Consider the following 57,671-nt stretch of genomic DNA (forward strand, 5'->3'; position numbering starts at 1 on the left):
AGACCCACTACCCCCGGAATGGACGCCGCAATACACCGGCACCCAAAGCCCCACCCTCCGCTGGCAACCATGACCGGCCCACAGCACATCCCCGAGCAAGCCGGCATCGATGACGCTGCCGCCCCGGCTCCCTGATACGGGCTGGTCGCCACGGACAAGGCACGCCCCCCGACAACACGATCATGATCAGGAGGAACGATTGATGAACCAGGACATGTGGGAGGGCCTCACCCCTGAGGCCTGGACTCTCAGGGAGACCTGCGAGATTGTCGCCGAGTGGTACGAGGACGGCGTGGCGAACCTGCCCGTGATTCCGACGACCCTCAGACTCGCCGCCAACGAGCGGGTGCTGGTGATCGGCGAATGCCAGCTGTGGGAGTTCAGCGGCCTGGGCGACGGCAGCTACCGGCGTGCCGGCTTCAGCGACGGCATCGGCGTCAGCAAGGCGTCCGACCTTGCGTGGAACCAATTCAGCGTAGCCATGATCAACTCCATGCGGGCGAAAAGAGCCAAGGCCGACGCCGCACCTCGCTGGCGCCCACTGACCGGCGCGGCAGTGGTCACCATCACGAACTTCCAGTTCAGCCTCGACAGGCGCGATGGAAACCCGCCGACGAGCTACCCCTACACAGCCCTGTCCTCCATCAATCTCGTCGGTACCACCGACTTCCACATGACCTATACAGGGCAGTCGGGGGCGGGCGTGACACGGATGTTGCGGAGCAGGTGGTCGCCGCTGATCTTCGCTTTCGCGGTGTGGCAGTTCCCGTCCCACCCTCTCCTGCTCAACGGCCAGTGGCTGCCGTTCGGGCTCGAGGAGTACCTGGAAGGGCAGGGCAAGCCGTGCCGTCCTGCCAGGCAGGTGCTCCAACAGGCCATGGCAAGAAGACGCGGTTGAGCCCGCTCGCGGACGTGACGTCCCTCCGAGCGCCGCGTCCGCCTCTCGCACGAAGCGGCGGCGACTTTCGGCATCCTGGACGAGCCGGGCGTGCAGCGCTTTGACCGCTCCCTGGGCGCCTGAGGGGGCGACGCCCAGGGGGAGGGAGCGGCGTTCTGCGTGCGGGTAGGCGACCGTGATCAGCGGATTTCGCGGAGGGTGACGCCGCCGGAGTCGCGCACCTGCTCGCTCCAGCGGCCGTTCTCACTCCACCGGAGCTTGCGCTGAGGGCCTTGCCGCCAGCCAGGTTCGTGCATGCCGTCCCCTATCGGGTGGCTTCGTCGGCGGAGGTGACTGCCTGGTCGAGGTCGCGTTGTGCGACGGCCGAGTTGCTGACCTTGGCGACGGCGCGTGACTGGTTCAGGCCATAGTTGTTGTTCCACCAGATACGGCCGACCCCCATGATGTAGCCGTCAGTGATGTGCAGCGTGGCGATGTCACTGCGCCCCTTGCTCCATCCGCCGACAGCGGTGGACTGCAGTTGCCCGTTGCAGACGCCGCGCGTCTGACTGGGGCGTGCGCAGTGCTTGAGCTGGATGGTCATGTGCTTGGAATATCCCCACGTCTGGTTGGTGGAGTTGAGGAAGGCGCAGGCGGTGGCGGACCTGGCGTCATAGAAGACGTGGATGTACGCGGCTGTATCGCCTCCTTGGATCTTCACGGGGGTGTGCACGATCGGAGTCCCTCCGCACGGGGATGTCGAGGCGGCTGAGGCGGGGACCGGTACGGCCAGCAACGCGGCGGTGGTGAGCGCGGCGGCGACGGCTGAAAGCATGGTTCCTCCTAATGATCTGGCCCGTAGGGCCGACGGGATGAGAATGTTGATCAATGGCCTATCGCGTCTCGCACACGACGCCTTCCGAGACGCCGTAGAGGGCGCGTTCCGCATGAGACAGGTCCCTGCTCGCTCTGGCACAGACCGCCTTCAGCGCCCGGTCGAGATCGAGCGGGTAGGCGTGCACACCGCCGCTGGAATCCACGCTGCGCAGCGTCCTGCCCCCGTCTCCGAACGCCACGGCCAGCACGTCACCGTCGTGCCGGAACGCCGGCCCGATCGCTGTCCCGGTGGCGATGTCCCAGAGCCTGACGGCGTTGTCGTAACCGCCGGTGGCGAGCAACTTGCCGTCCCCGGTGAATGCGGCCGTGCTGATCCAGTCCTCGGTATGGCCCCGCATGACCGGCCCGGCAGTCCGCCGCGACTGCGGATCCCAGAGGACCACGGAGCCGTCGGCGACGCGCAACAGCGCGTGCTTGCCGTCAGGGGTGAATCCCATGCTCTCCGTGGAGTAGCCGGGCATGCGGAAGCCCTGGGTCGGCTGCCCTTGACAGGTCGACTTCGACGCGGTGAGTGCCACGACGCATACCCCGTCGTCGGGGTGGCCGACGACGATGTTCGCGCCATCGGGTGCGAAGGCCAGGGTCTCGGCGTAGATGTCTTTCACCACATGGGTTTCGCGGCCCGTACGGGTGTCCCACACGTGGACGCTGAGGCCGTTGACCGGCGAACCGTCGTCCACGACGGCGACGGCTGCCGCAAGGGACGTGCCGTCCGCGGAGAAGTCCATGGCCAGGATGTCGCCGCTGCCGGCGGCGGGACTGTCCGACCCGGACCGGTCGTGGGCGAGCGTGTACGTGGCGATGACCCGCCAGGTTGTCGTGTTGATCAGGACGACCTCGGCACCGTCGCCGTTGACCGCGAGCAATCGTCCGTCCGGCGAAAAGCGCAATGGTGGCAGGTAGAGACCGTTGATGGCGGCGGTGAAATCCGGAGAGACCCACGGCTGCCTGAATTCGTGAATCAGCCGTCCTGAGCCGGCGTCCACGACCCGGAGCGCTTTGTCGTTCATGACGGCGAGAAGGCCCCCGTCAGGGCTGAAAGCGGCTGATGTCACCGAACCGATGCGCGCAGTGGCGCGGGTGAGAGGCATGGCGTCCACCGTGCGGAGCTCGCCGTCGCTCATCATCGTCAGCAGGTCACCGCCGGATGTGAAGGCGATCGAGGAGCCGACCGGGTGCTCGAAGGTCTGCAGCACCTCCATCGGCCGCCACCCCTCCTCCTCCCTCGGATTCGGCATGGTGGGGGAGTGCTTGAGGCTGGAGGTTCGGCCCCAGATGACGACCTGCCCGCAGTCTTCGCCGGCAAGGATCTTCGCCGAAGGATCGAAGACCAGCTGCTCTGGCCAGCACTCGTTGGAGCCCGAGTTCATCACTGGCGTCTCGTGCAACGGGAAGGCGGCACGGCCTACCCGTCGGCCCAGCACCCCGCTGGTGACGGTCCACACGTCCACGAAATACGTTCGGGGATCTCCGTCGACGCTGGTGTAGTCCCGCTGTACGGCGAGCAGCCGCCCATCCGGACTGAGCTGTGCGAATCGTGGCACATCGGACCCGCCTGCCCGAGCCTGCGATACGACCCGCCCGGTGCCCGCGTCCGCGACGCCGACCGACGACCCGGATGTGCAACCCACCAGGGTGCCGGCATGCCGTGGCCCCGCGAACACCGCCGGCTTGCCGCACGTGGCCTGGCGCAGCAGCCGGCCGTGGGCGTCAAATCTCAGATCGTTGCGATCCAGCACCCCGTCGCGCCATACAACGGATCGCCCGACCCGCTTGCCGTCCACAGTGCTGTGGATGGTCACGGTGGGTCCGTAGTTGCAGTACTCGTCCTTGCACTCGGCCGTGGCCAGATATCGCCGGTCGGCAGAGAGGAACGCGACACGCACCTTGATCTCGCGCTCGACACCCGGAACGCGGGCGAGCGCCCGCCCGGTGATCCCGTCGCTGATCACGGCGGCGCCATCCTTGATCTCGACGATCGACCTGCCATCCTGGCCCAGTCCTACGGCCTGGGTGGTCCGGCGGACCAGGCTGGGCTGCGCCAGGGATCCGATCAGGGCCTTCCTGGTGTCGGGAAGATCGGTCGTGGTGGCGGCCGCCGCGCTGAGCAGCAGGGCGGCTGTGGGATCCGACTCTCGCAAGGTCTCCGACCTGGCTGCCAGCTGCCGGGCCACGGCCTCATCGCGTTGGCGCTCGAACGCACGGCGGTTGACCTCCATCAGCCCCGCGAAGGTCGCGCTGGCGACGAGGAGCACAGTCAGCACCACGGAGATCAAGCGGCGACGCCGTAACCGGCGTTGCGTCAAGCTCGCGCTACTCGCCAAGAACGCGCGCTCAACAGGCGTCAGTTCCAGGCGGCGGCGAGCGGTGGCCGCCCAGGTGGTCGCTTGTTCGAGCGCTGCTCCCTGGTAGAGGTCGCTTTCCCGGCGACCGTGCAGGTCCCAAGCGCGCGCGGCTTCGCGCAGCCGCTGGTAGGTGGACAGGCCAGGACCCTCATCGGCGATCAGGTCTCTAAGCCGGGGCCATGCTTGGACAAGCGCGAAGTTGGCCAGCGACACGTGGCCGTCGCGCACGTGCAGCACACCGCTGTCAGCCAGCGCGTTCATGGCCGGTTCGATCGTGGTGCCGCCCAGCTCGTTCGGATCGACGCTGCCCACGGAGCCATCTGCATGCACGATGCGGAGCAAGAGCTGATCGGCCGCCCCCTGCTCTTCGGGGGACAGCGTGTCGAATGCGCGCTCGGCGTGCTCGCCAAGGTGCGGATCGACTGCTTCGCCGTGCATCTCGGCAGCGACTCGGCTACCTGCCTGGAGCAGGCTGCCGTCGCCCACCGCTTCGAGCAGGCCGAGCAGCACCTCGCGTGCGGTGGGCCGAGCCTCGGGGTCCTTGGCCAGCGTGGCGGAGACCAGGCCCTTCAGCGGCTCTTCCAGCGCGCTCAGATCGATGTCCTTGCGGAGCACGTCGAATATGGCTGCGGCGACGTGCTGCCGGGCGAACGGCGCCGTGCCGGTGGCGGCGAAAACGACGACCGAGCCCCAGGCGAACATGTCTGCCGCAGGCGTGGGCATGCCGCCCGAAAACAGCTCGGGCGGCATGTATCCGGGCGTGCCCATGATGCCGCGCAGCGTGGTCAGCGAGTTGTCGACGATGCGGGCGATGCCGAAGTCGATGACCCGTGGTCCGTCCGGACCCAGAAGTACGTTGTCCGGCTTGAGGTCGCAGTGGGCCACGCCCGCGTCGTGGATGGCGGCCACCGCGGTGACGATCCCGATCGCGAGCCTGCGCAGGGCCCCTCCTGAGTAGGGGCCGTTGCGAGTGACGGCCTCGCGAAGGCTTGGCCCGTCGACGTACTCGCTGACGATGTACGGCTGCGTCCCGTCGAACTGGGCGTCCAGGATGCGTGCCGTGCAGAAGGGTGCCACCCGGCGTGCTGCCGCCACCTCCTTGGCAACGGGCCTGCCCAGCCCGGCCTCCTCGTGCAGCACTTTGACCGCCACCCGCTCGCCGGCCTTGCCGTACGCCTCGTAGACCACGGCCTGCCCACCGCTGCCCAGACGGCGCGCGATGGCATAGTCGCCGATTCGCTGAGGATCGCTCATGGTCCATAGAGATCCCATGCGCGGGTTCGAGGGGCAACCTGTGAGGTTCAAGGATGGCGGTGGTGGAAGCCGCCGAGGTGCATGCGGATCTCGGCCGGCCGCAGGCGTGCGCCTAGACTCTGCGGAGCTGTGAACTTGTGCCACGACGGAGTTGCCGATGCCCTCGAAACTGAAGCTGACGGCGATCAACCTCGACTGCCCCGATCCCAGGGCGCTGGCCGCGTTCTATCAGCAGGCCACCGGGCTCGAACTCGCCCCCGGGTCCGGTGACGACTTCGTCGGACTCATCCGCGAGGACGGGCTCTGGATCGGCTTCCAGCGGGTCGATGACTACCAGGCGCCGCGCTGGCCCGACCAGAGGGTGCCACAGCAGTTCCACCTCGACTTCGCAGTCGACGACCTTGATGAGGCCGAGGCCCTGGTGCTGGCGTTGGGCGCGGCCAAGCCCGAGTTCCAGCCGGGCGGCGACCGGTGGCGGGTCTTCACCGACCCTGCCGGGCACCCCTTCTGCCTGGCCAGAGGCTGACGTCCGAAGCCGCCGCCCGCAGGTCCTACGGGGCTGCCACTCAGGAAGGCCGCGCCCATCGGCCGATGAGCGCCGTGCTTCACAGGCCGTGGTTTGTCGGCTTTCTGGCAGCTGGCGAGGGCGGGCTACGCCTGCGATGGGGAAGCTGTGACGAAACGGCGGTGAGCGGCGCGGGCCGCTACCTCTCCCACGTGGGGGAGCGCCGCCAGCCAGGCCGCCCCGCCTGCTCCGTCCTGGGCGGTCAGCACCTCGCCTTCCCCCAGCAGTTCCCGTACGGCCGAGCGGACAGGCCCGTGGCTGGTCAGGACGCTGCCCGCCAGGACGATGGGGCCGTCGCGGTGGACCCGTGCGGCGGTGGTGGCGAGGTGTTGCGCCGCCTGCCGCACGATGGAGCGCGCGGCCGGGTCGCCGAGCAGGGCTGCTCGCCCGGTCAGCGGTGCGGCCGCGGCCACGGTCATCCGGTCGGCCTGGGCGTGCCGGACGATCTGGTCGGCCATGCGGCGTGGTGTACCCGACACCCCGTAGTGCCGGACGACCAGCGCCGCCAGCGGCCCCAGGCTCGCGGGGGATCCTGCGGCGTCCAGGGCGTGGACGGAGCTGCGCACGGCGGCGTGGCCGATCCAGAAGCCGCTGCCCTCGTCGCCCAGGAGCCAGCCGAGCCCGTCGGCGACGGCGTCGACCTGCCGTCCGACCATCCGGGCGGCGGCCGCGCCGGTGCCGGACAGCAGCAGCGTGCCATGGGGGGATGGCGTGCCCGCGGCGTAGGCGACGTCCACGTCGCCGAGCATGCGGGGAGCGTGGGGCAGGCCCTCCGAGGTCCAGAGGCGGGCGAGGACATCGGCGAACCCGTCGTCGGCTCCGGACACTCCTGCCACCGTGGCGGCCACGGCGGAGGGGGCGAGGCCGTCGAGCGCGGCGCGGAGCGCGGCGTTGATGGCGGAGGCCGCGGCGGCGCGGCCGTGGGCGGCGGGGTTGCCGGAGCCGGCCGTGCCGTACCCGACGCGTTCGCCGGAGGCGGTGTGCACAGCGACGCGGGTGGACGTGCCGCCCGCGTCGACTCCCGCGAAGAGCATCAGGCCGCCGTGCGCAGCAGCCGCGCGGCGCCCGGCGCCAGGGGGAAGGTGGGGGAGCACGGCTGGTAGGAGCCGGTGGCGGGGTCGAAGACCGCGATGGAGCCGACGCCCAGGGTGACCTCGGTGGGGGAGGAGTGGCCGGCGTTGCAGACGAACAGGTGCCGCGGGCCGTACCGGCCGACGACGGCGTCGCCGGCCAGCACGAGGCCGTCCGCCACGGGCTGGGCGCCCGCGGGGACGGGGCCGGTGTGGCCGGCCGAAACCCACGGCAGGCGCGCCAGCTCCGCGCCCACGGGACGCAGCCAGCGGCGGTTCAGCTCACGCACGGCGGCGTAGCGCGGGGTGGGGACGCCGTCGCCGGACAGGAGCGCGGGCTGGAAGCCTTCGCCGCGCGCCGGGTCCGGTGTCCAGTACGTGAAGTACTGGATGCCGGTGTAGCCGTACGCGAGCGCGGTGTTGACCTGCCAGGCGATCTCGGCGGCGCTCGGCGTGCGGTGGTTGTCGTATCCGAGAGTCTGGACGTACATCCACGCGGGGATCCCGGCGCGCAGCGCGTGCGCGCGGACCAGGGCGAGATCGGCGAAGTAGCCCTCGTCCTCGCCGGAGGACAGGAACGGATAGCGATCGAAGGACAGCAGTGACGGCTTCACCGCGTCCACGAAGGAGCCGACGTAGGCGTCATAGGACCCGACATGGTGGCCGGGAAAGAGGTTCACGTAGGCGAGGTGGCCGCGAGAGCGCACGGCGGAGACGCCGCTCGCCAGCCGTTCGAAGCGGTCGGGATACGGCTCGTCCATGAGACTGACCCCGCGGAACGACCGGTGCCCCGCGTAGTCGTCGATCACCTTGCCGATCAGCGTGTCGATCTGCTCGTCGCAGGCGGGGTCGAGGTCGCGCATGAGGACGTCCACGCGCGGGTCGGACGCCACGAGCACGCCGAGCCCGGCCTCGTCGGCGCAGGTCAGCGCGTGCCTCAGGATGGTGGTGTCGTTGAGGTAGTTGCCGGTGATGATCAGGTCGATCCCGGCCTCGGCGATCTCGCGGTAGCGCGCCTCGGTCGTCTGGTGCGGGGGCGGCGGCCAGAAGGCCGCGATCGTGAAGGTCACAGCGCACCGATCCTGATCCGGCCGGCGTACTGGGCCTGGAGGGCTTCGTTGTGCGCGTCGGCGCCGGGAGTGTTGGCTGACAGGTAGGTGGGCGGGACCGTTCCAGCGGCACTGAGCAGGCCGATCGCCTCGGCGACCATGAGCTGTACGGCCAGCGCCGACGTGATCGAGGAGATGCCGCAGACCGGCCCGTGCTCGGTCTCCAGCACGGCGTCGCCGTACGGGGCGAGGTTGTCGATCACGACGTCGGCCAGTTCGAACAGCCGCAGGCCCGACGGATGCCGCGAGGTGATCATGCTGGTGTGCGCGAGCGACGTGATCGCGATGAGCGGCAGCGAGCGCTTCTTGACCAGCCTGGCCATCTCCACGGTCGAGCCGTTGCCGCCAGAGTTGGAGGCGATCACGAAGGCGTCGGCGGGCTCGATCGTGTGCAGGGCCAGAACCTGGTGTGCGGTGTCCGGATCGCGCTCGGCCAAGGGGTCGACAGCACCGGGATCCGCACCGCCGAGCACCACGGGGTCGCGCAGGGTGAGCCGGTTGGTCGGGATGAGCCCGCCGGCCCGTCCCGCCACCTCCAGCGCCGCCGCCTCGGAGTGTCCGGTGCCGTAGGCGTGGATCACCCCTCCCGCCCGTACGGCGTCGGCGATCAACGCGCCCGCCCGCCTGATGGCGGGTAGCTGGGTGTCCACCAACTCAGCCACGCGTTCTCCGACGATGTCGGTGAACGCCATCACAAGATCCACAAATTGCTCCTCAACGGTTCATGCCGGCGGTGAGTCCGGCGACGATCTGGCGCGTGGCGAGGACGAAGAGGACGACCAGCGGGATCGTCGTCATCACGAGTCCGGCGAAGAGCGTCCCCCAGTCGTTCTGGAACTCGCCGAAGAAGTGGGTGAGGCCGACGGAAAGGGTCAGCTTGGTCTCGTCGCGCATCAGGACGAGCGGGTAGAAGAAGTCATTCCACAAGGGCACGAACTGGAAGACGACCACGGTCGCCACCGCCGGCCGTACCAGGGGCAGCATCACGTGCCAGAACGTCGCGAACGGCCCTGCGCCGTCCAGCGAGGCGGCCTCGTCGAGCTCGTGCGGAAGCTGGCGGAAGAACGCGGTGAGCACGAAGACGTTGAACGGAATCGACCCGGCCGCGTAGACGAGGATCAGGCCCACCAGCGAGTCGACCAGGCCGAGGCTCTCCAGCAGGTAGAGCAGCGGCAGCACACCGAGATGCGCGGGCAGTGTCATCCCGGAGATGAAGTAGGCGGTGAACAGGCTGCGCCCGCCGAAGACGCTGCGCCCCAGCGGATAGGCGGCCAGCAGCGACACCACCGCGCCGAGCAGGACCGCCGAGACGACGACGATGACGGAGTTGACGACGTAGGTGGAGAATGAGGCCTCTGTCCACGCCTTGACGTAGTTGCCCAGCGGTAACCCGTTGGGCAGGCCGAGCGGGTCGTCGAAGATCTCGCTGGTCTGGCGGAACGAGCTGAGCACCATGACGAACAGCGGCGTCATGGACAGCACGGCGTACCCCCACAGGAGCGCCTTGATCGAGAGCGCCTTCACGACCTCCTCCTCAGGACGCGTTCGAGCAGGAGGGTCGAGCCGAAGATGAAGGTGAACATGAAGACCGCCAGGGCCGAGGAGGTACCGAGGGCGTTGACGTCGCCCGAGGCGAACGCCGCCCGGTAGAACAGCAGGCCGAGCACGTCGGTCGCGCCGGCAGGGGCGCCGTTGGACCCGCCGAGGGCGTAGATGAGGGCGAAGGTGTTCATGCTGCCGATGAAGCTGAGGATGGTGATCGTGGCCATCGCCGGGCGCAGCAGCGGCAGCGTGATGTGCCGGAAGACCTCCCAGGCGGTCGCCCCGTCGGTCCTGGCCGCCTCGCCGTACTCCTGGGGGATGCCGCCGAGGGCGGCGCTGAAGAGCAGCATCGGGAAGCCGACCCACTGCCAGGAGGTGATCAGGATGACGGTCGGCAGCGCGGTCGACGGGTCGCCGAGCCACGGCATGGCCAGCCCCGCCGGCCGCAGCAGCGCGTTGACCGGCCCGAACGTCGGGCTGAGCAGCAGCGTCCACAGATAGCCGATGACCAGCGGGTTGACCAGGTACGGCAGCGCGAACATGGTCTGCAGCGCCCGTTTGCCCCGCCGTACCCGCGACAGGGCGAGGGCGAAGGCGAGACCGAGCGTGTTCTGCACGAGCATCGTCCCGGCGAACAGCAGGGCGTTGTGGCCGAGCGCCGCCAGGAGTTGGTTCAGGAACTCCCCGGTGAGCAGCCCCGCATAGTTGGCGAAGCCGACGAAGGTGTCGCGCAGCGTGCCCTTCCAGGAGAACACGCTGTAGGTCAGGCCGGTGAAGAGCGGATAGACGACGAAGAGGGAGTACAGCACGAAGGCGGGGATCAGGAACAGGTAGGACGATCCCCGCCGGGTGATCAGAGCCATGTGGAAACGCTCTTGTCGAGCTGCGCGGCCGCCTCCTGGGCGGTGATCCTGCCCAGGAGCATCTCCTGCAGTGACTTGGAGAACACGGCCTGCGAGGAGGGGTTGCCGTAGGCGAACTCGTTCATGAAGTAGGCGGCGCCGTGCTGCCCGAATCCGCTGGCGACCTCGTTGAGCAGGGCGTCCTTGGGCTTGACGCCCGGCACGGCGGAGAAGATACGCAGGGTGTCGGTGTAGAGCTGGCCGTAGTCCTTGGTGGCCAGCCACGCCGCGAACTTCAGCGCCTCGGCCTTGTGCCTGGTCTTGACGTTGATGCCGTAGGAGCCGTCGGTGAAGCCGGGCATGAGGCCCGGGCCCTTCTGGGCCGGCGGGGTGAAGACGCCCAGGTCGACGTCCTTGGCGTTCTCGCCGAAGAAGTTGAGCTCCCACAGGCCGCCGGGGAACATCGCCGCCTTGCCGGAGGAGAACAGGATCTGCGCGTCGGTGTAGGAGACGCCCGCCACGTCGTCGGGGAAGTACGGCTTGAGCTTGTTGAGCTTGTCGATGCCCGCCACGAAGGCCGGGTCGGTGAACTTCTTCTGCTTGGCCTTGACCGCCTTGAGGAAGTCGTCGCCGCCCCAGTCGGCGGTGCCGAAGATGCCGGCCACGATGGGCAGCATCCAGTCGTCCTTGCCGCCGAACGCGAACGGGACGACCTTCTTGGCCTTCAACTTCTCGGCGGCCGCGATCATGTCGTCCCACGTCTGCGGTGGGGTGATGCCGTTGTCGGCGAAGATCTTCTTGTTGTAGATCACCTGGAGGGTCTGGATGGCGAACGGCACGCCGTACACCTTGCCGTCCTTGTCGCCCTTGGCGGCGCGCAGGACGCCTTCGTCGAAGTCCTTCAGACCTGGTACGTCGCTCGTCTCCAGCGGCATCAGCCTGCCCGCCTCGACGAGCGGCTGCAGGTTGGCGCCCGCGCGCAGCCAGGCCAGGTCGGGGCCGCTGTCTCCGGCGAGGCCCGTGGACAGGATCGTGTCGTACTCGGTGGCGGTGGTGAAGGAGCGGGCGTCGATGTCGACGCCGGGGTTGAGCTTCTCGTACTCGGCGAACATCTTGTCGTAGTTCGCCTCGGGTCCCCATCCCCAGACGGAAAGGGTGATCTTGTCGGTCTGCTTGGCGGCGGTGCTGCTTGGGGCGCACGCGGTGACGGCGAGGAGGAGGGCGGCCGTGAGGGGGGCCAGTCGCATGGGGGGGCTCCTGGGGTCAGCGTTGGGGCAGGCGGTGCTTGGCGACCGCTTCCGTGGCGGCGGTCAGCAGGTGGGCGCTGGTCTGGTGGGTGCGCTGGACCACGCCGATGTAGAGGCAGTCCAGGACGAGCATCTGGGTGTGACGGGCGGCCACGCCGCCGGCGCGGAAGGGGGTGTCCTGTGCGGCGGTGGTCAGCACGATGTCGGCAGCCTCGGCGAGCGGGCTGCGGGGGAAGTTGGTGAGCGCGATCGTGGTGGCGCCGCGCTGTTTGGCGATGGTCAGGGGCTCGACGACCTCGGCCGTGGTACCCGAGTGGGAGATGCCGATCGCCACGTCGCGGTGGTCGCGCGCGTTGGCGCTGCAGACGGCGCTGTGCACGTCGGTCCACAGGGCGCAGGGCCTGCCGATGGCGTGCAGCCTGAGGTGGAGATCCATGGCGACGCCCCCGCTGCCTGAGACGGCGAAGAAGTCGGTGAACCTGGCCCTGACCAGTGCGTTGACGGCGCGGTCCACGGCCGCGAGATCGAGCTGGGCCGCCGTCTCCTCCATGGCGCGGATGTCGCTGGTCAGCAGGCTGCGCAGCACCATGCTCGCGGGGTCGTCCGGCGAGAAGGCGATGAGCGCCGTGTCGTGCGTCGTCGCCTTGGTACGTCCGAGCTCCGCCGCCAGCGCCAGCCTGAGCTCTGGGTAGCCCGCCAGGCCCAGCTCGCGGCAGAAGCGGGTGATCGTGGTCAGCGAGGTGGCGCAGCGTTCGGCCAGCTCGGTGATGGTGGAGGCGGCCACGGTCGCCGGGTCGGCGAGGATCGTCTCGCCGACGCGCTGTTGTGCCGCGGTCAGGGTGGGCTCGATCCCGCGGATGCGAGCGAGGATCCCCGTGGCGGTAGGTGAATTATTCTCAGCTGGCGCGGCCATGCGAGGAAATTTCCCCTACATGCACCTTTCATGTCAAGAGTTCACCTGCAAGGCCGCCTGTGCTATGTGAATGATTCACCGAATGGATCTCGGGCGACGTGAGTCTTTACTTTTCCGGGCGCCCCTGTCTACGCTCCCCCGGGACGAACCCCTCCCGAAGGGACGCACATGCGCAACCTTCTCGCCGCGCTCGTGCTCGGCGGCACCGCACTGCTTCCGGCCAGGGCCGACGCGGTCGACATCCAGTTACTCGCGATCAACGACTTCCACTCCGGCTTCCCCTCCAGCTTCGGCATGACCCCGTCCGGCCCGGTGGAGGCCGGGGGCGCCGAGTACCTGGCCGCTCACCTCGACCGCCTGCAGAAGGAGAACCCGGACGGCACACTGCGGCTGTCCGCCGGGGACAACATCTCCTCCAGCACGCTCAACGCCACCGCGATCCACGACGAGGCCGGAATCGCGGCCCTGTCGAAGATGCGCCTGGACGCCTCCAGCCTCGGCAACCACGAGTTCGACGAGGGCCTGACGGAGCTGCGCCGCATGGAGAAGGGTGGCTGCCACCCCATCGACGGCTGCGCTCTCCCCGGCTTCAAGGGCGCGTCGTTCCCCTACCTGGGTGCCAACGTGGTCGACACCACGACGGGCAAGCCCGCTTTCGCGCCCTACATCGTCAAGGAGCTGAAAGGCGTCAAGGTCGGCGTCATCGGGCTCGACTACAAGAACGCGCTGCGCGAGGCCCCCGGCCCGACCACACCGCTGGACGTCGAGGACGAGGCCGAGACGGCCAACGCCTACGTCGCCGAGCTCAAGGCCAAGGGCGTGCGCACCATCGTCGTCCTGATCCACCAGGGTGGCGGGCAGAGCGGCGGCGGCCTGCCCAACCAGTGCAACAACCTGAGCGGTGCGATCAAGGACATCGTCGCCAAGCTCGACCCCGAGGTCGACGCGGTGATCTCCGGCCACACGCACAACCCCTACATCTGCACGATCAACGGCATCCCCGTCACGCAGACCTCGGGTCACACGCGCGAGCTCACCCGGATCAAGCTCACGATCGACCCCGCCACCGGCAATCCGACCTCGTCCGCGGCTGAGAACATCACCGTCACCCACGACATCAAGCCCGACGCGGAGATCGCCGCGCTGCGCCGCAAGGCGGACGAGATCGGCCAGCGCCTGCTTGATCGGCCCGTCGGCCTGCTCAGCCGCGACCTCACCCAGGTCAGGAACACCGCGGGCGAGTCCACGATCGGCCACGCCCTGGCCGACGCCCGGCTCTTCGCCACGTCACCGGCCGACAAGGGCGGCGCCCAGATCGCCATCCAGCCTCCGTACGGCGGAGGCATCGCCGGTGACCTTCTCGTCCAGCCGTACGGCAACAACATGCCGAACGTGGTCACCCACGGTCAGGCGCTGCGGGTGCAGCCGTTCAGCAACATGCTGGTCACCATGACCCTGACGGGAACCCAGGTGGAAAGGCTGCTGGAGCAGCAGTGGTGCGGCCAGGGCACCGCCCGCGTCCTCGGCGTGTCCAAGGGCCTCACCTACACCTACGACAACGCCAAGCCGGCCTGCGACAAGATCGACCCGGCGACCATCAAGCTCAACGGCGCCGTGGTCGACCCTGCCGGCAAGTACCGCCTGACGGCCAACTCCTTCATCGCCACCGGCGGCGACGGGTTCAGCGTCCTGACCGAGGGCACCGAGCGGGTGGAGAAGGTCCGCGACATCGAGGCGTTCGAGTCCTACATCCGCGCCAACAGCCCCCTGCAGGTGCCCGCGCTCGGACGCGTCTCCCGGCTGAACTGAGCGCTCCTGACCCGATGACGAGGGCGGTGCCACTGCCGCCCTCTCATCCGCCCTTGTCACGACCGCTATGGTCATCATCGGGCACCCCTGACGTCGTGGTTGGCCTGGGCTCGTCCGGCACAGGCTTCGACGCGCTGTTGGCTATGCGCCCGATGGGTTGTGGCCGGCCGCGTACACCCAGCCGTGCAGTCCGGACGCGAGCGGTACCAGGGCGCGCTGGTAGTCGTCGACCTCGTAGGCGTCAGCCGCGGTGAGCTCGTCCTCGGTGAGGCGGAGCGCGGTTCCGTCGACGACGTCGGCCGCGTCGCCGGTGGCTTCCAGGATCGGATGGTGCGTGGCGCCGCTGACCGCGATGACCTGCGGATCGGTGATTTCCACAGTGGACAGCCGGTAGCCGGGCAGGCGGTCGGGAGTGCCCGCGACCTCGCGTCCGAACACCGACAGCTGCACCTCCCGCTGGCGCAGCGTGCCGTAGGAGAACAGAACGACAGAGTGATCGACCATGTGGCCATCATTCCGGAGCGATGATCGCCGTTCTTGGGCGGGGTCGTCAGTACACGTCGCCGGGACGGGCCGGCGGAAGTGGTGGTGGGCTGGACGTACCCGGGAACGGCGGAGCGCTCGGCCGGCCCGATGACGTCGAACGCGCTCACCAGGCGAGCTGGTCGCCGAGCCGCAACCGCAGCCACAGCACCAGACGCTCGTCCGGGTCGGCGAGATCGAACCCGAAGATCTCCTCGGCGCGGGAAAGCCGGTACCGGATCGTGTTCGGGTGCACGGACAGCCGATGGGAGGCGGCCGCGATATCGCTGTTGGCGTCCAGGTAGGCGAGGATGGTGGACGCATAGGTGGTGCCGTGCTCGAGATCGTGGGCGCGGACCGCCGGCCCGAGCCTGCGGGGCAGCGCCTCGTGCGCGGCCAGTATCTGGGCCAGCGCGGACAGCGTCGCGCTGGCCCACACCTCGTCGATGGTGGCCACCTGGCACGGTTCCGGGTCACCCGGCCGGTCGGTGAGTGCGCGCAGGACGAGATCCGCGTCGGCCCGTGAGCTCGCGATCGAGCGCAGCCCCTGGACGAGCGAGCCGAGTCCGGCCTGGACGGGCACCCGCAGCGCACCGTGGGCTCGCCGGGCGATGTCGGCGACGAGTTCGCGGTGCGCGTTCGGCGAAGGCCCGCGCGGCAGCAGCGCATAGACCGTTCCGTCGATCAACGCACAGCCGCTCCTGCCGTAGTGGGCCTCGCAGTGCAGGCTCACCAAGTCGGCGAGCCGGGTGGCCGCGTGTGCCGCCATGACATCGTCGGCATCACTCGGGGTGACGGTGAACGCGGCCACCGCGACGGGCAGGTTCGGGTCCAGACCGAGCTGTGTGGCCACCGCGGTGACACTGCTCGGGTCGGCGAGCAGCCGCCGTAACAGGTCGGCGCGCCTGCGTCGCACGGCGTCGACCGCGGTACGGGCCGCGAGCAGGTGCAGCGAGACGATGTCCGCCACGTCGGCAAGGGCCTGTTCGGCAGCGGAGTCCAGGCCGTCCTCGGCATCGACGACCCAGATCGACCCCAGTTCCTCGCTTCCCGCGCGGACCGCGACACCGAGACGAGGAAGGCCGCCGGGAACGGCTGGGAACCGGCAGGTGCGCCCCACCTGGACGAGCGCGCGGTACTGCCCGTCGTAGTACGGCCCGTCCGGCACCTGGAGGCCGAGGATGCCCTGGCGGCGGCCCTCATCGATGGCCTGGCCGCGCAGAGTCGAGTACGCAAGGATGCGCCGGTGCGGATCCTCGATCACCGTGGCGCCTCCCACCATCCCCGCGATCGCGTTGGCCAAGGCGAAAAGATCGCCGATGGCCGGGGCGGCCGCGGCCCGCGCGAAACGCGCTGTGGAGGCGAGGGCTGAGGAGATCATGGCGTCCAGGTGGTGCCAGGCCACGGCCTCGTCGGCGGCGAGCAGCACGATTCCGGACCGCTGCGCGGCTTCCACCAGCTCGGTGACCGGCTCGCCGAACCTTTTCACCACCAGGCAGGTGTACCCGAGCTCGGCCGCCGAGGCGACGAGCTCCTTCGCCTGCGCTTCGGCCGTCCCTACGCCGACGGAGAGCAGGATCGCGTCCCTGACGGGTGGAAGCGGGGCTCGCCGCTCGAAGATGAGCACGCCCGAGACCGGTACCGGCCTTTCCGGCAGTACGGTCAACGGCCGCAGCAGCGAAGAGCCCAACGCATCGAGGACCTGTCCGAGATCGGGTACTCCGGTATCGAGCATCCTCACCTCATTAGCCAGTCTTACAAGACATTCGCGGAATCTCTGGACGGGCACGGAATGCACGCGGTCAGTACAGACGCGACGCTGTCAGCATGCACGTTCCAGCAAGCGTGCCGCGGGCAGCCTCTGCGACCGTACCCGCCCCGGCCCAGACGAGCGCAACCGAAACCGCCATGCGCGCCGCGGCCCGTGCGGGTGTCCGGATCCAGCCGGCCGAGGACCTCACCGACGCGTTCCAACTCGACGACGGCTGCCTGCCTGTTCCAGACCGACCGGGCAGCGGCGTGACCGGGGTTACGCCGCACGGTGAAAGGAGACATCATGCGAGGTAGGACGAGTGCTGTCGTGGCCTTGGCGGTCACGGCCTCTCTGGTGGCGGCGCCTGCCGCGTCCGCCACGACATCCCCATGTGACACCAAGCCCATCCAGACAGCGCTGAAGGCGCTGGAGAGTGTCGGCGCAGGGATCGCCGTGACGGTGCAGAGTCCGAGCTGCGGCGTCTGGAACGGCGGCGTCGGCCTCGCCGACCGCAGGACGGGCCGTAAGGTCGTCGGCAATGAGCACAGCCGTATCGGCAGCGATACCAAGACCTGGACGGCCACGGTCGTGCTCCAGCTCGTCGGCGAAGGCAAGATCAAGCTCGATGACACCGTCGACCACTACCTGCCCGGCCTCATCCGCACCAAGCGCTACGATGGGCGCAAGATCACGATCCGGCAGCTTCTGCAGCACACCAGTGGCCTGCCCGACTATCTGGACGCGCCGTTCTGGGACGACGAGGAGGCGCACCGCTGGGATCACATCGAGCCCTTACAGACGGTGCAGCAGGCGCTGCCTCTGCCCAAGCCCGACAGGGCTCCGTCGGGCTTCGCCTACGCCAACACCAACTACAACCTGGCCGGGCTGATCGTCACGAAGGTCACCGGTCGCAGCATCGGCACCGAGATCAACCAGCGGATCATCAAGCGCCTCGGGCTTCGTGAGACCTCCTGGCCTGGCGACCAGACCACGATCCCCAAGCCGGATCTGCGGAGCTACGTGAAGCAGTCCGGGACTCTGGTGGACAAGACGGAATGGAACACCTCAGAGGCCGACGCATCGGGTGAGCTGATCTCCACCGGTGCCGACGCGACCGCCTTCTGGACCGCGCTGATGACCGGGAAGCTGCTGGCCCCAGCCCAGCTCGCCGAGATGAAACAGACCATTCTGGACGACTATGGCAAGGACTACGGCCTGGGAATCGAGGGCTATCGGCCCGCCCCGGGCCTCGTCGCCTGGGGACACAGCGGCAGTATGGCCAGCGGCCACAAGTTCAGGAACGCTGTCACCGATGACGGCCAACGGGCCGTGACCCTGCTGATCGGCACGGACGCCTTCAACTCGGACGAGGTTGAATCCGTCATCGGCAATCTCATCCGCGACCTCCGCTGACCGGAACCTCCTTCACCGCCAGGAGGCGCGGCGCGCTCCCCCCGCAATCGCCTGATCGTGCCCTGGCTGTCAGGCGGTGCGCAGACGCTTTCCAAAGGAACCGACCTGTGCGCCTCGATGCGCCGATACTCGGCCAGGGGCCAAGGCGCTCGACGGGCACGCCAGGTATTCAGCGGCGTTCAGGTTCGCTTCAGCATGTGCTCGCGACAGTGCAGCCCCATGACCAACACCCGAGTGCCGCTCATCATCGCCGCGGCCCTATCCGCCTCACTCCTGGTGGCCCTCACCGGTTGCGCCTCGTCCGGAGGGCCCCAGCCATCGGCCGCGCCCTCCGCGCCCTCCGCCAACCAGCAGCGCCAGAGCCAGGCTCAGCTCGCCACCTGCATGAAGAGCAAGGGCTTCACCTACCATCCGATCGTCTCCCTGCCGGAGCTGCCGGAGGCCGTCAAGCAGGAGATGTCCGGCGATTACCCAGCGATGAAGACATATCGCAGCAAATACGGCTTCGGGCTCGCCGCCTCCTTCGTCTACCCCAACGACGGGGTCGGCCGGATGGCCCGCGTCATGGGCGCGGGCAACACCGGCGACGACCCCAACGCGAAGGTCATCGCCGGGCTGTCCAAGCCGCAGCAGGAGGCGTACTTCAAGGCGATGAACGCCTGCACGCTCGAAATGATCAACAAGGCCACCGGCAAGAAGCTGAAGTCGATGGAGGAGGCGTCCAAGGCCCAGAGCGAGATGGTGAAGCAGATCATCAGCCGCGAGATCGACGGCGATCCGAAGTTGGTGGAGCTGGCGAGCGCGTTCGCCGACTGCCTCAAGGGCAAGGGCTACCGGGTCTCCTCTCAGAGCCCCTCTCGCATCGTTGGCAGCACCGAGCAGCCGTTCATGACCGAGCTCGGCAAGCTCGGCCAGAACCCCACGGCCGACGAGGCGCGGCCCCTGCTGCAACGCGAGATCAAAGCGGCCCTGGACGACCTGGAGTGCGGCAAGGAGTTCTACGCCGTCTACCGGCCCAAGGCCAACGAGGTCTACGCCCGCGCCCAGCTCTTCCCCGGTCTGGCCATGGCCATGACCACCGAGCGATAGCGTGCGCAGATCCAGAGTGCTCGCCCTCATCGTGGCGGGAGTGCTGGTGATCGCGGGTGCGGGCTGGGTGGTCGGCTCCCGGCTGCGTTCCCCGGCCCACGAGGCGGCCGCGCGCCAACCGCCCAAGCCCTCCCTGGTCACCGCGCCGGTCGAGCGGCGCAAGCTCACCAGCACCGTCACGGTCAGCGGCACGCTCACGTACGGCTCTCCGCTGCCGGTCACGCTGGCCGGAATGGTCGGCGGAGCGAACGGCGGGGCCAACGGCACGCCGCAACGCGTCACCACGGCTCCCGATCCCGGGCCGATCCGCGAGGGCGACGTGCTGATGCAGGTCAACGGGCGGCCGGTCTTCGCCCTGCAGGGGAAGCGCCCGATGTACCGCCCGCTCGTGCCCGGCACCGAGGGCGACGACGTCAAGCAGCTCCAGCGTGCCTTGCGAGTGAAGACGACCGGCGTCTTCGACGCGGCCACCGTGGCGGCGGTGAAACGCTGGTACGCCAAGCGCGGCTACCGGGCGCAGGAACCCGACCTGGAATCCCGCAAGAGCCTGCAGCAGCTGCGCCAAGCCGTACAGACCGCGGAGGAGACCCTGGCGGCCGACCGCAAGGCTCTGGACGAGGGTCTCGACGTGCGGCCGCTCCGGCTCCGCCACGACAACGCCCGCCGTGACCTGCGGGAGGCCGAGAAGGCGCTGGCAGAGGCGCAGGAGATCACGCCCGAGCAGGAGACCCAGCTGGCCTCGTTGCAGCGTGCCGTACGAGCTGCCGAGGAGCAGGTCCTCGCGGCCGAGCAGGCGCTGGCGGAGGCCAGGAAACCGGCACCCACGCCGACCATGACCCCGGCTCCCACGCCCAGCGCGGTGGACACGAGCCTGCTGGAGATGAAGCTGGCCAACGCCCGGCAGGACCTCTACGACGCCCAGCAGGCGGTGGCCGCCTACGAGGAGCAGGTCCGCGTCGACCGGGACAAGCGGCTGGAGGAGCTGCGCAAGGCGGTACGCACCGCGAAGGAGGCCGAGGCCACCGCCGCCCAGGCGCTGAGCCGGGCCAGGAAGGTCTCGCCGCTGCGGCAGAAGGTCACGCACAGCACCGCCAATCTGGCCGATGCCCGGACCATGCTGGCCGAGTTCCGCAAGACCTACGGCGTGAGCGTGCCGGCAGGCGAGATCGTCTTCCTGCCGAAGCTGCCCGCCCGCATCGACAAGGCGGAGGTCAAGCCGGGCGGCACCATCGAGGGCAAGGTCGCCACCGTGACCAGCTCCACCTTCGCGGTCAGCGGGTCGGTCGAAGCCAAGGAGGCCAAGCTGCTGCGCTCCGGTCAGAAGGCGAGCATGGAGACCATGGACGGCACCCAGCTGCCCGCCACGCTGACCGCGACCGGTGAGGAGGCCCGCCAGACTCCGGAGGAGGGCAAGAACGGGCAGAAGGGCGAGTCGGACACCGGCTCGGTGCCCATCCTGCTCACGCCCGGCTCGGCCAAGGGGCTCAAGTCCCTGGTCGGCTCGCCGATGACGGTGCGGATCTCGGTCGGCTCGACCGACGGCGAGGTGCTGGCCGTCCCGGTGGCCGCTGTGATCACGTCCGCCGACGGCCGGCCGCGGGTCAGGGTCGCGCTGGACGCCGACCGTTCCCGCGAGGTCGAGGTGCGCACCGGGCTGACCGCCGACGGCGACGTGGAGGTCACACCGGCGCGCGCGGGCGAGCTCAAGGAGGGCGACCGGGTCGTGGTGAGCGATGCCTGAGCCCGTCATCGAGTTGAGCGGCGTCTGCCGCGACTTCCCCACCGATCCGCCGGTGCGCGCGCTGGCCGACGTGGACCTGCGCGTCGACCCGGGTGACTACGTCGCCATCGTCGGGCCGTCCGGCTCCGGCAAGTCCACCCTCCTCAACATCCTCGGACTGCTCGACCGGCCGACCTCCGGCTCCTACCGCCTCGATGGCGTCGAGACCACGGCGCTGCGCGACGGCGGGCGGACCCGGCTGCGCGGCACCCGCATCGGCTTCGTCTTCCAGTCCTTCCACCTGCTGTCCCACCGGACGGTCGTGGAGAACGTGATGCTGGCCGAGGTGTACGGCCCGCATCCGCGAAGCGGCCGGCGGGCACGGGCCGAGCAGGCGCTGGAGCAGGTGGGCCTGGGGCACCGTGTCGGCTTCGTCCCCGACCGGCTGTCGGGCGGCGAGCGCCAGCGCGTGGCCATCGCCCGCGCCCTGATGGCCAAGCCCGCCCTGCTGCTGTGCGACGAGCCGACCGGCAACCTCGACAGCCGCAACACCGAGGCCATCCTCGACCTGTTCAACGGCCTGCGCGCCGACGGCCTGACCATCCTGGTGATCACGCACGAGGACGAGGTGAGCGCCCGGGCCCAACGCCGGGTCCGGATCACTGACGGGGTGCTCCGTGAAGCTCCGTGACCTGTGGGCCGAGTCCCTGGCCGGGATGCTCGCCCGCCCGGTGCGCTCGGCGCTGACCACCCTCGGCACCGTCCTGGGCATCACCACGCTGGTGGTCACCCTGGGCATCGCGGCGACCGCGGGCAACCAGATCGTCGGCCGCTTCGACGAGCTGCTGGCCACCAGCATCACCGTCGAGGTGCCGCGCGGGGGCCACCACCCCCTGGTGTCCTGGGAGGCGGCCGGCGAACTGCGGCGCCTGCGCGGCGTGACGTCGGCGACGGCGCTGGCGCAGAACGACGGGAGCTCCAATCTCGTCGTGACCGCCAACAACCTGCTCGACCCGACCAGGGTGGCCGGGCAGACCCTCGCGGTCGTCGCGGCCACCCCCGACCTCCCGGCGACCACCCACGGCCGGATGCTGGCCGGACGCTTCTACGACGCCGGCCACGTCGCCCGCCGCGACCGCGTGGTCGTGCTGGGGGAGCAGGCCGCCGCCATGCTCGGCATCACCAGCCTGGAGCACGCGCCCGCCGTGTTCATCAAGGACCGCGCCTACACCGTCATCGGCATCATCGGCGGCCTTCGGCGCGAGCAGATCCTGGCCAGCGCGGTCCTCGTCCCGCCCGCGCTCGGCCCCGACTTCGGGCTGAAGGACGTCACCCGCGTCCTGGTCGCCACCCAGCTGGGCGCCGCCGAGCTGATCGCCCGCCAGGCGCCGCTCGCGCTCAGCCCCAACCGCAGCGGTGAACTGCAGGTGATCGCCCCGCCCAGCCCCAAGCGGGCGCGCGACGGCGCCCAGGACGACGTCAACGGCCTCTTCCTCGTCCTCGGCCTGGTCTCCCTGGTCGTCGGCGCGGTGGGCATCGCCAACGTCACCCTGGTCACCGTCATGGAGCGGGTCGCCGAGATCGGCCTGCGCCGCTCCCTGGGCGCGGCCCGCCGCCACATCGCCGCCCAGTTCCTGCTGGAATCCAGCCTGATCGGCCTGACCGGCGGGGTGATCGGGGCCAGCCTGGGCATGGTGGCCGTCGTCGCGGTGGCGGCCGTGCGTCAGTGGACCCCGGTCCTGGATGTACGGCTGGCGCTGGCCGCGCCCGTGGCGGGTGCGCTGGTGGGGCTCCTGGCGGGCCTGTATCCGGCGCTGCGCGCGGCCCGCATGGAACCGGTCGACGCACTGCGCTGAGCTTTGTGGCACGGCTGGCCGTGCCACAAAGCCCTCCTCGACAACATGATCCCGGACTCCGGACCGGAGCGGTGGGGCAGCAGGTGCTGGACGCCCTCGCTGTCCTCCTGAGTCAGGGGATCAGCTCAGCAGGAGCGGGCGCACGGTGTTCCAGCAGTCCATGTCTGCGGCGTTGAGTAGTCCCGGACGCGGGTCAGCCGGCCGATAGGGGCTGCCGTCCGGGCGGCGCGCGACACCGCCCGCCTCGGTCAGCAGCAGGACGCCGGGGGCGTGATCCCAGGGCAGGGTCCGTTGGAACAGGACGAAGTCCTGCTCGCCGTCCAGCAGCCGGGGATAGTCCACGCCCGCGCAGCCGGTGCCCGGCCCCAGGGCGGCGAATCGAGGTGCTGCAGCCTCGACCTGTGCCTTGGCCGGCGGATCGAGGAACCTGGTGAGAGCGGCCCCGCGTAGCGCCGCCGGATCGCTGGGAGCAGGCTCCCTGCGCACCCGAACCCCGTCACGCCAGGCCCCCGACCCTCGCTCGGCCACATAGACGCAGCCTTCGGCCGGCCGCACGATCCACGCCGCCACTGTCTCCCCGTCGCGCACCAGGGCCGCCATGACCGCGTACTCGGAGCGCCCGGCAACGAAATTCGCCGTTCCGTCCAGCGGATCGACAAGCCAGGCTGCCGGGGCCGCACGTAGGGCCATGAGCAGCCGAGGATCGCCGGCGGCCGCCTCCTCGCCGACAACCGGGGCATCCACCACGCCGCGCAGCCGACGGCTGATCAACTCCTCGGCCTCACGGTCGGCCACGGTGACCACCTCGCCAGGCGACTTCTCGGCAACCTCTCCATCGGCCAGCGCCCGAAACCGGGGCAGGATCGCGATCTCGGCGGCGTCGATCAGTATCTCGGTCACCTTGTTGATCCACATGGTCACGACCATAACCCTGACGTCCTCACCCGGACCCTGGACGTAGCGCAGCGCGCATTCCCTGTTCCCGCAGCCACGAGGTGCCGGCCGGTGGCTCCCGGAAGGAGCTCGCAATGCTCCCAGGGCCGTGGCGTGACGGGGATGCCATAGCGTCGAGGCCCACTGCGAGGTGATCTCGCGTGCGACTGGTCTGGAGGGGACGTATGACGGTGACAGCGTTTGACGAGTCCGAGCGCCGGGCGTGGGCGGGACAGGCCGCTGCCTACGCACGCAGCTTCGCCGAGCTCTGCGCCTATCCTGTGGCCAGGCTGCTCGATGCCGCTGAGGTCCAGGAGGGAACCCGACTCCTCGATGTGGGGACAGGCACCGGTAACGCCGCCCTGGCCGCCTGCGAGCGGGGAGCGAAGGTGACGGCCGTGGACGCCGAACCTGGCATGGTCGCGTTCGCCGCACAGGCCGCCCCAACAGTTGACGTGCGGCTCGCCGCACTGCCCGACCTTCCCTTCGCAGATGACGAGTTCGACGCTGTGGTCGGCAATTTCGTCCTCAACCATGTCGGGCGTCCTCGGGCGGCCCTGGCGGAGCTGCGTCGGCTAACGCGTCCTGGCGGGCGGATAGCGGTGACCATCTGGGCGGTCCCCGCAGCCGCCGGACAGGCTCTGCTCGGGCGGGCCGTCCAGGCGGCGGGTGTCACCCGTCCTGCCCATCTGCCCGCTCTTTCTCCTGAAGACGACTTCCCGCGTACCGAACAGGGCTTCGCCACGCTGCTGGACGAGGTGGGCCTGGTGGATGTCTCCTGTGACACCCTTGTCTGGAATCATCGAGCGACTCCCGAAGAGTGGTGGAGCGGCCCGGCTGCTGGGGTAGCGACGATCGGGCAGATCGTGACTGGTCAACCATCTGCCGTCATCTCGGAGACAAGAACCGCTACGACTCGCTGTGTGCGGAGTTCACCGGCCCGGACGGTGTGTTGGCGCTGCCTCACGCAGCCCTGATGGCGTACGGCCGGGTATGAAGATCCGCACTATCAGCTTGGGAATCACCTGGATCATGCGCTGTAGGGGTGCTGACCTTTCGACGACATCCACCCGCCTACGGCCTTCAGCCACAGCAGGCGATCATCCCGAATCCGGAGTGCCCTTGCCGGGGGGCCTTGGATGATCGGGGGCCTGGAGGTCACGCTCAGGGCATGCGATCATCGTGCTCATGACGTCGATCAGAAAGGGCCATGCCGCGTAGGCGCCCTTCCGAGGTCCGTACGCGAGGATCGGCGTGCGGCACCCACAGAGCTTTGATCCATCATGTTCCCGGGCTTGGCCGTCGTCCCATGGCCGCGGTGATCGCCCTCGAACACACCCGGATGCGGCCGGGCGAGATAGCGGCGGCCCTGATGGCTTGGCAAGGGGTGGCCCTGGTCGGGACCGCTGACCGTCTGTTCAGTAGGTGCGAGTGCGATGAGTGCACCGGAGATGCGCCCCGCTGGCGGCTTCACCAGGCTCTCATCGCCTTACCGCCATGGGCCAAACCGTATCTGTACGCCTTGGTCCTCCCCGTCGACCAGTACTACCTCCGTCGAACCTCACCAGCTCCGCCTACGTCGCCCGATTCCGATTGGGCCTGGTGGCAACGACGACGCCCGCATGACGAGAGCATGTAGACGGACGTGGACAGCGTGCTCAGGCGGCGCGGCAACTCCGGCTGGCGGTCAGTACGGCGCGGCAGGCGTGCGGCGTCTTGAGGCCGCCCACAAGATAACCCGATCACCGAGACTGAAACGCACCGGCGCGGGGTGCCGTGCGGCACCCCGCGCCATGCTGGGGGCGGGGTCATCCGTCGAGGAAGCGCAGCAACTCCGCCGTGACGAACTGGGGGTTCTCCTCGACGAGCCAGTGCCCTGCCTTCGGCACATCGACCGCGCGCACGATGTTGGTCATGCGCGAGGCCACGGTGGCCCGGATCGAGGCGAGCTGCCCTTGGGCGGTCATGACCAGGGTCGGGACACGTGTCGGTGCCGCTGCCACGGTGTCGCGGACGTCCTTGTCGAGGGCGCGGTAGAGCTCGAAGCCGCCCGACAGGACCTTGGGCCGACTGTAGGTCCGTGCGTACTCGTTGATCTCGGCGTTGGTGAACGGGGACCGATCAGAGGTGCCACCGAACGCCGTTCCACCGAACGAGACCTGGGGATAGAACAGCGCAAGGTACTCGCGGACGTCGTCGCTTACGACCGCCTCAGGAACCCGCCGCTGGGAGTGGAAGGCGATGTGCCAGCTCAGTGAGCGGTACGTGCGTGCATCGATCGCGGGCCCAGGTAGCGGCAGGTCGAAGTAGCCGAGGCGGGCGGTGTCGGCGGGGAACTGGCTGGCGTACTGGAACGCCACCGCGGCGCCGAAATCGTGCCCGACGACGCGGGCGTCGCGCACCTTGAGCCGATCGGCGATCAGGGTGTGCACGTACCGCGCCAGAGTGGCTTTGTCATAGCCGGTCGGGGAGCCGGTGCTGTCGCCCAGCCCGGGGAGGTCGACGGCGTAGACGGTGTGGTGCTTGGCGAGCTCCGGCATGATCGGCCACCAGCCGTACCAGGTCTGCGGCCAGCCGTGTATCAGCACCACAGGCGGGCCGCTTCCGCCGGTCACGTAGTGCATCCGGACGCCGTCGACGTCGGCGAACTCGTGCCGGAAGGCGCTCTTGAACTTCGGGTCGCCCTGGGTGGCGACGGCGTAAGAGGGGACGGCGTCAGAGGGGACGGCGACGGCGGCGGAGGGGACGGCGACGGCGTAAGAGGGGGCGGCGACGGCGGCCGGCGTGGAGCAGGCCGCGGCGCCGATCGTGAGCAGGAGGGTGAGCAGGACGGTCGCCACCGTTCGCGCGGATCGAAGGGAGCGGCGCGTCGACGGCCGTGGTGCGGTGATCATGGGTTCCTGTCCTGGAGAAGGTGGTGGAGTCAGCGCCCGGTCGCGCCGTCGATCAGTTCGCGGAGGATGTCAGCGTGGCCGGCGTGCCGGCCGGTCTCCTCGATCAGGTGGGTGAGTGCCCAGCGGATGCTGGGAGCGGGGCTTCCCGGCCGCGGTCGGGGGACCGGTGCGCCGAGGTCGGTGCACCCGTCGAGAACTTCGTTCCCGCGCTCGACCGTCTTTCGGTAGCGGGCGACGACGTCGGCCACGCTGTCCGCTGGTGCGGCCTGGAACGTCGCCTGCCAGTCGGTGACTTTGTCCCCGAGGAAGGTCGAGCGCTCGACGAAAGTGAGGTGATTGAGCAGGCCGAGCAGGTTCGTGCCCGACGGCACTCCGGCTGTTCGGACCTGCGGTTCGGGGGCGCCGTCGACCTTCGCGGCCATCGAGGTCCGTAGGTAGTCGAGGAATCCGCGCAGGACCTCGATCTCGCTGCTTCCGGTCCGGGGCGGCGGGGTGTCGCCGCGGCGGGAGGCGGTGGGCATGGTGGTCTCCTTCATGGGAGAGCGGGTCAGACGGTGCGGCGGATGAGCAGGACGTGGTCGGTGACCTCGGCGGTGCGCCCGTCCGGTCCGGTCGCGATCCGGCGGGGTGCGTCAGCCCGCTCGACCGTCCAGGTCGCCGGGTCCAGATCGATACCTGCGGCGACCTCCCGCGGGGTCGGGTACCGGGCGTCGGGATCCTGGTTCCACGACCACGGCGCGGTCGAGCCGTGGTCGACGACCAGCAGCCGCCCGCCCAAGCGCAGCGCGTGCGCGGCTGCGCGCAGGACGGTCGCCCTGTCCAGGTCGAAGGGGGTGTGCAGGTAGTGGGCGCAGATCAGGTCGAACCCGCCCTGCGGGAAGGACTCGTGCAGGTCACGCCGCTCGGCGATGACGTGGTCGCCCAGGCCGTGTGAGCGGGCGAGGCCGGCGAGCCGCTCGACCGCCACGGCCGAGATGTCGACGGCGATGACGTGCCACCCCTGGCGGGCGAGCCACAGCGCGTCGCCGCCGTCGCCGCATCCGAGGTCCAACGCGTCGCCGGGTGGCAGGCCCGTGACCATCTCGGCGAGACGGTCGTTCGGCTCCGGGTCGGTGGCTGCCGGTCGGGCCGTGTAGACGCCGTCCCAGAACGTGATCATATCGGTGGTGCTCATCGCGTCTCCTTCTGTCGGGACGCGCTCAGTCTTGCCGGGCTCACCACGATCTGGCACGAAATCTTGCGGTTATGGCAAGATGCCATCGTGGACGGCGAAACGGAAGACGTGCTCGACGCGGTGGGGCCGCGGCTGCGCGCGCTGCGTCGCGACCGGGGGATCACCCTCGCTGACCTCGCGGCGACGACCGGGGTGTCGGAGAGCACCCTGTCCCGGCTGGAGAGCGGGCAGCGCCGGGCGACCCTGGAGTTGCTGCTGCCGCTGGCCCGTACCTACGACGTTCCGTTGGACGACCTCGTCGGTGCCCCGCGCACGGGCGACCCCCGGATCCACCTGAAGCCGATCCGGCGGTTCGGGATGGTCTTCGTTCCGTTGTCCCGGCGGCCGGGCGGTACGCAGGCGTTCAAGATGATCATCCCCGCTCGGCCGAAACCGCTCGAACCGACCCTGCAGACTCACGAAGGCTTCGAATGGCTGTACGTGCTCAACGGTCGCCTGCGGCTGGTGCTCGGCGAGCGCGACCTGACGTTGCCGCCCGGTGAGGCCGCCGAGTTCGACACGTCCTTGCCGCACTGGCTGGGCAGCGCCGACGGCGGCGTGGTCGAGCTTCTCATCCTGTTCGGCCTGCAAGGGATGCGTGCGCACGTGCGCGCCGCCCCCCATCGGTCGTCTCACGGCGGGATCCAGCGGTGAGCTCAGCGAGCCTCCCGCACAGAACCTGTGGTCGACGACGTTGCGCCCGCAGGGGCCGACCCGGTCGAACGCTGGTGGCCCCCGCAAGCCGTGTCGCTCCAGCGTCCCCGTAAGTCGGACGGCTCGGGGAGGACTGCGACACGCCGCCCTGTGCGTCAGTGTTTCGCGGCGCAGTCGTAGAGGAGGGTGCCGCCTCCCATGAGGCCGCCGGTCGTTGGACTGCCCGGCGTGGAGGCGGTGGGACTTCCCCCATACACGGCGGCGGGGACTTCGCTGCAATGGTCTTTCATCCACTGCGACCGCTGCGTGCCCGTCGTCCCGCCCATCATGGCGCCGAAGCCGCCACCGCCGGATCCCAAGACGAAGCGCAGTTGCCCGGAACTCGTCCAGTCCTTCAGCTGCCGGACGCTCGGGGCGTCGTCGATGCCCATGAATCCGCCCATGCCGATGACGGTGGCGTCGCTGTTCAGGATGAAACTGGAGGCGAGTATGGCCCCACCCTCGACGGCGAGCTTGATCCGGGCGGAGCCGGAGTTCTCGACGGCATAGTCGAGGATCTTGCGCTGGTCGGAGGTGAGCTCGGTGCTCCCGCCAGGGAAACCTCCGGAGAACCCGGGGGGCATGCCGCCCTTCGCGCTTGGGAACCCTTCGGGGAGCTCCATGCCTGGCGGGAGCTGCATCCCTCCTGGCAGTTCGAACCCGCCCGGAGTCGGGCCGCCTCCGCGGCCGAAGGGCATGGTCAGCGGCCCTGCGGTGGGGTTGGCGCCGCCCATCGCCGACGTGGAGCCGGGGACGCTGATCGCCCAGGCCCCTGGCGCCGACAGCACCGCCAGGAGAGCGAGGCCGTGCGCGGCGGGAAGCAGCCGTCGCCGGCCGGCCGACAGGAGCAGCAGCACGATCGCCGCCACTCCGGCGATGACCACAGGCCACGCCAGCCAGCCGTTCCACGACGGGACCCGCTCGATCATCGCGAATGCCCAGGCGGTGGTCACCGCGACGGCCCCGGCTCCCAGCGGGAGCGCCCAGCGAGCCCCCGCACGGTGGGCGCGGGCCAGCGTGGTGGCGAAGCCGGCGGTGATGGCCGCGATGGCCGGGGCCAGCTGCGTCGTGTAGTACGGGTGGAAGATCCCCTGCTGAGTGGCGAACACCAGGCCACAGACCACCAGCCAGGTTCCCCACAGCACCCATCCGGCGGCGACCAGCGGCTCACCGGGCGTCGTGACGCCGCGTCGGCGCAGTACGGCGACGGCCAGGGCCAGCGCCAGCGCCACCCCGCACAACGGCAGCAGCCAGCTGATCTGCCCGCCGACCTGGTCGTTGAAGAGCCGTCCCGGACCGGTCGCTCCGCCGAAGGAGCTGCCGAAGCCACTTGCGCCGCCGCTCCCGCCGAAGACCCGGCCGAGGCCGTTGTAGCCGATGATCAGGTCCCAGGCGCTGCCGTCGGTGCTGCCGCCGATGTACGGGCGCTCTCCTGGCCAGAGTGCGACCATCGCGACCCACCACAGGGAGGACACCACGAGAACGGCGCCACCGGTCAGCAGCTTGACGAGCCGGCCGGGCCAGGGGCCGCTCGCGCCGACCAGCCAGGCCGCCGCGAAGGCGGGGATCACCATCCAGGCGGCCAGCATCTTCGTCAAGAAGCCGAGGCCGATCAGGAACCCGGCGGCGCACAACCACCGCAGGCCAGCCCGCCCGGAAGCCGTCCGCAGGGCTCGGGTCAGCGCGTATGCCGCCGCCATCAGCGTCAGCATCAGCAGGGTGTCCGGGTTGTTGTCGCGGTTGATCGCGACCGTGATCGGAGTCAGGGTCAGGACCAGCGCGGCCAGTAGCCCCGCCGCCTCGCCTGCCCACAGGCGCACGGTGCGATGCAGGAGGAACGCCGTGGCGACGCCTTCCAGCACCTGGGGCAGGATCATCGCCCAGCCGTGCAGGCCGAAGATCTTGGTGCTGAGGACCTGCGGCCACAGCGCCGCCGGCGGCTTGTCGACGGTGATCACGCCCGCCGGGTCGAAGGAGCCGAACAGGAAGTTCGTCCAGCTCTGGCCCATCGACTTCACGGCGGCGGAGTAGTAGCTGTTGCCCCAGCCGAGGGAGCCCAGGGCCCAGCCGTACAGGGCGGCGGCCAGGAGCAGGATTGCCGCCAGCCCGGCCGGAGCCGCCCAGCCTGGGAGCGGACGCCCTGCGGCACGTGGCAGCGACGGGAGTTCAGTGGTGTCGGTCATCCGTGTTTCTTCTTCTCCGAAGACGGTCAGTGCGTGGTGCGGCGGAAGACGGCCAGCCGCAGCACCACGAAGCGGACGGCGGTGACGAGTACGGACGAGGCGGTGAGCACCAGCGTCTCGGCCGCGGCCGACGCCTCGGGCTGGACCTGGCGGAACAGCAGCACGGCGGCGGAAGTGACGACGTACCCGATCACGAACAGGGCTCCAGCCCCCAGGTGTGCCCGCCCGGCGCCCGTGCCGGACCAGCGGAAGGTGAGACGGCGATTGGCCTCGGTGTTGAGCACGGTGAGGACGATCAGCGAGACCAGGTTCGCGAGCACGGGCGGCCACCACGCGCGCAGCAGCCAATAGAGCAGGGCCTGGCCGGCCGTCGAGAGCACGCCGATGGCGGCGAAACAGCCGACCTCCCAGGTGATCCGGGAGCGGGCCCTGGCGGGGGCCAGCACGGCGTCGGGGTGCTCGGCCGCGGGGGCGGGGCGCCTCGGCAGCGGGGCCCGCGCGGCGCCCGACGCCTTCATGCGGGCCACCCGCCACAGGCCGCGCAGATCGTCCGCGGCGGTGCTGACGACGTCGACCCGGGTGTCGACATCCTCGACCCAGTCGACCGGGACCTCGTGGATGCGCAGCCCGTTGTGCTCGGCGAGCAGCAGCAACTCGGTGTCGAAGAACCAGGCGTCGTCCTGCGTTCGCTCGAGGAGCGGGCCGAGCACGTCCGTACGGGCGGCCTTGAAGCCGCACTGCGCGTCGCTGAACCGGGCTCCGTGGGTGAGTCGGATGATCGCGTTGTAACAGCGGGAGATCAGCTCACGGCGTGGCCCGCGCACGGTACGCGCGCCGGGGGCCAGCCGGCTGCCGATGGCGAGATCGGAGTGGCCGCTGGCGAGCGGGGCGATCAGCGGCAACAGCGCGTCCAAGCGCGTGGACAGGTCGACGTCCATGTAGACGACGATGTCGGCCTCGCTCGCGCCCCACACCGTACGCAGCGCGAGCCCGCGCCCTTTCCTGTCGAGATGGACCACGTCCGTTCCGGGCAGTTCGGCGGCCAGTTCCCGGGCCACCTCCAGCGTCCGGTCACCGCTCGCGTTGTCCGCCACGGTGATCCGCCACGGGAACGGCATTTGCTCACGCAGGTTTGCATGAAGGGTGCGCAGGCATCCTGGGAGCGCCCGCTCCTCGTTGTAGACGGGGATGACGATCTCGACCGTGGGACCCGGTGGACTGAGCGGATCCGGTCGCTTCGAGAGCTGGAAGCCGCAAAGGGTTGTGTTGGTCATTGCCTTCCTCATGGCGCCGTCGCCACGGCCTGGAGCGCCGAGGTCGTCGCGGCACTCGCCGCGACGAGGAGCAGTTGCTCGGCCTGCGTCGTCGTGGTCACTACTCAAGACTCGTGCCGTCGCTCCAAGAGAACGTCCACCTGGAGGAGGGTCCTGAGCTGCGGCGATCGCAGTAGACGCGGGCGCGGGCTACCGCGCCCGCGGTTCCCGGCCGATCAGCGGACCTGGGGACGGACCAGGCCGGTTTCGTAGGCGGTGATCACCAGTTGGGCGCGGTCGTGCGCCTTCAGTTTGGTCATGGCCCGGTTGACGTGCGTCTTGGCGGTCACCCGGCTGATTCCCAGCAGGTCGGCGATCTCGTCGTTGGTGCGCCCGTGTGCCACCAGGATCATCACCTCCCTTTCGCGCTCGGTGAGCACGGCCAGGTCTTCGGGCATGTGCTCGACCGAGGCGCCCGGGCTGGCCAGGAAGCGGGTGATCAAGCCTCTGGTCGCCGACGGCGACAACAGCGCCTCACCCCTGGCCACCACCCTGATGGCCTCCTGCAACTCGCCGGCCTCCACGCTCTTGCCGAGGAAGCCGCTGGCGCCCGCCCGCAGCGCGGCGAAGACGTACTCGTCGACCTCGAACGTGGTCAGGATCAGCACCCGGACGCCGGCCGTCGCCTCATCGCAGGTGATCTCCCTCGTCGCGGCCAGGCCGTCCATTCCGGGCATACGGACGTCCATCAGAACCACGTCGGCCATGGTCTGCCGCGCCAGCCGTACGGCGTCATGACCGTTGGCGGCCTCGCCGACCACCGTCAGGTCGGGTGCCGAGTCGATCAGCACCCGGAACCCGGCGCGGACCAGCGCCTGGTCATCGGCCAACAAGATCTTGATCGTCACGGTTCGTTCTTCCTGGAGGTGGGGAGCACGGCGCGCACACGGAATCCACCGTCCTCCATCGGCCCGGCGAGGAAGGTCCCTTCGACCGACAGGGCGCGCTCTCGCATGCCGATCAGTCCGTGACCGGTCCCGGAGGAGATCCCAAGGAGATCGCTCTCACCGTCATCGACCACCTCCACGATCACCTCATCGGAGGCGTAGTCGATCCGCATGGACGCGGTCGCACGTGGCGCGTGCTTGCTCACGTTGGTCAGCGCCTCCTGGACGATCCGGAACGCGGCAAGGTCCACAGGAGCGGGCAACGGCCTCGGGTCGCCGTAGACCATCCAGCCCAGCTTCAGCCCGGCGGCGGTGAAGGAATCGACCAGTTCGGGCAGCCGGTCCAGTCCCGGCGCGGGCTCGGTGAGGAGCTCGTCGTGGCTGCCCGGACGGCGCAGCAGCCCGACCGTCGTCCGCAACTCGTCCAGCGCCTCCTTGCCCGCGGCGCGGACATGGCCCAGCGCCGTGCGGGCCTGCTCGGGTTCGATCGTCAGCACATGCGCGGCGACCTGCGCCTGCACGTTGATCAGCGCGATGTGATGGGCGAGAACGTCGTGCAACTCCCGCGCGATGCGCAGCCGTTCCTCCATGACCCGGCGTTCCGCCTCTTCCTCGCGCGTCTCCTCGGCCCTGCGCGCCCGCTCCTCGACGGCGGCCACATAGGCGCGCCAGCTGCGTAGCGCGTCCCCGACGGCGGTGGCCATGCCAATGGAGGCGATCGGTGCCAGCACGTCCGGTGCCAGCCACGCGCTCCCGACGAACACGACCTTGGTCACGGTGACCACGAGCGCGACGAGCCCTCCGCAGGCCCACGCCTTCCGGTGCGGGACGCGCGAGGCCACCGTGTACACCGCGATCGCCGACCCCAGGTCCAATGGGCCGCGCCCGCCGTCGATCACGACGTAGGCGACCAACCCGGCGACCGTGACGGCGAGAACGGCGCGGGGCCACCGCTGTCGGAAGACCAGGGCGCCGCAGACGACCGAAGCCAGCGCGAGGCCGTACGTGGTGAGGGGCTGTATCTGGCCGTGCGGCCCCGCCCCCGGTGGCGGCGGTGCCAGCAGCGTCATCGCATACACGCACACGGCCAGGATCGTGTCCGCCACATAAGGTCGGGAAAGGAGTTCCTGTCTCAGCCAAGTCAGCGGACGCACCCCTACACATTAGGTCTGACCTGGGCACATCCCCTCATCCCGTGGTACTGGTCCGCTCTACTGCGACCGTGGTACGCGGGTCGGGGTTCGCACACAGCCTCGCCCCGCCCGGCCTGTGCGGGGTGATAGCGCAACCAGTAGGACGCAGGGGTCACGTCAATGATGTCGCTTACCTGCTGTGCCGCGAGGGGCCCAGGGGCCTGGCGTGCCGGGCGCCGTGCCGATGCCCTGGAGGCGCTCGCCGACGAGCTCGGTGCCCGAGCGGTCACCGCCGATCTCGCCGACCCGGACCAGGTCGACCACCTCGCCAAGAGCTGCCCTGACACGGACATTCTGATCGCCAACGCCGCTCTGCCCGCCAACGGCGATCTACTCGACTACACGCCCGAGCAGATCGACCGTGCGCTGACCGTGAACCTGCGCGCCCCCGTCATGCTGGCCCGGACGCTCGCGCCCCGGATGGTCGAGGCGGGTCGGGGCCATATCGTCCTCGTCGGCTCGATCTCCGGGAAGGCAGCCACCAAGTACTCCTCGCTCTACAGCGCGACCAAGTTCGGGCTTCGCGGCTTCGCGCTCGCCTTCCGCCAGGACCTGCACGGTACCGGGGTGGGGGTCTCTCTCGTCCAGCCCGGCGCCGTACGCGACGCAGGCATGTTCGCCGTCACGGGCGCGACGCCGCCGCCTGGTGTGCGCATGGTCTCCCCGGGCCAGGTGGTGGCGGGGGTGGTTCGGGCCGTCGAGCGCGATCTGCGCGAAGTCAATGTCGCGCCGGTGGAGTTGAGGGTGCTCAGTGCCATCGCCGGGCAGTTCCCCGGCTTCGCGGAGAAGATGCAGCGCGGCTCCAGTGCCGAGCGCACCACCAGCGAGGTCGCGGCGGCCCATCGGGACAGGCGATAGCCGCCTGCTTCAGCGCCGCCGGAAGCCGGCGCGCCTGGACGCGGTTGACCGGCCCCGCCCCAGGCGCCTGAACGCTCGGCAAGATCGACGCGCGCGAGGCGACCCTGACCAGCGAGATCGAGCAGACCCACACCCTGATCGACGACCTCACCGCGCGACTGCGCGAACTCGACGAAGCTCTCGATCATCTGCAGATCACGCGCAAGACTCTGCTCTTCAAGAACCGGCATTCTGGACCGAGCTCGGCGGCTCAGCCACGATGAGGGCATGACGCGGAACGGATCAGCGCGGCCGCCGGCGGCGGGCGGAGGAGCAGGCTTGCGCCTGAACTGGCCGGCAGTGAGCGCTCTGGCGGGTGCGGTCGCCGCCGTGGTCGCGCTGATCGCCTACCTGGCGCCGCCGGCCCCGCCTTCGCGGCCCCAGCCCGACACGGTAGTCCCCACCCCGGCCCCGCAGTCATCGTCCCCAGATCCGGTCACCACCCGGCCCGAACCGCCGACCCCGAGTCCATCGCCTGAGTCCAGCACGCCTCAGTCACCGATGCCGAGCTCCACGCGAGCGGCCCCGGTTTCCTCCCCGCTGCTGTCAGCGGTCCGGCCCGGCGGCTGCGACGAGGCGGCGGCGGCGCTGACCGCATACCGCCGGAACGCCGGGACCGTCCGCAGCAGCCAGGCGGCCGCGGCTCAGCAGACGCACCTCGACCTGATGGGCGCAGTCCTCGACGCGCAGGGAGTGGTGGGGGCGAAAATCAGTCGGCTGGCCGCCGAATTCCAGGAACTGAACTTCCGCTTGACCGGCATGACCGGCGGCGATCCCAACCAGGTGATCGCGGATATCAATACAGACGTCGCGGAGCTCAACAGGCTGTGCGGATCCGTCTGACCTGACGAGACGTCCCAGCCGGACTGGCGCGCGACGGCTGCGGAGCAGCGGGGGCCACCGGGCCCCGGTTCGTCGCGGACGTCGCGGCCAGAAGATCGGCGGCAAGTGCATCCAGGGCGGCGACTCCGGCGGACCAGCCTACAACTTCAACATCAACGAAGACGTCATCGCCAAGGGAATCACCAGCGGCGCAAATTCACTGGTGACTGGAAGCAAGGACAAACCTTGCATCCACGTCTTCACTGACATCGCCGACGCCGTCCGGGCATCGGGCCGAGAGATCAGGACGCGTTGACAGCAAACCATAAGCGTGCCAGGTGGCGGGCCGCATTCATGCTCGCCACCTGGCCCTTCTGCTCTCTGCCTGCTCCAGACAACCCTCGCCCGACTACGCCGCGCCCATCGTGAGCGCAAAGCTGTCATCCAACGCCAGAGCGTTGACCGTCAAGGTCTACGGCCAGGCAGAGAGCGACGGCACTCCATGCACCAAGTTGGCCTCGGCGCAGGCAAACGAGACGGCGAAACAGGTCGTTATAACCGTGATGCTCCACAACTCCTGTGGCGCGTCAGGACCCTTCTGGGAGCCAAACGACTTCAGAATAGGCGTGGGAGCAGAGCACACAGCACAAATCAGCCTTCGGAAACCACTAAGGAAACGCACGCTGATCGATTCCGAAGGCAACGAGGTCCGCATCGACCATTGACAGGTGCGATCCCAGCGACGTAGGGGCGATAGCCCATCGCGCGCCGAAGATCCGTCAGACGTCCGCTGCCTTAAACGCCCCGTCTCCCTGACAGAAGATTCATCGGGAGGCGGGGCTCTTCGTGTTTGTGATGTCTAGACAGTCAGGTCGAAGACCTCTTGCGCGAGCTGTATGCCCCATGTCGAGCAACCCACTCCATAGCTCGCTCAGGGTGCCGCTGCCACGCGCTGATTCGATCGATGAACTCGAAGGGGACGGCGCTCAAAGACCTGAAGAGAGCAAGACGCTCCGGTGAACCCGTGAGAGTCAGCCGTAAAATCGACGGTGCGGATCGACTTGATGCTTACGTGGTAGGCATCGGTCGCAAGTGGGCGCTGCTCCACACCATCTCCGACGAAATCCGTCTCGACGGCTACTCGGCTACATCGGCGCGCGCGCCCACTGGCAGCGGTTTTACAGCTCGTGACTGTTCCGGCTGAGACTCGGATGAAAAGTCGGCAGACCTGATGCCGAGACCCACTCCAGCCATCAATGTGGCCCTTCGAAATTCCAAGAATGCCACCCGGCGCGATGTCGTATCGGGTGTGCCGATGAGCATCCACCGAGCAACCGCAGGCCGGATGCCATTTCTTGACGCATCTAATTTCGCATTCGATTGTTTCGTCCTATCCGATCCGTCTCCTGGCGTTCGTTGAGGATGCTCCATGGCTATCGGTCGGTATGAGATGAGTTCAGACCCTGGCGGCCGAAGTCGAGGAGGTCGGAGTCGCCCTCCGGAGCGGCGTGGTGGACTCAAACAACGAGGGCGCCGGCAGAACCGCCAGAGCTTGTGGAACGTGTCCGGTCTTGACGAGGGTGCTTGTACGCAGAGAGTAGTTGACCCATTCCTCAGCGCAGGAGGCCGCGGCCTCATCAACGCCGTCTCATCCTGTAGGAACGCCGTCGGCCCTGGCCTTGGGGGGTGAGCGACTATTCTCCTCAAGTATCTACATTTCTTCTACACGTCCGCATTTTCGTCGCTCTTTTTCGTGGGAACGATCTTCTGAGTAATCGGACAGCCACAAGAGCCCCATATGGCCCTATGCTCTGACTAATTCGTGGTCGGGCCATTCGTGCGCTCTGGGAGGTCGCTACGTTGCTAGGACGATCATCGGAGTCTGTGTCACGGCTCATTGGCATCCTCATCCTGGCCCTTGGGCTGACGTTCATCGTCGAACCTGCTATCTACTGGACCACTCTCGGGCAGCGTCCCTCCTCCATCGGACTGGCCCTCATCGGCACGCTCACCTTCGCCTTCACATATGCGCGCCTGACCTGGGACGTGGTGCGCCACCAACCCGCGGGCAACCGGTTGCCGGGAGATCTGGTCGCCTGCGGCGCCACCGCCCTGGCTCTTCCTCTGATCATGGGCCGCCTTTGGCTTGGCATGCCTGCCCTGTTCATGGGCATCGCCGTGCTCAATCTCGCGCCGCGTAGAGCCAAGGTCGTGGTGCCTGCGGTCCTGGGTGTCACCGTGGCCATCAGCATCCTGCTGGGGCTCAACGCTCTGGACGTGATGGATCTGATCATCCGCTGCGCGATCACGGCCACCGTGATCTTCAGTGCCGGTTGGCTGGGCGCGCTCTACCGGGAGGTGCACCAGACTCGGGCCGAGCTGGCCAGGATGGCCGTCGTCGAGGAGCGACACCGCTTCGCTCGCGACCTGCACGACGTGCTGGGCCACAGCCTCTCAGTGATCGCCATGAGGAGCGAGCTGGCCCTGCGCCTCATCGAAAGCCGGCCACAACGCGCCAGCGCGGAGATGCAGGGGGTGCTGGCGATCTCCCGTCAGTCGATCACCGACGTCCGCGAGGTGGTGCGCGGCTACCATAACCTGAACCTGGCCAACGAGCTGGCCGGAGTCCAGTCCGTACTGAACGCCGCGAGCGTGGCCTGCGAGGTGGACGAGGTTCCTCCCAACCTGTCGCAGCCGATCCACGAGGCGCTGGCCTGGGTCGTGCGGGAGGCAACGACCAACATCCTGCGGCACAGTAAGGCCACCTACTGTACGATCAAGCTCTGGGTCACCGACCAGGACGTCTTCTTGTGCATGTCCAACGACGGCGTCACCATGGGCGCCCTCAGCGCCGGCAACGGGCTGACCGGCCTGACCAAGCGACTGGCCGACCTGGGCGGCTGCCTGGTGTTCGGCATCTCATCCGGCCCGATCTACAAGATCGAGGCGGTAGTCCCGCTCGACCCGGCGACGGGAGCCACGCGTTGAAGGTCGTCATCGCCGAGAACGAGAGCCTCATCCGCGAGGCGCTCACCGCCCTGCTCGACCTGGAGGACGACATCGAGGTCGTCGCCGCGGCACCCAGCGGCGACCAGGTCCTGGACCTGGTCGAGCGGCACGCGGCCGACCTGGCCCTGCTCGATATGGACATGCCGGGCCTGAACGGCATCCAGGTGGCGGAGCTGCTGTGCAAGGCACGGCCCGGATTCCCGGTCATCATCCTGACCAGTCATGGACGGCCGGGGTATCTGCAGCGGGCGATCAAGAGCGGCGTGCGGGGATTCCTCACCAAGGAGGTGTCCATCGACCGGTTGGTCCAGGTGATCCGCGAGGTGCAGGCGGGGGGCCGCTACGTCGATCCCGGCATCGCCGCCGACGCGATCGCCGCGGGGGACAACCCGCTCAGCCCCCGGGAGCTGGAGATCCTCAAGCTGGCCGAGGACGGCCGGCCGTTGAGTGAGATAGCGGGCAAGCTGCATCTGAGCGAGGGGACGGTGCGCAATCACATGTCCTCGGCGATAGCCAAGCTTGGGGCGAGCAACAAGACCACAGCCGTCCGCATCGCGGTCCAGGCCGGCTGGCTGTGAAGGTGGGGCTGCCGGAGTCCGACAGCCCCGCTCATGTCCTGTCGCGATCTACCAGCAGGCCGCGGTGCCCAGCGTGGCCGGGCAGGAGACGGTGCCTGCGGAGCTTGCGGTGGCAGCGCCGCTGACCTCCTCGAGCGCCTCGATGGAGAGATCGTCCTGGTCGAATTCGAAAGCCATGTCAATTAACCTTTCTGGTTATTCGGTGAATGTCGTCGATTAGTGGGAGCCGGCGGTGCTGGCGCTGCTGAAGGGGCAGCCGACGGTGGACGCCGTGCCCAGGGTGGCGGCGGCGGTAACCTCGGCGAGGTCCTCGATGGCGATGTCGTCGATGGGCAGGTTGTTCTCGACCATGATGTGCTCCTTCGATTTCCGGTTTTCTTTTCGGCAACGTTTCTCGGTGCCACTTATATTCTTATTGAACGGCTCGGCCAGCTGAAGAAAAGTGCGGAACAATTGCCGGCAAGTGCGGAAGGAGGCCTGCCGCGCCGACGTCGACGGCGTCCATGAGATGAAACTCTTGCCATCCGCCCCTGCGGAGCCTCCAGAAGAGCCCACAGCAGTCCGCAGCTTCTTCGCAGACCCCAGCTCGCGTACATGGCCGCAGCCGGATGAGAGCGGTGCGGCGGCGCGTGGTTGCGGTGTTGACCGCGCAGATGGCCCGGGCCGCGGCGACCAGGACGGCATGGTGCAGGGGGCGGGGGGTGCCCGGCCGAGCGCATGGTCCACTTGCCCTTCTGCTCCAGGTCTTGGTGACAGCCTGGGTGCAGGTCAGGCAGGCGCGGGTGAAAGAGGAGCGCACGCGCAGCACGTAGGCCGGTGGTGGCCCCGGCTATTCAGGCGCGATCGCTCACGCCGCTGCTGTTCTTCAGGAGCGTGCCCGTATCGCATACCTCCGGCACGCACGTGCCACAGCAGACGGTCACCCCAGCTCAGCATGACTGAGCTGGGGCGCCTTAGTTGGGCAGCCGCGGCTGACCCACGACCCGCGTGGCGGCCCTCCCAAACCGAAAATCTGTCCTCGTGGCGGGATTTGGGCCGGGAATCGATCGCCGTGAATCACGCGGCGGATTCAGACTCAGGAAGAGTGCCGAGGGTCCCAGCGGAAATATCGGTGTGCGCAGATCAGCCCGAAAGCCGCCCACAGCACCATGATCCCAAAACTCGGTGTGGCAGCGCGGAATGCTGCGAAGATCCCGATCTCCGCAGGTGGTGCGGCTGAGGCCGGGTCGGTGATGAAATCGAGGCCGAAGTAGGCGGTACGAAGCATCTCCACAACGGGGGTGAGCGGCAGAAACTGGGCAGGGCCCTGTAGGAAGTCGGGCAGGCTCGACAGCGGCGTGGCCACGCCCGAACCGAACATGAGCAGCGCCATGAACGGCGTGACGATCCAGGTGCCGAGTTCGGCGTTGGGCAGCAGCCCCGACAGGCCGATCGCCAGCACGGCGAACATCAGTGACCCGAGCAGGACGGCCAGCACGAACAGCGGGATGTTCTTCGGCGCTCCCGCGTCCATGGCGAGGGCGGCGACGGCGACCAGGATCACCACCTGCACCAGGCTCACCAGGCTGCCGCTGACCGCCTCTCCGGCGAAGATGGCGCTGTCGGGCAGCGGGCTGACTCTGAGCCGCTTGTAGATCAGCGCGTCGCGGCGTGCGGCAGAGGAGTTGATGAGGTTGTAGACGATCCAGAAGAGCGTGAACCCGATGAATCCGACCAGTGTGAAGACCCCTGCGTCGATCCCGGCGATCGTCTTGGTGCCATGCATGCTCATCGGCAGCGCCACGCCCAGGCCGAGCGGGACCACCACCCCGGCGATCGCGAAACCGAGCTGTTTCCAGAACACCTTCTGGGAGAGCAGCACCTGCCCGTAGGCGTATTGGAACCAGTTCACGACTCAGCCCTCTCTCCGGACGCCACGTCGAGGAACACCTCTTCGAGCGAGACGTTGCGCACCTCCAGGGCCTCAAGTTCGGCCCTGGCCGACTCTGCCCAGCTCAGCACCGCGTGCGTGGTCTCCTGCGTCCTGCCGGTCCGCAGGGTGATGTGACCGCTCGGACTCTCCTCGACCTCCGCGCCGGGTAGCACGGGCAGGTCGGCGGCGTGCAGGCCGTCGGGCAGCCGGAACGTGATCTGGCTGACGAACCTGCTCTTGATCTCATCCAGCGTCCCCTCGTGCACGATCAGGCCCCGGTCCATGATCGCTACCCGGTCGGCCAGGAACTCGGCCTCCTCCATGTAGTGCGTGGTCAGCAAGATGGTCATCCCCTCGTCGGCCAGCGCCCGTAACAGCTTCCACGAGTGCCGCCGCGCCTCGGGGTCGAGCCCGGTGGTCGGCTCGTCAAGGAAGAGCAGCTCCGGTTGGCCCAGCAGGGCGAGCGCCAGGTCGAGCCGCCGTTTCTCGCCTCCGGACAGCCGGCCCACCGGGGTCGTGGCCCGGTGGGTGAGCTCGGCCAGTTCCAGCGCCTCATCTGCCGGCCGTGCTCCCGGCGTGAAACGCCGCCAGCAGCGGATGGTCTCGCCGACGGTGAGCTCTCCGAAGAACCCGGCCTCCTGCAGCATCACGCCGATCCGATGGGCGATCTTGCCCCGCTCGTGGTGGGGGTCGACGTCGAAGACGCGGACAGTACCCTCCCCCGCCGGCCTGGTGCCCTCCAGCACATCCAAGGTGGTGGTCTTCCCCGCGCCGTTGGTGCCGAGCAAGGCGAAGATCTCCCCGTCCCGCACCTGGAGCGAGATGCCGCGTACGGCCTGGAAGTCACCGTAGTTCTGCTTGAGGCCGGAGACATTTATTATCGATTTCTCTGGCATGCACACAGGATAGGAATGTGGTCGGCCGAGCACTAGAACAATCCTTCACGAAGCATTTGATGGTTCCGCTGACCACAGTGCATGACAGTTGTCAGCCGACGCCGACCACAGCAGCCTGGAAATGGCCGCCTCCTCGCTGCGGAATATGCCGAGCCTGTTGTTCATGAGGTGGATGTGGTGGAACAACAGAAAGGTGTCCGTCCGCTGGACGTGCGCCCGCTCCGGTGCGCGGAGTTGCCGCCAGGCCTCCTCCGCGTAGCCGGTCAGCGCGGCGCGGGCGTCGTCGTCCTGCAGCACATGGCCGATCTGGCTGAGCAGGGGGGCCGTCTGATCGGCGTTGACCGGCGCGCGCGGCCGGACCGTACGGCTGAGCGGCCCGCCGTACCAGTACCAGGAGTTCTGGTGGAGGAAGCAGCGGCGCTCCTGAGGGGGCAGCGGGGCGACCATGAGCGCGGTGTGCGCGGCGCCGTAGTACAGCCGCAGGGACCGCTGCCTGGGTCCGGCGCAGGAGAGGGCGGCGCGGCTGCCGGCGCAGAAGATCCGCTCGGCCATCCGCATCCCTTCCCCCTCGCCGAACTTGTGGTATTCGGGGGCGTAAAGGCATTTCGCATATTCAAGGCCGGCGTCGGCGAATTCTGTTTCGAGCGTCCTCTCCAGCACGGCCAGCTCGCCGTGGCGACCGCGCAGCCGCAGCCGTAGATGGAGCCCGGTCGCGTCCTGGAACTGCAGGAAGAACCAGTCGGTGCCCAGCGGGAGTAGGATGGGGCGTAGCACCTGTTCGAGCAGCAGCTGCATCTCGGTCACGTCAGCGACATAGACGCGGTAGTAGAGCCAGCCGTGCTCGGGAGCCTCAACCATGACGCACCAGCGCGGTGAGCTCAGTCGCCACGGGGGTGCCCTCCGGGTCGCGGCCGCAGTGGCCGCCCAGATCAGGCAGTGCCTCGACCAGGTCGACGGCCGACGCCTCCGGCCTTACCTGGCGAAGGGCGGCCCAGACCAGATGGGGATGATCGGTGCTGAGCCACTGGGGTTTGTCTCTGCGTGGCCCGAAAGGGCCGCTGAAGGTCTGCGACATGAACATCTCTTTCGGCAGCCGGTGGCGGCGCCGCCACCGTTCGACCTCGGCCAGGAAGGCGGTGGGTGAGGCGCCGGGCTCAGGGCGTGGCACCATCCCGGCGGGCATGCGCCAGCGCGCCCTGGCCCACACGAGACGGCCGTGCTGCACGCGCGGTTCGTAGACCACGCCGTCCAGGTTGGGCGGCGGATCGGCTGGGCGGGGCTCTCTGCCGGCCCTGCCCAATGTCAGCCAGGGATCGGACAGCAGGCACAGTAGCCGGAACGGCCCGGTGAGCAGGTGGGTCGGCATCGTGCCCTGGTAGGTGAAGGCCACGGGGCAGCCGTCGCTGTCGTGCGCCTGCAGGGTGGCGCTGAGCGGATCGTGGGTGAGGGTCATGCCGCGCGGGTCCACGGCATCCCCTTCCCGGTCGGGCAGGTCGGCGGGCCAGCGCAGCCTGGGCAGCGTCGCCAGGGTGGGGCGCTGCAGCTCGGCCCAGTCGGGGAAGGCGGTGACCTGGTAGACGCGGCAGCCGGGGTGCAGCCCGTGGACCCAGTCGGCCAGGGCCGGTCCCAGCCGCTCGTGCAGTTGCGGCACTCCTGCCCAGCGGCCGAGCAGTCCGCCGGACCCGGTCTGCACCAGGTTCACCACCAGGCATGAGGCGTCGCCGCCGACGGTCTGAATGAACAGCGTGTTGCTCGGCACGGCTACCGTCCCGACGCCGCGCGGCTCTTGGCCGACGGCCGGGAGGGTGGGAGAGCGGTCAGCGTAGGCGGCGAAGCCGTACAGGAAGCCGAAGAGGTCGGTGGTGCCGCCGCGACCGTAGCGCGCGACGAAAGCCTTGACCATCTGCTCGTACACAGTCGAGCGTGCGATGAGCGGCGCGATCCACCTGCCCGCCTGCGCCAGGTCGGCAGCCAGCTCGGCGGGCAGGCCGGGATCGGCGGGGCGCGCGACGCTCTCGTGGTAGAGAGAGGCGCTCGCCAGCCACGAGGGCGCGGGGCGGCCCAGTGCGGCGAACGCCTGCCCGGCGACCTCGCGGGTGCGCTCCACCGCCCGCGCCCGCCGCAGCGGATCGCTGTCCCCCGCCACCTCGGCCTCCAGCGCCGCCAGGCTGTCGAGCGCGGCCCGCAACTCCGGATGAGCCTCCTCCGGTACGGCCTGAGCCAGGGCGCCCAGATGCAGCCCGTGACTCATGCGCCACGGGGTCACCGGCTGCAGCAGCCCGGTCTCGAGCAGCCGCTCCGCCAGCCCTTCTGGCAGCCGCGCGGTGATCGAGGACAGCGGCTGCGGCTCATCCGGCAACGCGGGCAGCACCCAGGCGTGGTCGCCCAGGTCGGTGACCTCGTCGTGGCGGAAGAGGTGCCCGCGCGCGCTTGCGTAGACACCCATGACCGTGTGCATGCGCCCACCGAAGTGACGCGTGCCCGGATTGGCCGTCACGGCCAACCTCGCCCCCTCCGGCGTGGACATCAGCGCACGCAGAAGCGTGAGTGCCAGTGCGCGTGAGGATGACACCTCCCGCCCCGGCGAAGTTGCTGGTCCCGAACCGTCCAGGCCGGTGGCGGCCAACGTGGTCAGCGTGCTGAACGGGCTGGGCTTGGTGACGATCCTGGCCAGGTAGGACGCGGCGCTGCGCGCCAGCCGGGAGTCGGGGTCGGCCAGGTCGGTCTCCGTCCCGGACAGCAGCCGTTCGGCGAAGGCGGGACTGGCCAGCGCCAGCCCGGCGGCGATGCGCGGCTCGCGCAGCGCCGCCAGGATCGAGGCGCCGGCGGCGGCCAGCTCGGCGGCCAGTCGCGACTCCACCTCGCTGAGGCTCGCCTCGCGCCGGTACATCAGCTCCAGCCAGGTCTTCACCTGGATCGCCGTCGGTTCGTCGAGCCAGTCGGCCACCTGCTCGGCCGCCCTGCCGGCCTTGGCGGTGAGCCGGCCATTGTGTACCTCGCGCCGCAGGAAGATCATGGCTCGACGGACGGCGCGCTCGTCCACCTGGGGTATCAGGTCATGCAGGTAGTCGGCGATCGGCCCCGCCAGCGCGGCCGCAGCCTCCTCGCAGTCCAGGGCGGCCCGTAGGGTCTCGCTGGCGCCGGGAGCGGCAGTGTCCTCCAGGACGGACACCGGCAGGCCACCGGAGCGGACCACCAGAATGGGGGCCGGCTGCCCTTGCCCGTCGGCCGGCTGAACGGTGCCGAAATGGGGGACGGTCATCGCAATGCCCGCAGAGCGTCGCGGGAGACCTCCGCCCACTCGGCGTCGTTGACCCGGCGCCAACCCTCCGGCCGGTGGGCCTGCGGGCCGTCCGCCGGAAGGCTGCCGAGCATGAACTCGCCGACCGAGGACTCGCGCAGGTAGTCCAAGCCCATCACCCGGCTCACCAGGTCGGCGTCGCCGCTGCCGAGCCCGCACGGCGCCAGTCCCATCGCCGTGGCCACCAGGTACATGGTCTGGTAGAGCACACCGGCATGCTTGAGCGTGACGGCGTAGGCGATGCCCCGGTACTTCCACGACAGCCGCTGGAAACGCGAGGTCATCGTGAACAGCACGTCGGGCACCGCCGAACGGGCGGTCGCCATGTAAGCCATGCGCAGCAGCGCCGCGCGGTCCTCCTCGTCGTCGTTGACCAGCACCAACCGGTGGCCGACCGGATCGTAGTAGTAGACGCCCTCGGCCAGGCCCGCGCAGCGGCGCACGGTCACGTACAGCTCCAGCTCGTAGGCCGAGCCGCCGCATGGGTAGGGACGCGAGGTGGCCTCGTAGGGCATGGACTCGGGCACGGGACCGAACTGCGAACGGACCCTGGCCACCCGGTAGAGGAACTCGCCGAGCTGCTCCACCGTCATCGGCTGCTCGCCGGACTGGCGCACCGAGGCTCGGCCCTCCAGCACCGTGGTCAGCACCGGATCGCGCTCCAGCAGCTCGTCCAGCTCCGGCCTGTGCAGCTCCACCGAGGGTCCCTGCGGCGGCTCTTTGACCGCGGGCTGCGGCTCGATCTCTCCGACGTAGGGGAAGATGCCGCCGAACGGCTCGTCGTGTCTGCCGAACCGGCTGCGCGCGTGGAACAGCAGGTCGTGGAAGTCCCACTGGCGCAGTACGGGATGCTCCTCCTCCGTGACCTCAGCGAAGCCGGCGCCCACCAGGTGCGCGAGCAGCTCGGCCACCGCCTGGTCGGACAGTCCGCTCGGCGGCAGGTCGGCGACACGGACAGGGGCGCCCAGGGCGGCCACCATCGACCGCGCGGCCGGGTCGAGCAGCGCCATCCTCTGCTTGACCAGCGGGGACTCCACCACCAGGTGCCCCTCGTAGGCGCGTAACAAGGTGAATTTGGCCAGCTGTACCGAAGCCTCCGCAGGCACGGGTGCCGGCGTGTAGTCGGCCTCGCGTGCGACGGCCTCCACCCTGGCGAGCTCCCTGCCGTCCACGTGGATGCTGCGGGCCAGCAGGTAGCCGAGCCGGCCGGTGAGCCTGGCCAGCCGTTCGGGGAGTTCGCCGAGCGGGAGCGGCGGGCCGGCCAGCCGTCGCAGGCCGGCCCGCACCTCCTCATCAGTGGTCCTGATGGCCAGGGCCCCCCAGGGACCAGACAGCCTGACACCGTCGGCGGCCGGTTCCACGCGCACGTCGTGGCGGAAGGAGAGCAGCGTCATAGGAACATTCCAATCGGGTTGAGTTCGTCTTCGGTCAGCGGAGCGGGCAGCCAGCCGAGCTGCGCGGGCACGTCGTAGAGGCGGCCCGGCGCATAGCGGGGCCAGAAGTGGCGCAGCCCTGGGACGATCACCTTGACCACCGGCAGCCCGATGTCGGGCCGCGTCTGGTCGAGCATGAGCATCTCCAGGCCGCGCGACTCCACCAGGCGCTGGGCCCGCAGCAGGTCTTCCCGCAGGTCGTCGCTGCTGGGGTCGGGATAGTCGGCGGGAGTACGCGGACGCTCCTCGGAAGGTCGCAGATAGGGCTGGTTGGCCAGGGTCGCCGTGGTCCACCAGGCCCGCTGGTCGGGGTCGGGGTAGGCGTACTCGCCTGTGCCGTCGGCGCGGAGCGGCAGGACGGCGGGCAGGAACTGGTTCATCTCAGTGATCGCCCGAGAGACCGCGACCTTCATGTCGAAGTGCGAGCCGAAGGCGAGCAGGATGTCCTCCACCGGCTTGTCGATCCTGCGCGAGATCGCGGCCACTGTGGGCACGCCGAGGTCCGTGGTCAGATCGAGCAGCCAGGTCTCGCGGCCCAGGGCCCGGTAGCGCTCGCGCCAGCGCAAGAAGTACGGCTCGCCGAAGGACTCCAGGTCGACAGCTGGGCGGCGGACCCGGTTGTACCACCAGATGGCCACGCTGTCGCGCTCGACCAGCTCCATGAAGCCCTGCAGGGCCGCGTCCTCCAGGCAGCTGCCCGCCGCGTTGCCGTTGGAGTCGGCGCCGGTGTACATGCGGCCACGGCGCATGCTGTAACCGAAGAACAGCGTCCCGGTGGGCAGGTAGCGATGGCGCTGCTGCGTCAGCGACCAGACCGGCGTCCACTCGATGCGGTCGGTGGGGTCGAAGGGGTCCACGACGCGGTGGAAGTGCGAGGGGCGCTGGTTCCACTCCGCCCGGTCGGCGAGCTGGCGCTCGCTGTACAGGTGCAGCTCGTTGGGGGCGATGGCCACATCGCCCAGCTCGTCGTAGGAGGCGGTGCGGCGTGCCTCGTCGCCGTGGAACAGCCCGGAGTATCGCTCGATGGCCTCGGCGATGGCGCCCGCCTTGGCCTGGGTGTCGCTCATCCCCTTGCCCGCACTCATGCTGCGCAGTCCCGCGCGCAGGTCACGGACGTCGGCCATGGGAATGGCGAAGTTCTGGCCGGCAGTGTAGGTGTGCAGCCCGTCCGGGCTGTCCACCTTGATCAAACCGGTGATCGGCCCGGTGATGGGGCTGACCAGGTGCTCGTAGTCCGCGATGAGTTGCTCGGGCGACTTGGCCCGGTGGCCGCCGCCGTCCACGACGAGCTTGGGACGGCTGGACAGGACCACGGGTTCGCGCTGCCGTGCCGCCTGGATCGAGGGGTCGCCGCAGGCGGGACACTGCGGGCGGCGCGTGAGGCGATGGCGGGTGGCCGTCATCGTGAGCGTGTCCAGGGTGAACACCTCGCCGGTCGGCGGCTGCCCGGCCAGCCACCTGGCCGCCTCCAGCACCGCCAGCCTGGCCCCGATCTCCACGGTGACCGGCAGGTCGGCGACCGAGGTGATCAGTGGCACGGCCTGGCCGGTGCGCTGGCCCAGGTAGGAGGCGACCATGCGGTTGCCCGACAGCCGGCTGGCCAGGCACTGCCAGCACCCGGTCTGTCCCGGCACGAAGAGCGGCCCGACCCAGATCAGCGTGCCGACCGGTTTGACCGGCAGCCAGGCACGGTCGCGGGCGATGGACTCACGATTGAGCTCGGCCAGTTCGGGGCGTAGGTAGTCGTCGGTGACCACGACCGACAGCGGCGCCGAGGCGTCACCGATGCGCAGCCCCGTCACCGCCGCCGCGTCCATGAGCCAGTCGACCCTGACGTCTCCGACGCCGAGGACCTCCACCGGCCGCTCGCTCACCGCGCGGACCGCCAGGTCGCCGTCCAGCCCCGCGGTCTCCCAGTAGCCGGCGGCGCGAGGGTCCACCGAGGCGTCGGTCTCCACGAGGTGACCGGCCGAGGTCAGCACGTCGAGCGCCCGCCCGACCCGCTCGGGCGCGTACTCGGCGGCCAGCGCCGCGACCACCTCCTCCCTGCCGTGCTTGCCGGCCAGCAGCGGGGCCAGCTGTTCGGCCAGCCGCCCCTGGAGTCTGCTCTGCTTCGAACGCTCGGAGACCAGGTAGACGCCGTCACCGGGAATCACCTCGGATCTGAGGTGGCGCTTGAATCTGATGATGGTGCTCATCTCACTCCTGTCGGATGTTCACTCATGGCCCGCGAGGCCGGCGAAGGTGCCGCCGCGCAGCAGCAGTTCGTCATAGGTGCCGCATTCGGTGACCCGCCCGGCCTCGACGACCGCGATGCGGTCCGCGCAGCGGATCGTGCTGAGGCGATGCGCGACCACGACCCTGGTCACGCCGAGCCGGGCCACCCGTTCGGCGACCAGGTCCTGCGTGAGGTTGTCCAGCGCGCTGGTGGCCTCGTCGAGCAGCAGCACCCTGGGACGCTTGGACAGCGCCCTGGCCAGCAGCAGCCGCTGCACCTGGCCGCCGGAGAACCCGGTGTCCCCGTCGGAGAGTCTGGTGTCCAGCCCCATCGGCAGCGCGCCGATCTCCTCGGCGATCCCGGCCGCTCTGGCCGCCTCCCAGGCGTCCTCGTCGGTGGCGCCCACGGCCGCGCCGAGTATCACCGAGCGCAGATCGCCGCGGAGCGTCCGCGCGTCCTGCGGAACGAACCCGATCTGGGCCCGCAACGCGTCCAGATCCAGCTCCGCCACGTCGTGGCCGTCGTAGCTGACCCGTCCCGCATCCGGCCGGTCCAGCCCGAGTAGCAGCCGCAGCAGGGAGGACTTGCCCGCGCCTGACGGTCCGACCACCGCGAGGAACTCCCCAGGCCGCACGCTCAAGCTGATGTCCTGGAGCACCGGCGTCGTCGAATCGGGAAAGCGGAAGGTGACGCCGCTCAGTTCCAGAGCTCCGCTGAGCTTCCCAGGGACCAGCGCCCTCCGCCTGGTCTCGGGCGGCGCGGTGAGCACAGGGCGCAGCCTGTCGTGCATCGGACCGGCCGCGAACAGTGACTGTAGCGCCGGCCCCAACCGGCCCAGCGCCGCGGAGAGCTGGATCCCCGCGAACCCGACCACGATCAGAGCGTCGCCACCGCCCGCCGCCCAGGCCAGCGGCAGCAGGACGGCGAGCAGCCCGGGCTGGACCGCCGACAGCAACGCCGAGGAGAGCTCCGCGTAGCGCAGGCCGGCGGCGTCTGCCCGTTTCTGCCGCGCGAACGTCGCCCACCACCGATCGAAGACCAGTTCCTCGCGGCCGTAGGCGCGGATCTCGTCGATACCGAGCAGCGCCGGGTACATCAGCGCCTGGGCGTCCTCGACCCCAGCGAAGACCTCCTGGTCGTGGCGGTTCTGCAGCCAGGCCAGCAGCCCGAGCAACGCGCCGAGCAGAGCCATCGCAGCCAGGGCCACGATCGCGAGCAGCGGATCCACCAGCACCAGCACGACCAGCGCCAGCACGGTGAACACCGCGCCGAGCAGCACGTCCAGCGTGCCCGAGGCCAGGATGGCGCGCAGCCTGGTGATGCCGGCGACGTGCGCGGCCAGCCGGCCGGGCGAGTAGCCGCGAAAGAAGGACAGGTCGAGGCCGAGCAGCCGGTCCCAGACCGCTACCTCGACGTTCACGTGCACGTGGCTCTGCACGCTGATCAGGCTCCGGTCCCGCTGCCAGGACAGCACAGCCCCGGTGAGCACGCCGGCCAGCAGCACAGCCGTGGCCGCGACGAGCACTCCCACCTGTCCCGACGCGGTGGCACCCAGGATCGTGAGCGAGCCGATCGGCACGGCGAACCCCAGCAGACCGGCGGCCAGCGCCGTACCCAACAGGACCACCAGCCGCCCGCGCAGCCCGGCCACGGCGAAACCCAGCAGGCCCCAACCGGTCAGTCCCTGGTACGGCAGGCGTCTATGCAGCTGCCAGGCCGCCGAGGTCAGGTCTTCGGCGGCGACCGGGCGGTCGGGGTCGATCGTCCGCCCGCCGCGGACCAGCACGGGCAGGCCGTCGGCGGCGCGGATGGCCAGCAGCGGGGTGGGCGGCTGGCGGTGGAGCGCGTCCTCGACGCGGACCCGGCGGGCGCGCAGGCCGGTGGCCGACGCGGCGGCGGCAACGGGATCGGGGGAGTCAGGCGAGGTGTCCGGGAGGTCGGGTGTGCCGCCGATCAGCTCGGCGGCGTGGCACAGTGCCACGCGCGTCGTTCGCCAGTCCCCCTTCTCCGGCGATGCGGATGTGTCGGGCGCCGGTGGGGCGGTCATGCCGCGGTCTCCTCTACCAGACGCCGGTAGGGACCGTAGGAGGCAATGAGGTCGTCATGCCGACCGCTCCGCACGACCGCGCCGCCGTCGACCACCAGGATCAGGTCGGCGGAGCGCACCGTGCTCAGGCGGTGGGCGATGACCACCGTGGTGATCCCGCGCCGCCTCAGGTTGGCGTCGATGGCCGCCTCCAGCGGGCCTTCCATGGCGCTGGTGGCCTCATCGAGCACCAGGATCGACGGGTCGCGCGCCAGCGCCCTGGCCAGCGCGATGCGCTGACGCTCGCCTCCGCTGAAGTTGCGCCCGTCCTGATCGACCCTGGCTCGCCTGGCGCCGCCCCGCATCCTGGCGATGCCCGTCAGCCGGGTGTCCTCCAAAGCTCTGGTCACCGCCCGCGCGCCGATCGACGGATCGCCGAGAGTGATGTTGCCGGCCAGCGTGTCTTCGATGAGCAAGGGATGCTGGGTGACGTAGGCCAGCGAGCGGACCAGCCGGCAGCGGGGGATCTCGCCGAGCGGCTCGCCGTCCAGCCTGATCTCGCCGCCTATCGGCTGCAGCGCCCCGGTGATCAACCGCCCGAGCGTTGACTTGCCGCTGCCGGTCGCCCCGACGATCGCCACCCGGCTGCCGGGCTCGATCCGCACCGTGACGTCGTGGATCAGCGGCGGCCTGTGGAGGTCATACCCGAAGGTGACACCGTCCAGCTCGATCAGCCCGCGCAGTTTCGGCCCGGAGGGAGAGGCGGCTGGGTCCTGGTCGAAGCGGGGGTCCGTGGCGGCCTCCAGCACGTCGTCGAGCATGAGGAGCTGACCGCGCAAGCCCGCCAGCCCCAGCCCGGCGCGCGACAGCGTTCCCGCCGTCGCCATGAAGACGCCGAAGGCGGTCAGGAAGGCCATGAACTCCGCGATCGTCATGCTCGCCGTGGCCAGCCGCAACGCGCCCAGCAGCAGGACGGCCAGGCCGGTCACCGCCTCGGCGGCGCCGGCCACCGCGAGCAGGCGCCCGGTGCTCATCTGCAGCCGGTGCTGGGTGTCCACGTCGCGGGCCTGCGCCTCGGCCCAGTCGTCGAAGAAGCCGGCGGTGGTGCCCTCGGCCTTCAAGGACTCGATCATCGACAGTCCGGACATGGCGACACCGTCACGACGGGCCTGCTCCGCCGCGAGCTGCTTCTCCCGGTCGGCCGCCAGCCGCTGGGCCAACCGCAGGACGATGGCGGAGACCGCCGCGCCGAGCACCGCCGCCGCCGTCAGCGGCTGGCTCATGCCGAGCATGACCAGCAGCAGCCCGACCACGGAGAAGATCTGCACGCCCATGGGCAGCAGCCTGTTGGTCAACTCCATGGCCACCGCGTCGTTGAGCTGGGCGCGTGCGGCCAGAGCCGCGATGAACCTGCGCTGGAAGAACAGTCCGGGCAGGCGCAGCAGGGTGTGCATGAACGCGCGTGAACGCCTGGTCGCCACGGCGATCAGCAGCCGCGACAGCGCCCGCTGCTGCACCCACGTGGCGCCCAAGGCCAGCAGGGCGATGGCGCCCAGGTGCAGCGCCGCCGACGTTGGGCCCGACGCGTCCGAAAGCGCGGCCCGCACGGCGAACGCGGTGGCGAGGGTCGCACCGACGCTGGCCAGCCCGCCCAGGAGCACGAAGGCCACCGCGCCCAGGTGCGGGAGCAGCCACCTCAGCAGCGTGTTGGGCAGGGGCTCGGGGCCCTCGCGGGTGGCGAACTCGGGCGTCTTGACGAAGGTGAGCACGACACCTCCGAAGGAGGCGGCGAACTGCTCCCCGGCGAGGGTGTGGCGACCGCTCGCCGGATCGTTGACAGCGACCCTGCCGTGCCGTGTGAGGCCTTCCAGCACCACGAAATGGCCCGGATCGACCAGGGCGACGGCGGGAAGGGGGAGCGTTCGCAGGGCGTCCAGTTGTGGATGGGCGGGGTCGCCGAGACGGACCCGGTGGCCGCGTCCCGCCATGCCGTACAGGCCGGCCGCCCGCACCAGGGCGGCGGCGGAGGTGCCGTCGCGCCCCACGCCGCACGTCTCACGCAGCTCGTGCGGCGCGACGTGGCACCCGTGGTAGGCCAGGATGATCCCCAGACAGGCGGCGCCGCAGTCGCTCTCCTCCACCTGAGGGATGTGTGGGGTGCGCACCTCAACCTCCGGCGGGTTCAAACAGGGGTTCGCGTACGGCGAGGCGGAGCGGCAGCTCGGCCGGGCTGACGAACGCGATGCTGTCCCGGTAGACCGGCTCGCGCACCGCCGGCTCAAGCCCCGGCGCCCTGGTCGCCAGCCAGCGGAGCACGCTCTCGCCCTCCAGCAGCGACAGGGCGGCGCCTAGGCAGAAGTAGGGCCCGTGACCGAAGGCGAGCTGCGTGGTCTCACCCCGGTCCAGGTCGAACGCGCTCGGCCTCGAGAAGCGGCTGGGATCCAGGTTGGCGGCAGCGAACATCAGCAGAACGGTGTCGCCGGCCGCGACGCGATGCCCGCCGATCTCGATGTCGGCCGTCGCGCGCCTGGTGCCCATCGTGACCGGCGGCATGTACCTGATGCCCTCGGCGAACGCGGCCCCGGCCAGTCCGGGGTCGGCCACGACCCTGTCCCAGGCCTCTGGGTTGCGCAGCAGTGCGTAGACCGCGTTGGTGAGGCCGCTGGTCATCGTGTCCAGCCCGGTCATGAAGAGCAGAACGACCATCGCGATCAGCTCGTCGTGACCCAGTCGTCCGTCGCTCGCGAGTTGCGAGATCAGGTCGTCACCCGGCCGGGCGCGCCGCTGCCGCACGATCTTCTCGACGTAGTCCAGGACGTCGGCGACGACGGAGTTGTCGGCCTGGGGCGCCTGGCCGAGTCCTTGCAGGTTCCAGGTGGCCTGGCTGAGCTGGTCGGTGAGCGTGGTGGCCCAGGCCAGGATGCGCGGCCAGTCCGCTTGCGGCAGGTCGAGCAGCGCCGCAGTCGCCATGACCGGCAGCGGCACGCCGACCTCGGCCACGAAGTCACATTCGCCCCTGCTCAGAGCGGGCGACAGCAGACCGTCGACGATCTCGTCTATCCGCCCGCGCAATCGACCGATGGCGCGCATGCTGAACGCCCCGGCGACCAGCCGCCGCAACCGCCGATGGTCGGCCGCCGGCTGGACGGACATGAACCGCTGGAAGAGCTCGCCGAGCGCGGGCGCGGCCTCCCACATGCCTGAGGACAGTCCTGGCAGCCTGATCTCCAGACGGTCGTCGCTCGCCAGCGTGGTCACCAGGTCGAATGAGGAGAACAGCCAGACCGGGCCGAACCTGATGACCGGGTCTTCGGTGGGCAGCCTGGCGAAGAGCTCGGAGGCGGCGGGGCCGCGGGCCGCCGGATCGGTGAGGAATTGCCAGACACTTTCTGCGTTACTCATGAACATTCCCAAAGTCGTCGTGGTCTTCCGGGTCAGGTGGTCCAGCAGAATCCGCCGGTGCCCATGGTTCCGGCTGATGCGGGGCTGCCTTCGTCGATGAGTTCCTCGATGACGATTTCGCAGAGGTTGCTTTCCATTTCTTCTCCTATATGGGGTTATTTGGCGCGACGGCGTGTAGAGAGCTGGCAGACGTGTGCGAACATCGAGAGGGTTATGTGCCGATACCACGCCTGCCACTGCCGTACGGAGTAGCGGTCGAGGCCGGACTCCTCACGAGCCGTGGCGAAGAACCACTCGCCGCCCGCTGCCCTGTGTGCGGTCCTGACCAGCTCGCCGAGCGACGTGGTGGCCGGCGCGAAGCAGAGATAGGACCCGCCGTCGCGCCGCAGCAGGTGCCAGCGGGCGAACCCCGGGACCAGCGGTCCGCTGAGCGGAACCCTGGCCCATCTCCCCTCGCTCTCGGCGTGCCCCGGCGGTCGCGCGCCGCCCGCCGTTCCCAGCAGGTACGGCAGGCGGTGCTCTTCAAGCAGATCGCACAGACCCGAGCTGTCGCCGTAGGGCAGGCGCGAAACGATCCAGGTCACCGGGATCTGCGCGGCGAGCGTGCGTTCGATCATCGCCCAGGCCAGCTCGTCCTTGCTGCGGAAGCCCAGGTCGGGAGGGACGGCCGCGCGCCTGCGCCGGGCCTGGTCGGTCACCCAACTGGGCGGGAGGAACAGCTCGCGGTCGACGGCGGCGGCGCCGAATCGGCCCGCCTGGACGAGGAAGACGCCGACCTGGCAGTTGTCGACGCCGCCAAGCCCTGGACAGAACTGCTGGGCGACTCCGACCGACTGCGTTCCCTTCTTGGAGAACCCCTCCTCGGCGATGACCATGAGGGGGTGCGGGTCGCCCAGTGCCTCGACGACCAGGGTCCTGATGCTGTCGCGCATCCGGTCCTCATCCCAGCGGGCAGTGGTCAGCAGTCGCTGGCGCCCGTCGTCGCCCCCGAGGTCGGCTGCCGGTACCGGGGGAGCGCCCCCGGCCATCAAGGCCTGGATGTAGGCGTAGGCGTGCTCGCGTGGTTCGGGCCGGAAGAAGTGGCCCTCTATCCGGCGGAACATCGCGCGTGCCGCGGCGGCGGGTGACGGCATCCGCGTGACCGCGGCGTGTGGGCCGTCCGCCCATAGACCCGGCGCCTGCCGGGCAGGATTCATGTCGGCAGGTGCGGGTCGCCGGGCCAGCGCATTCAACCCATTCACCATCTGACCCCTTCAACGAAAGGTCTCAATGTGTGGGCTTTACGCTATTACCGGCCATGGTCCGCTGACCATGACGTGAATGTCACGCATTCTCTTGAAATTCCCACGTTTCGTCTCGTTACGAGGGATCACGAGTTGCAGTGACATGTGTAATGAGATAGCAAAAATGTAGACGTGTAGAAGAAATGTAGATAGCTGGGCGGAATGGGCTGGCCGGACATCCGCGAGGCCAGGGCTCACGGCGTTCCCGTACGGTGAGACCGTGAAAAGTCGTGGTGTTCCGGGATCGGTCGCGCAGTTCTCTCGGCATTGACGCGATGGTTGCCGGCCGTGCCGTGCGCTCATCGGCTGGTGACTGTGTCCGAATGCCTCGCATGAACGCGGTCGTGGAGCGGTGGGTGCAGACCTGGCGCCGCGAGCTCCTGAACCGCTGCCTGCTGGGAACGATGCGCTGCGCGAGGGCGAACATTTCTCCAACGAGCGCCTTGCGGTGGCCCCTATCGTGTACGCCGTGACAACACAGGTGATCTTGCTCAATGGTGGATCCAGCGCGGGCAAGTCCGCGATCGTCCGGAACCTGCAGGCCGTACTGCCGCAGCCCTGGCTTGCCATCGGAGGTGTCGACTCGCTGATCGGGGTGATGCCCGAATCCATGATGACATCGGAGGCCGGAATCAAGATCGCTTCCGACGGCGGCGTGACCGTCGGGCCGGAGTTCCTGAAGCTGCAGACGGCGTGGCGGGAGGGCATCGCCTCGATGGCCCGCGCTGGAGCCCGGGTCATCATCGACGACGTCCTTCTCGGGGGAGCGGAGTCCCAGCAGGAGTGGCAGAAAGTCCTCGGCGGACTCGACGTCCTGTGGGTCGGCGTCAGATGTGACGGCGCGGTGGCCGCCCAGCGCGAGCGGGCTCGGGGAGACCGCGTCCTGGGCATGGCCGAGGCCCAGGCGGAGGCGGTACACGACGGCATGGTCTATGGCCTGGAAGTGGACACCACGCGCACCGAGTCGCTGGCGTGCGCGAAGATCATCGCTGCTTACACAACCGCGAGCCGGTGAACGTTTCCGCTTGGAACCACTCATCGACCGGCGGGTCGACCTGTGGGTGCCCGAAACTCGGCCGTTGGGGCTGACCTGGGGTTTGGCGTGCTTCGGCCGCGCGATCTGACGCCGCAGCACCGCTGTCTCGTGACGCAGCACGATGATTTCCGCGTCCTCCGATGCTTGGCTGCGGCCGAGCACCATCAGCCGGCCGAACACTCGGAGCACGCTCAGACAGAGCAGGCGAACGAGCGCAAGACGCGATCTTGTCTGCACCGACGGACCCGTCAAACCACAGGTCAAAGCCATCGTGGCTGCGCTTTGACGCGGTACAGGCCGCATATTGCGTCGAACCTTTACCGGCCCCCCGTAGTCGAAGAGAGCATGATGAAGACGATGATCGGGGCCTCGCTCCTCGCCGGCGCGCTGCTGGTCTCCGGTGCCACCATGGCGGACGCCCAGACGAAGCCGACGCTGGGTCCCTACGGCTACGGTGCCGTCAAGCTCGGCATGACCGTCGAGCAGGCCATGGCGACGGGGGAGGTCGTCAAGAAGACACCGGGCGACGGTGGCTGCTCCGGCTGGGACCTGAAGAAGTCCCCGACTTCCAAGGACTCGACCGGCATCTACATCTCGCCGAAGCTGGGAGTAGCGGCCATCTTCGCCGCGAAGGGCATGACGACGCCGGAAGGCATCAAGATCGGCTCCACCACCGAGCAGTTGAAGGCGGCCTACCGGCACATCAAGAAGGACATCCACGGTTAC

Annotated in this window: 48 protein-coding genes (1 of these 48 running past the window's edge); 17 read left to right on the forward strand and 31 right to left on the reverse strand. The window is 69.3% G+C overall.

Features of this window, described 5'->3' with window-relative positions; genetic code table 11:
* Positions 1-202 precede the first annotated feature (202 nt).
* On the forward strand, positions 203-898 hold the full coding sequence (locus tag ABT294_RS45630; protein ID WP_350812765.1) for a hypothetical protein: 696 nt from the start codon (positions 203-205) through the stop codon (positions 896-898).
* A 304-nt stretch (positions 899-1,202) separates the two neighbouring features.
* Here ABT294_RS45630 and ABT294_RS45635 read toward each other — a convergent pair whose 3' ends face one another.
* Positions 1,203-1,712 (reverse strand): hypothetical protein, encoded by a 510-nt coding sequence (locus tag ABT294_RS45635; protein WP_350812766.1) that lies wholly within the window; start codon positions 1,710-1,712, stop codon positions 1,203-1,205.
* Between the two features lie 58 nt (positions 1,713-1,770).
* Complete coding sequence (locus ABT294_RS45640; protein ID WP_350812767.1) at positions 1,771-5,562, reverse strand: protein kinase domain-containing protein; 3,792 nt, start codon at positions 5,560-5,562, stop codon at positions 1,771-1,773.
* Between ABT294_RS45640 and ABT294_RS45645 the strand changes: the two genes are divergently transcribed.
* A complete protein-coding gene (locus ABT294_RS45645) occupies positions 5,531-5,899 on the forward strand; it encodes a VOC family protein (protein ID WP_350812768.1) in 369 nt (122 codons plus the stop codon). The two genes, ABT294_RS45640 and ABT294_RS45645, sit on opposite strands and share 32 nt — an antisense overlap.
* A gap of 125 nt (positions 5,900-6,024) precedes the next feature.
* On the opposite strand, the gene ABT294_RS45650 is transcribed toward ABT294_RS45645, so the two are convergent.
* The 7 genes from ABT294_RS45650 to ABT294_RS45680 are packed head-to-tail and all read right to left on the reverse strand — an operon-like array spanning position 6,025 to position 12,661.
* Complete coding sequence (locus ABT294_RS45650; protein WP_350812769.1) at positions 6,025-6,972, reverse strand: N-acetylglucosamine kinase; 948 nt, start codon at positions 6,970-6,972, stop codon at positions 6,025-6,027.
* Positions 6,972-8,078 (reverse strand): hypothetical protein, encoded by a 1,107-nt coding sequence (locus ABT294_RS45655; protein WP_350812770.1) that lies wholly within the window; start codon positions 8,076-8,078, stop codon positions 6,972-6,974. The genes ABT294_RS45650 and ABT294_RS45655 overlap by 1 nt, the downstream gene beginning before the upstream one ends.
* Complete coding sequence (locus tag ABT294_RS45660) at positions 8,075-8,821, reverse strand: sugar isomerase domain-containing protein (protein WP_350812771.1); 747 nt, start codon at positions 8,819-8,821, stop codon at positions 8,075-8,077. The genes ABT294_RS45655 and ABT294_RS45660 overlap by 4 nt, the downstream gene beginning before the upstream one ends.
* Positions 8,822-8,831: 10 nt before the next feature.
* Positions 8,832-9,641 (reverse strand): carbohydrate ABC transporter permease, encoded by an 810-nt coding sequence (locus ABT294_RS45665; RefSeq protein WP_350812772.1) that lies wholly within the window; start codon positions 9,639-9,641, stop codon positions 8,832-8,834.
* Positions 9,638-10,522, reverse strand: a complete 885-nt coding sequence (locus tag ABT294_RS45670; RefSeq protein WP_350812773.1) for a carbohydrate ABC transporter permease — start codon at positions 10,520-10,522, stop codon at positions 9,638-9,640. Before ABT294_RS45670 ends, ABT294_RS45665 begins: the two co-directional genes overlap by 4 nt.
* Complete coding sequence (locus tag ABT294_RS45675; protein WP_350812774.1) at positions 10,513-11,748, reverse strand: ABC transporter substrate-binding protein; 1,236 nt, start codon at positions 11,746-11,748, stop codon at positions 10,513-10,515. The genes ABT294_RS45670 and ABT294_RS45675 overlap by 10 nt, the downstream gene beginning before the upstream one ends.
* A 16-nt stretch (positions 11,749-11,764) precedes the next feature.
* Positions 11,765-12,661 carry a MurR/RpiR family transcriptional regulator gene (locus ABT294_RS45680; protein WP_350812775.1) on the reverse strand — a complete coding sequence of 299 codons (897 nt, stop codon included), beginning with the start codon at positions 12,659-12,661 and terminating at the stop codon, positions 11,765-11,767.
* A gap of 168 nt (positions 12,662-12,829) precedes the next feature.
* Here ABT294_RS45680 and ABT294_RS45685 point away from each other — a divergent pair, with 168 nt between their 5' ends.
* A complete protein-coding gene (locus ABT294_RS45685) occupies positions 12,830-14,470 on the forward strand; it encodes a bifunctional metallophosphatase/5'-nucleotidase (RefSeq protein ID WP_350812776.1) in 1,641 nt (546 codons plus the stop codon).
* 141 nt (positions 14,471-14,611) lie between these two features.
* Here ABT294_RS45685 and ABT294_RS45690 read toward each other — a convergent pair whose 3' ends face one another.
* Together ABT294_RS45690 and ABT294_RS45695 are read right to left on the reverse strand one after the other, a co-directional pair.
* Positions 14,612-14,974: a gamma-glutamylcyclotransferase family protein gene (locus tag ABT294_RS45690; protein ID WP_350812777.1), complete on the reverse strand. Its 363-nt coding sequence runs from the start codon at positions 14,972-14,974 to the stop codon at positions 14,612-14,614.
* Positions 14,975-15,119: 145 nt separating this feature from the next.
* Entirely contained in the window at positions 15,120-16,727 is a 1,608-nt protein-coding gene (locus ABT294_RS45695; protein WP_350812778.1) for a PucR family transcriptional regulator, read from the reverse strand.
* 345 nt (positions 16,728-17,072) lie between these two features.
* Here ABT294_RS45695 and ABT294_RS45700 point away from each other — a divergent pair, with 345 nt between their 5' ends.
* The 5 genes from ABT294_RS45700 to ABT294_RS45720 all read left to right on the forward strand — a co-directional run bounded on the left by ABT294_RS45700 (position 17,073) and on the right by ABT294_RS45720 (position 22,823).
* Positions 17,073-18,158, forward strand: a complete 1,086-nt coding sequence (locus ABT294_RS45700) for a serine hydrolase domain-containing protein (RefSeq protein ID WP_350812779.1) — start codon at positions 17,073-17,075, stop codon at positions 18,156-18,158.
* A 219-nt stretch (positions 18,159-18,377) separates the two neighbouring features.
* Positions 18,378-19,247, forward strand: coding sequence for a hypothetical protein (locus ABT294_RS45705; RefSeq protein WP_350812780.1), 870 nt, complete (start codon positions 18,378-18,380; stop codon positions 19,245-19,247).
* 1 nt (position 19,248) lies between these two features.
* A complete protein-coding gene (locus ABT294_RS45710; protein WP_350812781.1) occupies positions 19,249-20,988 on the forward strand; it encodes a peptidoglycan-binding protein in 1,740 nt (579 codons plus the stop codon).
* Positions 20,981-21,658: an ABC transporter ATP-binding protein gene (locus ABT294_RS45715; protein ID WP_350812782.1), complete on the forward strand. Its 678-nt coding sequence runs from the start codon at positions 20,981-20,983 to the stop codon at positions 21,656-21,658. Before ABT294_RS45710 ends, ABT294_RS45715 begins: the two co-directional genes overlap by 8 nt.
* Positions 21,645-22,823 carry an ABC transporter permease gene (locus tag ABT294_RS45720; RefSeq protein ID WP_350812783.1) on the forward strand — a complete coding sequence of 393 codons (1,179 nt, stop codon included), beginning with the start codon at positions 21,645-21,647 and terminating at the stop codon, positions 22,821-22,823. Before ABT294_RS45715 ends, ABT294_RS45720 begins: the two co-directional genes overlap by 14 nt.
* 120 nt (positions 22,824-22,943) lie before the next feature.
* Here ABT294_RS45720 and ABT294_RS45725 read toward each other — a convergent pair whose 3' ends face one another.
* On the reverse strand, positions 22,944-23,738 hold the full coding sequence (locus tag ABT294_RS45725) for an inositol monophosphatase family protein (RefSeq protein WP_350812784.1): 795 nt from the start codon (positions 23,736-23,738) through the stop codon (positions 22,944-22,946).
* Between the two features lie 203 nt (positions 23,739-23,941).
* Here ABT294_RS45725 and ABT294_RS45730 point away from each other — a divergent pair, with 203 nt between their 5' ends.
* The gene (locus tag ABT294_RS45730) at positions 23,942-24,733 is read left to right on the forward strand and encodes a class I SAM-dependent methyltransferase (RefSeq protein WP_350812785.1); all 792 of its coding nucleotides are present in this window, start codon (positions 23,942-23,944) and stop codon (positions 24,731-24,733) included.
* A gap of 831 nt (positions 24,734-25,564) precedes the next feature.
* On the opposite strand, the gene ABT294_RS45735 is transcribed toward ABT294_RS45730, so the two are convergent.
* The 3 genes from ABT294_RS45735 to ABT294_RS45745 are packed head-to-tail and all read right to left on the reverse strand — an operon-like array spanning position 25,565 to position 27,824.
* Entirely contained in the window at positions 25,565-26,650 is a 1,086-nt protein-coding gene (locus ABT294_RS45735) for an alpha/beta fold hydrolase (protein ID WP_350812786.1), read from the reverse strand.
* A gap of 29 nt (positions 26,651-26,679) precedes the next feature.
* On the reverse strand, positions 26,680-27,171 hold the full coding sequence (locus ABT294_RS45740; protein ID WP_350812787.1) for a DinB family protein: 492 nt from the start codon (positions 27,169-27,171) through the stop codon (positions 26,680-26,682).
* A gap of 26 nt (positions 27,172-27,197) precedes the next feature.
* A complete protein-coding gene (locus ABT294_RS45745) occupies positions 27,198-27,824 on the reverse strand; it encodes a class I SAM-dependent methyltransferase (RefSeq protein WP_350812788.1) in 627 nt (208 codons plus the stop codon).
* Between the two features lie 87 nt (positions 27,825-27,911).
* Here ABT294_RS45745 and ABT294_RS45750 point away from each other — a divergent pair, with 87 nt between their 5' ends.
* A complete protein-coding gene (locus ABT294_RS45750; RefSeq protein ID WP_350812789.1) occupies positions 27,912-28,517 on the forward strand; it encodes a helix-turn-helix domain-containing protein in 606 nt (201 codons plus the stop codon).
* Between the two features lie 155 nt (positions 28,518-28,672).
* Here the strand turns inward: ABT294_RS45750 and ABT294_RS45755 are convergent, their stop codons facing one another.
* From ABT294_RS45755 to ABT294_RS45770, 4 genes are all read right to left on the reverse strand, one after another.
* Positions 28,673-30,739 (reverse strand): ArnT family glycosyltransferase, encoded by a 2,067-nt coding sequence (locus ABT294_RS45755; protein WP_350812790.1) that lies wholly within the window; start codon positions 30,737-30,739, stop codon positions 28,673-28,675.
* Positions 30,740-30,765: 26 nt separating this feature from the next.
* Positions 30,766-32,013 (reverse strand): bifunctional glycosyltransferase family 2/GtrA family protein, encoded by a 1,248-nt coding sequence (locus tag ABT294_RS45760; protein WP_350812791.1) that lies wholly within the window; start codon positions 32,011-32,013, stop codon positions 30,766-30,768.
* A gap of 215 nt (positions 32,014-32,228) precedes the next feature.
* Positions 32,229-32,900, reverse strand: coding sequence for a response regulator transcription factor (locus tag ABT294_RS45765; protein ID WP_350812792.1), 672 nt, complete (start codon positions 32,898-32,900; stop codon positions 32,229-32,231).
* Positions 32,897-34,093: a sensor histidine kinase gene (locus ABT294_RS45770; RefSeq protein WP_502912227.1), complete on the reverse strand. Its 1,197-nt coding sequence runs from the start codon at positions 34,091-34,093 to the stop codon at positions 32,897-32,899. Before ABT294_RS45770 ends, ABT294_RS45765 begins: the two co-directional genes overlap by 4 nt.
* Before the next feature lie 159 nt (positions 34,094-34,252).
* Between ABT294_RS45770 and ABT294_RS45775 the strand changes: the two genes are divergently transcribed.
* From ABT294_RS45775 to ABT294_RS45795, 5 genes are all read left to right on the forward strand, one after another.
* Positions 34,253-34,990, forward strand: coding sequence for an SDR family NAD(P)-dependent oxidoreductase (locus tag ABT294_RS45775; protein ID WP_350812794.1), 738 nt, complete (start codon positions 34,253-34,255; stop codon positions 34,988-34,990).
* Positions 34,991-35,308: 318 nt separating this feature from the next.
* A complete protein-coding gene (locus ABT294_RS45780) occupies positions 35,309-35,872 on the forward strand; it encodes a hypothetical protein (RefSeq protein WP_350812795.1) in 564 nt (187 codons plus the stop codon).
* Positions 35,873-36,276: 404 nt separating this feature from the next.
* Complete coding sequence (locus ABT294_RS45785; RefSeq protein ID WP_350812796.1) at positions 36,277-36,576, forward strand: hypothetical protein; 300 nt, start codon at positions 36,277-36,279, stop codon at positions 36,574-36,576.
* Between the two features lie 1,159 nt (positions 36,577-37,735).
* On the forward strand, positions 37,736-38,839 hold the full coding sequence (locus ABT294_RS45790) for a sensor histidine kinase (RefSeq protein ID WP_350812797.1): 1,104 nt from the start codon (positions 37,736-37,738) through the stop codon (positions 38,837-38,839).
* Complete coding sequence (locus ABT294_RS45795) at positions 38,836-39,438, forward strand: response regulator (RefSeq protein ID WP_350812798.1); 603 nt, start codon at positions 38,836-38,838, stop codon at positions 39,436-39,438. The genes ABT294_RS45790 and ABT294_RS45795 overlap by 4 nt, the downstream gene beginning before the upstream one ends.
* Before the next feature lie 48 nt (positions 39,439-39,486).
* Here ABT294_RS45795 and ABT294_RS45800 read toward each other — a convergent pair whose 3' ends face one another.
* The 12 genes from ABT294_RS45800 to ABT294_RS50955 all read right to left on the reverse strand — a co-directional run bounded on the left by ABT294_RS45800 (position 39,487) and on the right by ABT294_RS50955 (position 55,759).
* A complete protein-coding gene (locus ABT294_RS45800; protein ID WP_350812799.1) occupies positions 39,487-39,615 on the reverse strand; it encodes a hypothetical protein in 129 nt (42 codons plus the stop codon).
* 39 nt (positions 39,616-39,654) lie between these two features.
* Complete coding sequence (locus ABT294_RS45805; protein ID WP_350812800.1) at positions 39,655-39,789, reverse strand: thiocillin family RiPP; 135 nt, start codon at positions 39,787-39,789, stop codon at positions 39,655-39,657.
* A gap of 724 nt (positions 39,790-40,513) precedes the next feature.
* Positions 40,514-41,329, reverse strand: coding sequence for an ABC transporter permease (locus ABT294_RS45810; protein ID WP_350812801.1), 816 nt, complete (start codon positions 41,327-41,329; stop codon positions 40,514-40,516).
* A complete protein-coding gene (locus ABT294_RS45815; RefSeq protein ID WP_350812802.1) occupies positions 41,326-42,246 on the reverse strand; it encodes an ABC transporter ATP-binding protein in 921 nt (306 codons plus the stop codon). Before ABT294_RS45815 ends, ABT294_RS45810 begins: the two co-directional genes overlap by 4 nt.
* 45 nt (positions 42,247-42,291) lie before the next feature.
* Complete coding sequence (locus ABT294_RS45820) at positions 42,292-43,104, reverse strand: thiopeptide-type bacteriocin biosynthesis protein (RefSeq protein WP_350812803.1); 813 nt, start codon at positions 43,102-43,104, stop codon at positions 42,292-42,294.
* Positions 43,097-45,508: a lantibiotic dehydratase gene (locus ABT294_RS45825; protein WP_350812804.1), complete on the reverse strand. Its 2,412-nt coding sequence runs from the start codon at positions 45,506-45,508 to the stop codon at positions 43,097-43,099. Before ABT294_RS45825 ends, ABT294_RS45820 begins: the two co-directional genes overlap by 8 nt.
* Positions 45,505-46,941, reverse strand: coding sequence for a SagB/ThcOx family dehydrogenase (locus ABT294_RS45830; RefSeq protein ID WP_350812805.1), 1,437 nt, complete (start codon positions 46,939-46,941; stop codon positions 45,505-45,507). Before ABT294_RS45830 ends, ABT294_RS45825 begins: the two co-directional genes overlap by 4 nt.
* Positions 46,938-49,178, reverse strand: a complete 2,241-nt coding sequence (locus ABT294_RS45835; RefSeq protein ID WP_350812806.1) for a TOMM precursor leader peptide-binding protein — start codon at positions 49,176-49,178, stop codon at positions 46,938-46,940. The genes ABT294_RS45830 and ABT294_RS45835 overlap by 4 nt, the downstream gene beginning before the upstream one ends.
* 18 nt (positions 49,179-49,196) lie before the next feature.
* Positions 49,197-51,245 carry an ATP-binding cassette domain-containing protein gene (locus ABT294_RS45840; protein ID WP_350812807.1) on the reverse strand — a complete coding sequence of 683 codons (2,049 nt, stop codon included), beginning with the start codon at positions 51,243-51,245 and terminating at the stop codon, positions 49,197-49,199.
* Positions 51,242-53,389 carry an ATP-binding cassette domain-containing protein gene (locus tag ABT294_RS45845; protein WP_350812808.1) on the reverse strand — a complete coding sequence of 716 codons (2,148 nt, stop codon included), beginning with the start codon at positions 53,387-53,389 and terminating at the stop codon, positions 51,242-51,244. The genes ABT294_RS45840 and ABT294_RS45845 overlap by 4 nt, the downstream gene beginning before the upstream one ends.
* Before the next feature lies 1 nt (position 53,390).
* Positions 53,391-54,626 (reverse strand): cytochrome P450, encoded by a 1,236-nt coding sequence (locus ABT294_RS45850; RefSeq protein WP_350812809.1) that lies wholly within the window; start codon positions 54,624-54,626, stop codon positions 53,391-53,393.
* 155 nt (positions 54,627-54,781) lie between these two features.
* A complete protein-coding gene (locus ABT294_RS50955) occupies positions 54,782-55,759 on the reverse strand; it encodes an IS701 family transposase (RefSeq protein WP_502912228.1) in 978 nt (325 codons plus the stop codon).
* Positions 55,760-56,261: 502 nt separating this feature from the next.
* Between ABT294_RS50955 and cpt the strand changes: the two genes are divergently transcribed.
* Complete coding sequence (gene cpt / locus ABT294_RS45860) at positions 56,262-56,924, forward strand: chloramphenicol phosphotransferase CPT (RefSeq protein ID WP_350812810.1); 663 nt, start codon at positions 56,262-56,264, stop codon at positions 56,922-56,924.
* A 378-nt stretch (positions 56,925-57,302) separates the two neighbouring features.
* Positions 57,303-57,671 carry the 5' portion of a hypothetical protein gene (locus ABT294_RS45865; protein ID WP_350812811.1) on the forward strand. Its footprint extends 111 nt past the window's final position, so the window shows 369 of its 480 coding nt (coding positions 1-369); the start codon lies at positions 57,303-57,305; the stop codon falls past the right edge of the window.

This window comes from Nonomuraea sp. NPDC000554 (assembly GCF_040300065.1).
Lineage (GTDB): Bacteria > Actinomycetota > Actinomycetes > Streptosporangiales > Streptosporangiaceae > Nonomuraea.

Coding starts and splice junctions, on each gene's coding strand:
- ABT294_RS45840 (WP_350812807.1), bottom strand. CDS start 51,245: ATGACCGCCCCACCGGCGCCCGACACATCCGCATCGCCGGAGAAGGGG.
- ABT294_RS45635 (WP_350812766.1), bottom strand. CDS start 1,712: ATGCTTTCAGCCGTCGCCGCCGCGCTCACCACCGCCGCGTTGCTGGCC.
- ABT294_RS45825 (WP_350812804.1), bottom strand. CDS start 45,508: ATGACCGTCCCCCATTTCGGCACCGTTCAGCCGGCCGACGGGCAAGGG.
- ABT294_RS45735 (WP_350812786.1), bottom strand. CDS start 26,650: ATGATCACCGCACCACGGCCGTCGACGCGCCGCTCCCTTCGATCCGCG.
- ABT294_RS45630 (WP_350812765.1), top strand. CDS start 203: ATGAACCAGGACATGTGGGAGGGCCTCACCCCTGAGGCCTGGACTCTC.
- ABT294_RS45820 (WP_350812803.1), bottom strand. CDS start 43,104: ATGGTTGAGGCTCCCGAGCACGGCTGGCTCTACTACCGCGTCTATGTC.
- ABT294_RS45730 (WP_350812785.1), top strand. CDS start 23,942: ATGACGGTGACAGCGTTTGACGAGTCCGAGCGCCGGGCGTGGGCGGGA.
- ABT294_RS45680 (WP_350812775.1), bottom strand. CDS start 12,661: ATGGCCGCGCCAGCTGAGAATAATTCACCTACCGCCACGGGGATCCTC.
- ABT294_RS45815 (WP_350812802.1), bottom strand. CDS start 42,246: ATGCCAGAGAAATCGATAATAAATGTCTCCGGCCTCAAGCAGAACTAC.
- ABT294_RS45695 (WP_350812778.1), bottom strand. CDS start 16,727: ATGCTCGATACCGGAGTACCCGATCTCGGACAGGTCCTCGATGCGTTG.
- ABT294_RS45685 (WP_350812776.1), top strand. CDS start 12,830: ATGCGCAACCTTCTCGCCGCGCTCGTGCTCGGCGGCACCGCACTGCTT.
- ABT294_RS45800 (WP_350812799.1), bottom strand. CDS start 39,615: ATGGCTTTCGAATTCGACCAGGACGATCTCTCCATCGAGGCGCTCGAG.
- ABT294_RS45850 (WP_350812809.1), bottom strand. CDS start 54,626: ATGAGTAACGCAGAAAGTGTCTGGCAATTCCTCACCGATCCGGCGGCC.
- ABT294_RS45760 (WP_350812791.1), bottom strand. CDS start 32,013: ATGACCAACACAACCCTTTGCGGCTTCCAGCTCTCGAAGCGACCGGAT.
- ABT294_RS45645 (WP_350812768.1), top strand. CDS start 5,531: ATGCCCTCGAAACTGAAGCTGACGGCGATCAACCTCGACTGCCCCGAT.
- ABT294_RS45755 (WP_350812790.1), bottom strand. CDS start 30,739: ATGACCGACACCACTGAACTCCCGTCGCTGCCACGTGCCGCAGGGCGT.
- ABT294_RS45805 (WP_350812800.1), bottom strand. CDS start 39,789: ATGGTCGAGAACAACCTGCCCATCGACGACATCGCCATCGAGGACCTC.
- ABT294_RS45745 (WP_350812788.1), bottom strand. CDS start 27,824: ATGAGCACCACCGATATGATCACGTTCTGGGACGGCGTCTACACGGCC.
- ABT294_RS45775 (WP_350812794.1), top strand. CDS start 34,253: ATGATGTCGCTTACCTGCTGTGCCGCGAGGGGCCCAGGGGCCTGGCGT.
- ABT294_RS45740 (WP_350812787.1), bottom strand. CDS start 27,171: ATGCCCACCGCCTCCCGCCGCGGCGACACCCCGCCGCCCCGGACCGGA.
- ABT294_RS45705 (WP_350812780.1), top strand. CDS start 18,378: ATGACCAACACCCGAGTGCCGCTCATCATCGCCGCGGCCCTATCCGCC.
- ABT294_RS45715 (WP_350812782.1), top strand. CDS start 20,981: ATGCCTGAGCCCGTCATCGAGTTGAGCGGCGTCTGCCGCGACTTCCCC.
- ABT294_RS45690 (WP_350812777.1), bottom strand. CDS start 14,974: ATGGTCGATCACTCTGTCGTTCTGTTCTCCTACGGCACGCTGCGCCAG.
- ABT294_RS45725 (WP_350812784.1), bottom strand. CDS start 23,738: ATGTGGATCAACAAGGTGACCGAGATACTGATCGACGCCGCCGAGATC.
- ABT294_RS50955 (WP_502912228.1), bottom strand. CDS start 55,759: ATGCCGTCACCCGCCGCCGCGGCACGCGCGATGTTCCGCCGGATAGAG.
- ABT294_RS45675 (WP_350812774.1), bottom strand. CDS start 11,748: ATGCGACTGGCCCCCCTCACGGCCGCCCTCCTCCTCGCCGTCACCGCG.
- ABT294_RS45670 (WP_350812773.1), bottom strand. CDS start 10,522: ATGGCTCTGATCACCCGGCGGGGATCGTCCTACCTGTTCCTGATCCCC.
- ABT294_RS45830 (WP_350812805.1), bottom strand. CDS start 46,941: ATGACGCTGCTCTCCTTCCGCCACGACGTGCGCGTGGAACCGGCCGCC.
- ABT294_RS45835 (WP_350812806.1), bottom strand. CDS start 49,178: ATGAGCACCATCATCAGATTCAAGCGCCACCTCAGATCCGAGGTGATT.
- ABT294_RS45650 (WP_350812769.1), bottom strand. CDS start 6,972: ATGCTCTTCGCGGGAGTCGACGCGGGCGGCACGTCCACCCGCGTCGCT.